The organism is Reyranella sp., from assembly GCF_017305915.1.
Lineage (GTDB): Bacteria > Pseudomonadota > Alphaproteobacteria > Reyranellales > Reyranellaceae > Reyranella.
Genome location: NZ_JAFKJN010000005.1, coordinates 1 through 55,127, shown reverse-complemented (window position 1 = coordinate 55,127; position 55,127 = coordinate 1). Strand labels below are relative to the sequence as shown.

Annotated in this window: 57 protein-coding genes (1 of these 57 running past the window's edge); 33 read left to right on the top strand and 24 right to left on the bottom strand. The window is 68.3% G+C overall.

All coding sequences use genetic code 11. The features are described 5' to 3' along the window. The 5 genes from J0J01_RS00315 to J0J01_RS00295 all read left to right on the top strand — a co-directional run. Window positions 1–1,135, top strand: partial view of an aspartate aminotransferase family protein gene (locus J0J01_RS00315; RefSeq protein WP_296378092.1) — the 3' portion only. It extends 170 nt beyond the left edge of the window; 1,135 of the gene's 1,305 nt are visible here — the last part of the coding sequence; the start codon falls outside the window, past its left edge; its stop codon occupies window positions 1,133–1,135. Beyond that, window positions 1,132–2,106, top strand: coding sequence for an ABC transporter ATP-binding protein (locus J0J01_RS00310; RefSeq protein ID WP_296378091.1), 975 nt, complete (start codon window positions 1,132–1,134; stop codon window positions 2,104–2,106). The genes J0J01_RS00315 and J0J01_RS00310 overlap by 4 nt, the downstream gene beginning before the upstream one ends. Before the next feature lie 20 nt (window positions 2,107–2,126). Further along, window positions 2,127–3,149 carry an extracellular solute-binding protein gene (locus J0J01_RS00305; RefSeq protein ID WP_296378090.1) on the top strand — a complete coding sequence of 341 codons (1,023 nt, stop codon included), beginning with the start codon at window positions 2,127–2,129 and terminating at the stop codon, window positions 3,147–3,149. A gap of 160 nt (window positions 3,150–3,309) precedes the next feature. After that, the gene (locus tag J0J01_RS00300) at window positions 3,310–4,128 is read left to right on the top strand and encodes an ABC transporter permease (RefSeq protein WP_296378089.1); all 819 of its coding nucleotides are present in this window, start codon (window positions 3,310–3,312) and stop codon (window positions 4,126–4,128) included. Further along, the gene (locus J0J01_RS00295) at window positions 4,125–4,931 is read left to right on the top strand and encodes an ABC transporter permease (protein ID WP_296378087.1); all 807 of its coding nucleotides are present in this window, start codon (window positions 4,125–4,127) and stop codon (window positions 4,929–4,931) included. The genes J0J01_RS00300 and J0J01_RS00295 overlap by 4 nt, the downstream gene beginning before the upstream one ends. Here J0J01_RS00295 and J0J01_RS00290 read toward each other — a convergent pair. Continuing rightward, window positions 4,912–5,805 (bottom strand): LysR family transcriptional regulator, encoded by an 894-nt coding sequence (locus J0J01_RS00290; protein ID WP_296378086.1) that lies wholly within the window; start codon window positions 5,803–5,805, stop codon window positions 4,912–4,914. The two genes, J0J01_RS00295 and J0J01_RS00290, sit on opposite strands and share 20 nt — an antisense overlap. An 88-nt stretch (window positions 5,806–5,893) precedes the next feature. Between J0J01_RS00290 and J0J01_RS00285 the strand changes: the two genes are divergently transcribed. From J0J01_RS00285 to J0J01_RS00270, 4 genes are read left to right on the top strand one after another with little or no spacing between them, the layout of a single operon-like run. Continuing rightward, window positions 5,894–6,619: a sulfite exporter TauE/SafE family protein gene (locus J0J01_RS00285; RefSeq protein WP_296378463.1), complete on the top strand. Its 726-nt coding sequence runs from the start codon at window positions 5,894–5,896 to the stop codon at window positions 6,617–6,619. A 20-nt stretch (window positions 6,620–6,639) separates the two neighbouring features. Then, window positions 6,640–7,545, top strand: a complete 906-nt coding sequence (locus J0J01_RS00280) for a hydroxymethylglutaryl-CoA lyase (RefSeq protein WP_296378085.1) — start codon at window positions 6,640–6,642, stop codon at window positions 7,543–7,545. After that, the gene (locus J0J01_RS00275) at window positions 7,542–7,916 is read left to right on the top strand and encodes a GFA family protein (protein ID WP_296378084.1); all 375 of its coding nucleotides are present in this window, start codon (window positions 7,542–7,544) and stop codon (window positions 7,914–7,916) included. Before J0J01_RS00280 ends, J0J01_RS00275 begins: the two co-directional genes overlap by 4 nt. A gap of 19 nt (window positions 7,917–7,935) precedes the next feature. Continuing rightward, window positions 7,936–8,532, top strand: coding sequence for a LysE family transporter (locus J0J01_RS00270; RefSeq protein ID WP_296378083.1), 597 nt, complete (start codon window positions 7,936–7,938; stop codon window positions 8,530–8,532). Here J0J01_RS00270 and pbpC read toward each other — a convergent pair. Then, window positions 8,519–10,597, bottom strand: coding sequence for a penicillin-binding protein 1C (gene pbpC, locus J0J01_RS00265; RefSeq protein WP_296378082.1), 2,079 nt, complete (start codon window positions 10,595–10,597; stop codon window positions 8,519–8,521). The genes J0J01_RS00270 and pbpC overlap by 14 nt on opposite strands. 40 nt (window positions 10,598–10,637) lie before the next feature. Beyond that, entirely contained in the window at window positions 10,638–15,602 is a 4,965-nt protein-coding gene (locus J0J01_RS00260) for an alpha-2-macroglobulin (RefSeq protein WP_296378081.1), read from the bottom strand. A 127-nt stretch (window positions 15,603–15,729) separates the two neighbouring features. Between J0J01_RS00260 and J0J01_RS00255 the strand changes: the two genes are divergently transcribed. Continuing rightward, window positions 15,730–16,161, top strand: a complete 432-nt coding sequence (locus J0J01_RS00255) for a DUF1489 domain-containing protein (RefSeq protein WP_296378080.1) — start codon at window positions 15,730–15,732, stop codon at window positions 16,159–16,161. 295 nt (window positions 16,162–16,456) lie between these two features. On the opposite strand, the gene J0J01_RS00250 is transcribed toward J0J01_RS00255, so the two are convergent. From J0J01_RS00250 to J0J01_RS00200, 11 genes are all read right to left on the bottom strand, one after another. After that, complete coding sequence (locus J0J01_RS00250; protein ID WP_296378079.1) at window positions 16,457–16,855, bottom strand: response regulator; 399 nt, start codon at window positions 16,853–16,855, stop codon at window positions 16,457–16,459. A 332-nt stretch (window positions 16,856–17,187) separates the two neighbouring features. Then, the gene (locus J0J01_RS00245) at window positions 17,188–17,616 is read right to left on the bottom strand and encodes a hypothetical protein (RefSeq protein ID WP_296378078.1); all 429 of its coding nucleotides are present in this window, start codon (window positions 17,614–17,616) and stop codon (window positions 17,188–17,190) included. A 10-nt stretch (window positions 17,617–17,626) separates the two neighbouring features. Beyond that, complete coding sequence (locus tag J0J01_RS00240) at window positions 17,627–19,057, bottom strand: DUF1254 domain-containing protein (protein WP_296378077.1); 1,431 nt, start codon at window positions 19,055–19,057, stop codon at window positions 17,627–17,629. 11 nt (window positions 19,058–19,068) lie between these two features. After that, window positions 19,069–20,010, bottom strand: a complete 942-nt coding sequence (locus tag J0J01_RS00235; RefSeq protein ID WP_296378076.1) for an efflux RND transporter periplasmic adaptor subunit — start codon at window positions 20,008–20,010, stop codon at window positions 19,069–19,071. Further along, the gene (locus J0J01_RS00230) at window positions 20,007–20,249 is read right to left on the bottom strand and encodes a DUF3302 domain-containing protein (RefSeq protein ID WP_296378075.1); all 243 of its coding nucleotides are present in this window, start codon (window positions 20,247–20,249) and stop codon (window positions 20,007–20,009) included. The genes J0J01_RS00235 and J0J01_RS00230 overlap by 4 nt, the downstream gene beginning before the upstream one ends. A gap of 7 nt (window positions 20,250–20,256) precedes the next feature. Next, window positions 20,257–21,063, bottom strand: coding sequence for a transporter (locus J0J01_RS00225; protein ID WP_296378074.1), 807 nt, complete (start codon window positions 21,061–21,063; stop codon window positions 20,257–20,259). Between the two features lie 11 nt (window positions 21,064–21,074). Continuing rightward, on the bottom strand, window positions 21,075–22,169 hold the full coding sequence (locus J0J01_RS00220) for a transporter (RefSeq protein ID WP_296378073.1): 1,095 nt from the start codon (window positions 22,167–22,169) through the stop codon (window positions 21,075–21,077). A 28-nt stretch (window positions 22,170–22,197) separates the two neighbouring features. Next, complete coding sequence (locus J0J01_RS00215; RefSeq protein ID WP_296378072.1) at window positions 22,198–22,521, bottom strand: hypothetical protein; 324 nt, start codon at window positions 22,519–22,521, stop codon at window positions 22,198–22,200. 7 nt (window positions 22,522–22,528) lie between these two features. After that, the gene (locus J0J01_RS00210) at window positions 22,529–22,753 is read right to left on the bottom strand and encodes a hypothetical protein (RefSeq protein WP_296378071.1); all 225 of its coding nucleotides are present in this window, start codon (window positions 22,751–22,753) and stop codon (window positions 22,529–22,531) included. A 16-nt stretch (window positions 22,754–22,769) separates the two neighbouring features. Continuing rightward, complete coding sequence (locus J0J01_RS00205; RefSeq protein ID WP_296378070.1) at window positions 22,770–23,756, bottom strand: DUF2950 domain-containing protein; 987 nt, start codon at window positions 23,754–23,756, stop codon at window positions 22,770–22,772. Further along, entirely contained in the window at window positions 23,753–24,970 is a 1,218-nt protein-coding gene (locus J0J01_RS00200; RefSeq protein ID WP_296378069.1) for a DUF3300 domain-containing protein, read from the bottom strand. Before J0J01_RS00200 ends, J0J01_RS00205 begins: the two co-directional genes overlap by 4 nt. 136 nt (window positions 24,971–25,106) lie before the next feature. Here J0J01_RS00200 and J0J01_RS00195 point away from each other — a divergent pair, with 136 nt between their 5' ends. The 17 genes from J0J01_RS00195 to J0J01_RS00115 all read left to right on the top strand — a co-directional run bounded on the left by J0J01_RS00195 (window position 25,107) and on the right by J0J01_RS00115 (window position 40,724). Next, window positions 25,107–26,255, top strand: coding sequence for a patatin-like phospholipase family protein (locus J0J01_RS00195; RefSeq protein ID WP_296378068.1), 1,149 nt, complete (start codon window positions 25,107–25,109; stop codon window positions 26,253–26,255). A 184-nt stretch (window positions 26,256–26,439) separates the two neighbouring features. Next, window positions 26,440–27,438 (top strand): HAD family hydrolase, encoded by a 999-nt coding sequence (locus J0J01_RS00190; RefSeq protein ID WP_296378066.1) that lies wholly within the window; start codon window positions 26,440–26,442, stop codon window positions 27,436–27,438. 2 nt (window positions 27,439–27,440) lie between these two features. Then, window positions 27,441–27,785 carry a hypothetical protein gene (locus tag J0J01_RS00185; protein WP_296378065.1) on the top strand — a complete coding sequence of 115 codons (345 nt, stop codon included), beginning with the start codon at window positions 27,441–27,443 and terminating at the stop codon, window positions 27,783–27,785. Window positions 27,786–27,811: 26 nt separating this feature from the next. Continuing rightward, window positions 27,812–28,732: a formylglycine-generating enzyme family protein gene (locus J0J01_RS00180; protein ID WP_296378462.1), complete on the top strand. Its 921-nt coding sequence runs from the start codon at window positions 27,812–27,814 to the stop codon at window positions 28,730–28,732. Next, window positions 28,729–30,345, top strand: a complete 1,617-nt coding sequence (locus tag J0J01_RS00175) for an arylsulfatase (protein ID WP_296378064.1) — start codon at window positions 28,729–28,731, stop codon at window positions 30,343–30,345. Before J0J01_RS00180 ends, J0J01_RS00175 begins: the two co-directional genes overlap by 4 nt. Window positions 30,346–30,367: 22 nt before the next feature. Then, window positions 30,368–31,969 (top strand): arylsulfatase, encoded by a 1,602-nt coding sequence (locus J0J01_RS00170; RefSeq protein ID WP_296378063.1) that lies wholly within the window; start codon window positions 30,368–30,370, stop codon window positions 31,967–31,969. Beyond that, a complete protein-coding gene (locus J0J01_RS00165; RefSeq protein ID WP_296378062.1) occupies window positions 31,969–32,331 on the top strand; it encodes a DUF333 domain-containing protein in 363 nt (120 codons plus the stop codon). Before J0J01_RS00170 ends, J0J01_RS00165 begins: the two co-directional genes overlap by 1 nt. Next, window positions 32,328–33,287, top strand: coding sequence for a MoxR family ATPase (locus J0J01_RS00160; protein ID WP_296378061.1), 960 nt, complete (start codon window positions 32,328–32,330; stop codon window positions 33,285–33,287). The genes J0J01_RS00165 and J0J01_RS00160 overlap by 4 nt, the downstream gene beginning before the upstream one ends. Then, window positions 33,288–34,214 (top strand): DUF58 domain-containing protein, encoded by a 927-nt coding sequence (locus J0J01_RS00155; RefSeq protein WP_296378060.1) that lies wholly within the window; start codon window positions 33,288–33,290, stop codon window positions 34,212–34,214. It abuts the gene before it with no gap. Next, window positions 34,211–34,633 (top strand): DUF4381 domain-containing protein, encoded by a 423-nt coding sequence (locus J0J01_RS00150; protein ID WP_296378058.1) that lies wholly within the window; start codon window positions 34,211–34,213, stop codon window positions 34,631–34,633. The genes J0J01_RS00155 and J0J01_RS00150 overlap by 4 nt, the downstream gene beginning before the upstream one ends. Next, the gene (locus tag J0J01_RS00145) at window positions 34,627–35,592 is read left to right on the top strand and encodes a VWA domain-containing protein (protein ID WP_296378057.1); all 966 of its coding nucleotides are present in this window, start codon (window positions 34,627–34,629) and stop codon (window positions 35,590–35,592) included. Before J0J01_RS00150 ends, J0J01_RS00145 begins: the two co-directional genes overlap by 7 nt. Then, entirely contained in the window at window positions 35,589–36,455 is an 867-nt protein-coding gene (locus J0J01_RS00140) for a VWA domain-containing protein (RefSeq protein WP_296378056.1), read from the top strand. The genes J0J01_RS00145 and J0J01_RS00140 overlap by 4 nt, the downstream gene beginning before the upstream one ends. Further along, entirely contained in the window at window positions 36,452–37,018 is a 567-nt protein-coding gene (locus J0J01_RS00135) for a tetratricopeptide repeat protein (RefSeq protein WP_296378055.1), read from the top strand. Before J0J01_RS00140 ends, J0J01_RS00135 begins: the two co-directional genes overlap by 4 nt. Continuing rightward, on the top strand, window positions 37,015–38,220 hold the full coding sequence (locus tag J0J01_RS00130; protein ID WP_296378054.1) for a hypothetical protein: 1,206 nt from the start codon (window positions 37,015–37,017) through the stop codon (window positions 38,218–38,220). The genes J0J01_RS00135 and J0J01_RS00130 overlap by 4 nt, the downstream gene beginning before the upstream one ends. Then, on the top strand, window positions 38,217–39,692 hold the full coding sequence (locus J0J01_RS00125; RefSeq protein WP_296378053.1) for a DUF2252 domain-containing protein: 1,476 nt from the start codon (window positions 38,217–38,219) through the stop codon (window positions 39,690–39,692). Before J0J01_RS00130 ends, J0J01_RS00125 begins: the two co-directional genes overlap by 4 nt. A 49-nt stretch (window positions 39,693–39,741) precedes the next feature. Continuing rightward, on the top strand, window positions 39,742–40,176 hold the full coding sequence (locus J0J01_RS00120; protein WP_296378052.1) for a hypothetical protein: 435 nt from the start codon (window positions 39,742–39,744) through the stop codon (window positions 40,174–40,176). A gap of 11 nt (window positions 40,177–40,187) precedes the next feature. Continuing rightward, window positions 40,188–40,724 carry a hypothetical protein gene (locus J0J01_RS00115; protein WP_296378051.1) on the top strand — a complete coding sequence of 179 codons (537 nt, stop codon included), beginning with the start codon at window positions 40,188–40,190 and terminating at the stop codon, window positions 40,722–40,724. A 19-nt stretch (window positions 40,725–40,743) separates the two neighbouring features. On the opposite strand, the gene J0J01_RS00110 is transcribed toward J0J01_RS00115, so the two are convergent. From J0J01_RS00110 to J0J01_RS00100, 3 genes are read right to left on the bottom strand one after another with little or no spacing between them, the layout of a single operon-like run. Further along, window positions 40,744–41,904: a peptidoglycan -binding protein gene (locus J0J01_RS00110; protein ID WP_296378050.1), complete on the bottom strand. Its 1,161-nt coding sequence runs from the start codon at window positions 41,902–41,904 to the stop codon at window positions 40,744–40,746. A gap of 3 nt (window positions 41,905–41,907) precedes the next feature. Then, a complete protein-coding gene (locus tag J0J01_RS00105) occupies window positions 41,908–43,425 on the bottom strand; it encodes a hypothetical protein (protein WP_296378049.1) in 1,518 nt (505 codons plus the stop codon). 24 nt (window positions 43,426–43,449) lie between these two features. Further along, a complete protein-coding gene (locus tag J0J01_RS00100; protein WP_296378048.1) occupies window positions 43,450–43,842 on the bottom strand; it encodes an OmpA family protein in 393 nt (130 codons plus the stop codon). 120 nt (window positions 43,843–43,962) lie between these two features. Here J0J01_RS00100 and J0J01_RS00095 point away from each other — a divergent pair, with 120 nt between their 5' ends. Continuing rightward, on the top strand, window positions 43,963–45,273 hold the full coding sequence (locus J0J01_RS00095; protein WP_296378047.1) for an amidohydrolase: 1,311 nt from the start codon (window positions 43,963–43,965) through the stop codon (window positions 45,271–45,273). A 215-nt stretch (window positions 45,274–45,488) separates the two neighbouring features. Here J0J01_RS00095 and J0J01_RS00090 read toward each other — a convergent pair whose 3' ends face one another. The 3 genes from J0J01_RS00090 to J0J01_RS00080 form a co-directional block, all read right to left on the bottom strand. Continuing rightward, window positions 45,489–46,328 carry an inositol monophosphatase family protein gene (locus tag J0J01_RS00090; RefSeq protein ID WP_296378461.1) on the bottom strand — a complete coding sequence of 280 codons (840 nt, stop codon included), beginning with the start codon at window positions 46,326–46,328 and terminating at the stop codon, window positions 45,489–45,491. A gap of 186 nt (window positions 46,329–46,514) precedes the next feature. Then, on the bottom strand, window positions 46,515–47,084 hold the full coding sequence (gene efp, locus J0J01_RS00085) for an elongation factor P (protein WP_296378046.1): 570 nt from the start codon (window positions 47,082–47,084) through the stop codon (window positions 46,515–46,517). 204 nt (window positions 47,085–47,288) lie between these two features. Beyond that, a complete protein-coding gene (locus J0J01_RS00080) occupies window positions 47,289–47,639 on the bottom strand; it encodes an MmcQ/YjbR family DNA-binding protein (RefSeq protein ID WP_296378045.1) in 351 nt (116 codons plus the stop codon). A 44-nt stretch (window positions 47,640–47,683) separates the two neighbouring features. On the opposite strand from J0J01_RS00080, the gene epmA reads away from it, so the two are divergent. Further along, on the top strand, window positions 47,684–48,691 hold the full coding sequence (epmA, locus tag J0J01_RS00075) for an EF-P lysine aminoacylase EpmA (RefSeq protein ID WP_296378043.1): 1,008 nt from the start codon (window positions 47,684–47,686) through the stop codon (window positions 48,689–48,691). A 10-nt stretch (window positions 48,692–48,701) separates the two neighbouring features. On the opposite strand, the gene J0J01_RS00070 is transcribed toward epmA, so the two are convergent. Further along, window positions 48,702–49,328: a nuclear transport factor 2 family protein gene (locus J0J01_RS00070; protein WP_296378042.1), complete on the bottom strand. Its 627-nt coding sequence runs from the start codon at window positions 49,326–49,328 to the stop codon at window positions 48,702–48,704. Beyond that, a complete protein-coding gene (locus J0J01_RS00065) occupies window positions 49,325–49,705 on the bottom strand; it encodes a cupin domain-containing protein (RefSeq protein ID WP_296378041.1) in 381 nt (126 codons plus the stop codon). Before J0J01_RS00065 ends, J0J01_RS00070 begins: the two co-directional genes overlap by 4 nt. 152 nt (window positions 49,706–49,857) lie before the next feature. Here J0J01_RS00065 and J0J01_RS00060 point away from each other — a divergent pair, with 152 nt between their 5' ends. Beyond that, a complete protein-coding gene (locus tag J0J01_RS00060; RefSeq protein ID WP_296378040.1) occupies window positions 49,858–51,444 on the top strand; it encodes an ABC-F family ATP-binding cassette domain-containing protein in 1,587 nt (528 codons plus the stop codon). Here J0J01_RS00060 and thiE read toward each other — a convergent pair. Continuing rightward, a complete protein-coding gene (thiE, locus tag J0J01_RS00055; protein ID WP_296378039.1) occupies window positions 51,410–52,048 on the bottom strand; it encodes a thiamine phosphate synthase in 639 nt (212 codons plus the stop codon). The two genes, J0J01_RS00060 and thiE, sit on opposite strands and share 35 nt — an antisense overlap. Further along, on the bottom strand, window positions 52,045–52,491 hold the full coding sequence (locus J0J01_RS00050; protein ID WP_296378038.1) for a GNAT family N-acetyltransferase: 447 nt from the start codon (window positions 52,489–52,491) through the stop codon (window positions 52,045–52,047). The genes thiE and J0J01_RS00050 overlap by 4 nt, the downstream gene beginning before the upstream one ends. A 117-nt stretch (window positions 52,492–52,608) precedes the next feature. Between J0J01_RS00050 and J0J01_RS00045 the strand changes: the two genes are divergently transcribed. The 3 genes from J0J01_RS00045 to J0J01_RS00035 all read left to right on the top strand — a co-directional run bounded on the left by J0J01_RS00045 (window position 52,609) and on the right by J0J01_RS00035 (window position 55,021). Further along, window positions 52,609–52,761: a hypothetical protein gene (locus J0J01_RS00045; RefSeq protein WP_296378037.1), complete on the top strand. Its 153-nt coding sequence runs from the start codon at window positions 52,609–52,611 to the stop codon at window positions 52,759–52,761. 271 nt (window positions 52,762–53,032) lie between these two features. After that, window positions 53,033–54,160 (top strand): integrase arm-type DNA-binding domain-containing protein, encoded by a 1,128-nt coding sequence (locus J0J01_RS00040; protein WP_296378036.1) that lies wholly within the window; start codon window positions 53,033–53,035, stop codon window positions 54,158–54,160. A gap of 357 nt (window positions 54,161–54,517) precedes the next feature. Further along, the gene (locus J0J01_RS00035; RefSeq protein ID WP_296378035.1) at window positions 54,518–55,021 is read left to right on the top strand and encodes a hypothetical protein; all 504 of its coding nucleotides are present in this window, start codon (window positions 54,518–54,520) and stop codon (window positions 55,019–55,021) included. Window positions 55,022–55,127: the final 106 nt, after the last annotated feature.

Here is a 55,127-nt window from a genome sequence, read left to right as displayed (position 1 = left end):
GCTGGGCAACGGCCCGGCCATCCTGGGGCACGCGCCCAAGCCGGTGATCGACGCCGTCGCCGCCTCGCTGGCGCAGGGCCAGGTCTATGCCGCGCAGCATCCGCGCGAGACCGAGTTGGCCGAACGGCTCTGCCGGCTGCTGCCGGGCATCGAGGTGGTGCGCTTCGCGACCTCGGGCACCGAGGCCGTGCTGATGGCGTTCCGCCTGGCCCGCGCCTTCACCGGGCGCACCAAGATCCTGAAGTTCGAGGGCCATTATCACGGCTGGACCGACCAGGCCTATATCAGCGCCCGCCCGTCGCTGAACGAGGCCGGTCCGGCCGATTCACCCGTGCCGGTGGCCGGCTCGCCCGGCATGCCGCCGAGCGTGCTGGAAGACACCGTCGTCGCCGGCTGGAATGACCTCGATCTCCTGAAGCAGGCGTTCGAGCGTCACGAGGGCGAGATCGCCGCCGTCATCATGGAGCCGGTGATGGTGAATGGCGGGCCGACCGAGCCTGCTCCCGGCTATCTCGACGGCGTCCGCGCGCTCTGCCGCGACAACGGTGCGCTGTTCATCTGCGACGAGGTGATCACCGGCTTCCGCGTCGGCCTGCGCGGTGCCCAGGGCCGCTACGGCGTCACCGCCGACCTCACGATCTACGCCAAGGCGGTCGCCGCGGGCTTTCCGCTCGCCGTGGTCGGCGGCTGGCGCGACGTCATGGACACGCTACTCGACAAGGGCGTGATGCACGGCGGTACTTACAACGGCAATGTCCAGAGCATGGCGGCGGCGCTGGCGGCGCTCGACGTCCTGGAGGCCAATGATGGCGCGGTCTATCGCGACCTCGAAGCGCGCGGCACGCGGTTGATGCAGGGGCTCGCCGCGATCGCCGAGAAGCACAAGATGCCGGTGAAGGTGCAAGGCCTGCCGGCGATCTTCCAGGTCTACTTCACCGAGGGCGCACCGCCGCGCAACTACCGCGAATCAGTCGCCTGCGATCGAGACAAGGCGCTGGCCTTCCACACGGCGCTGCAGGAAGAGGGCATCCGCACCAACCAGAACGCGAAGTTCTTCCTGTCGGTCGCTCACGACGAGGCGATCATCGACGAGACGCTGGCGGCGGCCGACCGTGCGATGGCCGCCATCGCATGAGCGACATCCGGCTCGAGGGCGTCACCAAGCGCTACGGCCCGGTGGCGGCGGCCGACGATGTCGACCTCTCGGTGGCGCAGGGTGAGTTCGTCACCATCCTGGGGCCGAGCGGCTCGGGCAAGACGACGCTGCTGTCGCTGATCGCCGGCCTCAACCGGCCGACCGCGGGCCGCATCTTCATCGGCGGCCGCGACGTCACCGAGGCGACGGCGCAGGAGCGCAATATCGGGCTGGTCTTCCAGTCCTACGCGCTGTTCCCGCACATGACGGTGCTGGAGAACGTCCTGTTCCCGCTGGGCGTGCGCAAGATCGGCGGCGCTGCGGCGCGCAGCCAGGCGCTCGAGGCGCTGAAGCTGGTGCGGCTCGACGGTCTCGAAGGCCGGCGGCCGTCGCAGCTCTCGGGCGGCCAGCAGCAGCGCGTGGCGCTCGCCCGCGCGATCGTGTTCAAGCCCGACATCCTGCTGCTCGACGAGCCGCTGGGTGCGCTCGACCGCAAGCTGCGCGAGGAGCTGCAGGTCGAGCTGAAGCAGCTCCAGCGCACGCTCGGCGTGACGACCCTGCTGGTGACGCATGACCAGGAGGAGGCGCTGTCGCTCAGCGACCGCATCATGGTGCTCAACCACGGCAAGACGCAGCAGGTCGCCGCCCCCGCGGAGGCCTACCTGAAGCCGGCCAACCGCTTCGTCGCGGAGTTCCTGGGCATCGCTAACTTCGTCGGGCTCGACGGCGGGCGCACCGGGCTGGTGCGGCCCGAGCGCGTGCGGCTCGGGCCGGGCGGCGTCAACGGCGGCCGGCCGGCGCGCGTGATCGAGGCGATCTATCTCGGCCAGATGGTGCGCTATCACCTGGCGATCGAGGGCAGCGAGGGCGCGCCGATCGTGGCGGCGGTGCCGTTCGTCGGCCGGGCCTGGCAGGCGGGGGAATCCGTCGCGGTTTCATGGGATGCGGCCGACATCTGGCCGGTGACTTGATCAGCAGAAGGGGGACGACGATGAAGAGGCGTACTTTCGTGGCGGCTGCGGCGAGCCTGCCGGCGGTCAACATCCTCTCCGGGACGGCGCGGGCGCAGTCCAAGGAGATCCGCATGATCGAATCGGGCGGCGCCTCGGGCGATTCGATCGAGAAGGGCTATATCGAGCCGCTGTTCAAGAAGACCGGCATCAAGGTGGTGCGCGAGAACCCGAGCTCGCTCGGCAAGCTGCGTGCCCTGGTCGAGAGCGGCCAGACCACCACGACGCTGTTCGAGCTGGGCTCGGGCATCATCCTGCAGGCCAAGAAGCTCGGCCTGATCGAGAAGGTCGATTGGGCCGCGGTCAATCCGGCGGAGATGTTCCCCGAGGCCAAGAACGAGTACGGCTTCGGCTACCAGTACTTCTCGACCATCATGGCGTGGCGCAAGGGCGTGAAGGAGCCGAAAAGCTTCGCCGAGTTCTTCGACACCAAGGCCTTCCCGGGCAAGCGCTGCCTGCCCGACTTCCCGCACTACTGCCTGCCGTTCGCGCTGCAGGCGGCGGGCGTGCCGATCGACAAGCTGTTCCCACTCGATGTCGATCTTGCCTTCAAGAAGCTGAACGAGATCAAGAAGGACGTCGCGGTGTGGTGGAAGGCGGGCGCCCAGCCGCCGCAGCTCATGAAGGACAACGAGGTGCAGTACTCGATCTGCTGGTCGGGCCGCGTCGTCGGCGATCCGGCGTTCGGGCTGAACTTCGCCGGCGGCAAGGCCGACCTTTCGTTCATCGCCATCGTCAAGGGCTCGTCGCCCGAGAACAAGGCAGCGGCCTACAAGCTGTTCCACGAGATGTCGCTGCCGGAGAACCAGGCCAAAGCGGCCGAAGTGATCTCCTACACCGGCCCCAGTCCGAACCTCGATGCGCTGCTGCCCAAGGACAAGCTCTGGCAGTTCCCGACCAGCAAGCAGAACAAGGCGGTGCAGTACTTCGAGAACGCCGAATGGTGGGCCGACAACGGCGAGGCGGTGAACAAGAAATGGGAGGCGTTCAAGCTCAGCCTGTGATGAACGGAACGCTCTTTCATTGTCCTCCCCATTCAAATGGGGAGGTGTCGGCGTCATACGCCGACGGAGGGGTCATAGGCCGTGCCAAGAGGAAGAGGCATGACCCCTCCGTCGCGGATTACCACGCCACCTCCCCATTTGAATGGGGAGGTGTGTTCTGATGCGCTCCTCCGGCTTCTCCTTCATCGCACCGCTTCTGGTGCTGATGGTCTTCGCCTTCAACCTGCCCATCCTCTACATGCTGGGCCTTGCCTTCTGGTCGAAGGGGCAGGGCTTCACGCTCGAGCACTACGAGGGCCTGGTCGAGGCTCCCGTCTATCTGCGGGTGCTCGGCAACACCATGCGCATCGCCCTGATCGCGACGCTCGCCAACGTGATCATCGGCTATCCGCTGGCGCACTGGATGCGCGGCCTGCAGAACCGCGCCCGGCTGATCGCGATCGCGCTGGTCGTGCTGCCGTTCTGGGTGTCGATCCTGGTGCGCACCTATGCCTGGATCGTCGTGCTGGGCAATGGCGGGCTGGTCAACCGCGCGCTGATGTGGCTCGGCCTGACCGATGCGCCTGTGTCGTTCCTCTACAACGAGCTCGGCGTCACCATCGGCATGGCCAACGTGCTGCTGCCGTTCCTGGTGCTGCCCTTGTTCGCGGCGATGATCCGGATCGACGACCGGCTGATGCAGGCGGCGGCCTCGCTCGGCGCACCGCCGCGCACCATCTTCTGGAAGGTCTACTTCCCGCTGACACTGCCCGCGCTGGCGGCGGGCACGCTGCTGGTCTTCATCCTCTGCCTCGGCTTCTACGTCACCCCGGCGATCCTGGGGGGCGGCCGGGTGCCGATGATCTCCAACCTGCTCGACACGCTGATCAACCAGATCCCGCGCTGGGAGCAGGCGTCGGCGATCTCGACCATCCTGCTGATCGTGACGCTGCTGATCTTTGCCGCCTACCGCCGGCTCGACCGCAAGGCATCGGCATGATCGGCGGTTCGCCCTGGACGCGGCGCCTTCTGGCAACGACCGGCGTGATCGGCCTGGTGTTCCTCGGCGTGCCGATCCTGGTCGTGATCCCGATGTCGTTCTCCTCGGCCAAGGCGCTGACCTTCCCGCCGCCGAGCTTCTCGCTGCGCTGGTACCAGGCCTTCTTCGGCGATCCGCGCTGGATGGACGCGATGTGGACCTCGACCCTGGTGGCGCTGGTCGCGTCGGTGGCGGCGCTGCTGCTGGGCAGCCTGGCCGCCTACGGCCTCCGCCGCGGCACGTTCGGCGGCCGCGACTGGGCCGAGGGCAACTTCATGGCGCCGCTGATCGTGCCGACCATCATCGTCGCGATCGCGCTCTATCTCGGCTTGGCCAAGATCGGCCTGCTCGGCTCGCTGGCCGGCCTGATCGTGGCGCACACCCTGCTCAACGTGCCGCTGGTGATGATGGTGATGGGCGTGGCGATCCGCGAGTTCGACCCCAGGATCGAGCAGGTCGCCTGGAGCCTCGGCGCGTCGTGGCGCTACACGGTGTGGAAAGTGATGCTGCCCAACCTGGCGCCCAGCGTGTTCGCCGCCTGGATCTTCGCCTTCATCGGCAGCTTCGACGAGGTGATCGTCACGTCCTTCATCGCCGGCAAGTACGACACCGTGCCGAAGAAGATGTTCAACGAGCTGATCCTCGAGGTGAACCCGACCATCACCGCCGTGGCGACCCTGCTGATCGGCCTGACCGTGCTGGCGCTGGCAGCCGTCACCGTGATCCTGGCCCGCGCCGGAAAGCTCAAGCAGACGATCGTCTGAGGTGCTCCAACAGTGCCCGGGCCGGAGCTGGCAGGGCGCGTTCGGATTTGACGCACAGCCGCAACTTGCGCTGTGTCCACGTATCGAGCAGCGGCACGATCCGGATCGCCATCGACTTTCGGCAGCGCAATGCCGCGCTCCGCGATACCACCGCGACGCCAATGCCGCTCTCGACCACGCGGCACAAGGCGTCGAAGCCCGGTAATCGCAGGCGTGGCCGTAGCGTCGCGCCGAGCCGCGCCGCCTGGCCGTCGAGATGCTCCTGCAGCGCGCTGCCGGCCGGCAGGCCGACCGTGTCGTGCGCCAGCACGTCCTTGAAGGCGAGGCGGCGCTTGCCGGCCAGTGGGTGCTTCTGCGGTGTCACCAGCACCAGCCGGTCCTCGGCGAAAGGGAAGGTCTCGAGCTCGGCCGCCGAATCGACGACGTCGGCGACGATGCCGATCTCGGCGCGGCCGCGTGCCACGGCACGTACGATCTCGGGGCTCGGCCGCTCCTCGATTTCGATATCGAGTCGCGGATGGCGGGCGAGGAAGGTACCGAGCAGCGCCGGCAGCACCTCGAAGGTCGCCGCGGTGTTGGACAGTAGCCGTACCCGGCCGCGCAGGCCCTTGGCGAAGTCGCCGAGCTCGCTGCGCATCGTGTCGAGCTGCTGCGTCACCAGACGCGCGTGATGGACGAGCGCCAGCCCGGCCGCGGTCGGGACCACGCCGCGGCGTTGGCGCTCGAATAGGGGCGCCCCGAATTCGCGCTCCATGTCACGGATGCGCTCGCTGGCCGAGGCGAGAGCGAGGCCGCTGCGGCTCGCGCCATGCGTGATGTTGCCGGCATCGGCGACGTTCAGCACCAGCCGCAGGTCGACGAGGTCGAAGTGCATGGCGCCAAGCGTAGCCTTCGGCTGGGCCGAAGGCTATCGCGGCGACTTCCGCATTGTGACCGGCTGCGGCCGGCTCCAGCTTGCTGGCATGAGCGTGTGGATCCTGATCGGTGCGACGTTCCTGCTGGCGGGCGTAGTGAAGGGCGTGATCGGCATGGGCCTGCCGACGGTGGCGATGGGCGTGCTGGCGCTCGTCCTGCCGCCGGCCGAGGCGGCGGCGATCCTGGTCGTGCCGTCGTTCGTCACCAATGTCTGGCAGCTCATGGCCGGCCCGGCGTTCGGCGCGCTGCTGCGCCGGCTGTGGCCGATGATGCTGGGCGTCCTGGTCGGCACGGTTGCCGGCGCCGGCGTGCTGGCAGGTAATGTCGCGGGACTGGCCAAGGTCGGGCTCGGCATCACGCTGGCGCTGTATGCGGCGGTCGGGCTGGCGGGTTTCCGCTGGTCGGTGGCGCCGCGCCACGAAGGCTGGCTGGGGCCGACGATCGGCGCGGTGACCGGGCTGGTCACCGGCGCGACCGGCGTGTTCGTCGTCCCGGCAGTGCCGTACCTGCAGGCGATCGGGCTGGAGAAGGACGATCTGATCCAGGCGCTGGGCCTTTCCTTCACCGTGTCGACGGTGGCGCTGGCGCTCGGCCTGCTGCGGGTCGATGCGTGGCGGGTGAACGATGTCTGGATCTCGCTGCTCGCCCTGGTGCCCGCCCTGGCCGGGATGTACGCGGGGCAATGGCTGCGCGGGCGCTTCTCGGCCGCCACGTTCCGCAAGGTGTTCTTTGCTGGCTTGCTTCTGCTCGGGGCGACCCTAGCTTTGGCGTAAGATCACGCCGGAGGCGAAGCATGAATTACCCCAAGTCGGTGCGGCTGGTGGAAGTGGGCCCGCGCGATGGGCTGCAGAACGAGGCCAAGCCCGTATCGGTCGAGGCCAAGGTCAGGCTGATCGACGCGCTGTCGGCGGCCGGCCACAGCGCCGTCGAGGCCGGCAGCTTCGTGTCGGCCAAATGGGTGCCGCAGATGGCGAACACCGACGCGGTGATGGCGCAGATCAAGCGCAAGCCGGGCGTCTCCTATCCCGTGCTGGTACCCAACAAGCAGGGCATGAACGGCGCGGTCGAGGCGCATTGCGGCGAGATCGCGGTCTTCACTGCCGCGTCGGAGGCGTTCTGCCGCAAGAACACCAACTGCTCGATCGACGAGAGCTTCGAGCGCTTCGCGCCGGTGATGGAAGCGGCGCAAAGGCACGGCATGAAGGTGCGCGGCTACGTCTCGACCGTGATCGCCTGTCCCTATGACGGCAAGGTCGCGCCGGCCAAGGTCGCCGAGGTGTCGGATCGGCTGTTCAGGATGGGCTGCTACGAGGTCTCGCTCGGCGACACGATCGGCGTCGGCACGCCAGGCGAATGCGTCGCCATGATCGACGCCGTCGCCGAGAAGGTGCCGCGTGAGAAGCTGGCGGCGCACTTCCACGATACCTACGGCCAGTCCTTGGCGAACATCATGGCGGTGATGGAGCGCGGCGTCGCGGTGTTCGACACCGCCGTCGCCGGGCTGGGCGGCTGCCCCTATGCCAAGGGCGCGTCGGGCAATGTCGGGACCGAGGACGTGATCTACCTGATGAACGGCCTTGGCATCGCCCACGGCGTCGACCTCGAGGTGATCGCCGCGGCGGGCCGCGCGATCTGTGTCGAGCTCGGCCGCGAGCCCGCCTCGAAGGTGGCGCAGGCGCTCAAGGCCAAGGCGGCATGACCGCGCGCTGCTGTTGCGGTGCGTGCTCGATCGAGGTCGAAGGTGCGCCGGTGATGAATGCGATCTGCCATTGCGACAACTGCAAGCGGCGCACCGGCAGCGCCTTCGGCTGGTCGATCTACTTCGCCGACGAGCAGGTGGTCGGCCGATCCGGAGAGCTGCGCTGCTACGAGATTCTCGCCCGTGAGCAGCGGCGCTGGTTCTGCGCGACCTGCGGCACCACCCTTTTCTGGACGATCGACAGCCAGCCGGGACGGACCGGCATCGCCGGCGGCTGCCTCGTCGATCCGCTGCCGCCGCCGACGCGCAGTGTGGTCAACCACGGCCGGCTGGCCTGGCTTTGCACGAACGTTCAAGACGGCGGCGCCTAACCGGCCCATAGCGGCCGGCATGGAAGGTCTGTCCGGTTTCCTGCTGGCGGCCGTGGCGCTGGCCGGCAGCCCTGGCCCGGCGACGCTGAGCCTCGCGGCGTCGGGTGCCGCGTTCGGCGTGCGCCGCGTCGCGGGCTATCTCGTCGGGATCGGCGTCGGCATGGTCGCGGTGATGGCGATCACCGCCTCGGGCGTGATCGGGCTGATGCTGGCGTTGCCTGGCGTCGCGCCGGTCGTCACCGTCGCCGCCGCGGCGTATTTCCTGTGGCTCGCCTGGCGCATCGCGATGGCGCCGCCGCTGACGGAAGGCAATGCGCAGCGCCAGCCGCCGAGCTTCGGCGCGGGCTTCACGCTGTCGCTGATCAATCCCAAGGGCTATGCCGCGATGGCGGCGCTGTTCTCGAGCTTCGTGCTGCTGCGCGACCGGGTGACGGCCGACGCCGTGGCGAAGATCGCGGTGCTGACGGTCGTGATCACCGCGGTGAACGTGCTGTGGCTGATATCGGGCGCGGCGCTGACGCGCTTCTTCCGCGATCCGCGCACCAACCGGATCGTCAACGTCGCGTTCGCGATCCTGCTGCTGGCGTCGGTCGTGCTGGCGGTCACTGCCGCCTGACGATGTGCACCAGCACGGCGCTGGAGCGGCCGGTGTCGTCGACCACCGCGAGCCGCATCTCGCCGGCGCCGTCGGGCGTCCAACTGGTGCCCGCGATAGGCCGGCCGTTGACCAGCCAGTGCAGGCGGCCGGTGCCGCTGGCGGCGAGCGTCACCGTGTCGTGCGTGCCGAGCTCGAGCCGAGCGTCGGGCGGTGGATAGGCGATGCGCGGCGCACCCTCGACGGCGGTCGGCGCCAGGCGCTGCATGCGCAGCGGCAGCTCCTTCCACGAGCCGACCCGCAGCACGTCGGCCGGCGGCCGGGTGCCGCGATTGTCTTCGCCGGGCAGTCGGCCGAACGCCTTGAACAGGATCGGCAGCGCGGCGGCGCGGCCGAGCTGGCCCGGCCGCGGCGTGCCGTCGGCATGGCCGACCCAGACCACGACCGTCCAGTTCGCGCTGTAGCCCGCTGCCCAGGCGTCGCGGAAGCCGGCCGAGGTGCCGGTCTTGTAGGCGATCCGCCGCTCGCGCAGCGCCACCGGCAGCGAGGCGAAGCCGTCGGGCAGAGGCGCGTCGGCCAGCACGTCGGCGACATACCAGGCGGCGTCGTCGCCCACGATCTGCACCGGCGCGGGCCGCGGCTGGTCGCGGCGTACCTGCGGCAGCGAGAAACGGCCGCCATTGGCGAGGCCCGAGTAGAGCCCGGCCATCTCCAGCGGCGAGATGGTGGCGCTGCCCAGCGCCATCCCGAGCGAGGTACCGGGATCGCCCGGCGGCAGGATCGGCGTGGCGCCGGCCGAGCGCAGCGCGGACAGGAAGCGCGCCGGCCCGACGCGCTCCAGCGCCAGCACCGCCGGCACATTGAGCGACTGCTGCAGCGCGTGGCGCACGGTGACGGCGCCCTGGTGATCGCGATCGAAGTTGCGCGGCAGCCAGTCCTTGAAGCGCACCGGCACGTCCTCGACGAGCGACTCGGGATGCAGGGTGCGGTCGTCGAAGGCCAGCGCATAGATCATCGGCTTCAAGGCCGAGCCCGGCGAGCGATGGGCGCGCACCAGGTCGACCTGGCCGGCGCGGCCGAAGAAATCGCCGCCGCCCAGCCATGCCACGACGCCGCCGGTGCGGTTGTCCATCACCACCATGGCGATCTGCGCCTTGTCGGTGAGCTGGCCGCGTTCCTCGGCGACCAGCTGCTCGAGGCTCTGCTGGAGCTGCAGGCGGATGGTGGTCGGCACGGCGGCGTTCGGCGATTGGCCGGCCAGCCATGCCGACAAGTGCGGCGCGTTCATCGGCAGGGCGAGGCGCTGTGTCGGCACCGGGCGGCTCATCGCCTTGTCGTACAGCGCGCGGTCGATCACGCCGTCCTCCAGGCCGCGCGCCAGCACGCCGTCGCGGCCGGCCTGGGCGGCCGCGGCGAAGCGGTCGGGCCGGCGCTTGCTCGGCGCCTGCGGGATGGCGACTAGCAAGGCCGCTTCGGCGGCGCTGAGATGGCGTGGCTCCTTGCCGAAATAGGCAAGCGAGGCCGCGCGCACGCCCTCGAGGTTGCCGCCCATCGGCGTCAGCGTGAGGTAGATCGCCATCACCTCGCGCTTGGAGAAGCGCCATTCGAGCTGCAGCGCGCGCGCCGCCTCGATCACCTTGTTGCGGAAGGTGCGCTTGCGCGGCTCGAGCAGGCGGGCGGCCTGCATGGTGAGCGTCGAGGCGCCGGACACGACATGGCCGCGCGCGATCAGCAGGCCGGTGGCGCGAACCACCGCCATCAGATCGACGCCGGGATGCCAGTCGAAGCGGCAATCCTCGTAGGCCTTGAGCAGGGCGATGTAGCTCGGATCGACGTCGTCGATCGTGGTCTTGAGCCGCCAGCGGCCGTCGGCGGTGGTGAAGGCGCGCAGCAGGCGGCCGTTGGCGTCGACCACCTCGGTCGAGCGCTCGTGGTAGCGTGTGAGGTCCGGCGGGAAGATCCGGTCGAGCGCCAGCGCCGCCGTCACCGTGAGGGTGACGGCCAGCGCTGCGTAGGCCAGCGCCGCCCGTCGTCTCGACCGGAGCGAAGCGAAGCGGAGCGCAGTGGAGAGACCTTGTCTAATCATGACAAGGTCCCTCGGCTTCGCTCGGGACGACGGAGAACGCTCATCGCGGTGCGATCGTGACGGTGCCCATCGCCGTGCGGCCGAAGACGCGCGGCGCGTACATGTCGGAGACGTGCGCGGCGGGCAGCGCGAAGCGGCCCGGCGTCACGGCGCGTACGATGTAGGCGACGTGGTAGCGATAGCCGCCGTCGAGCTCGTCGTGATTGGCCTCCCACCACGACCAGTAGGGCCGGCGGCCGACATCGAAGGCGGCGAAGAAGCGGTCATCGCGCGCCTCGGCGATGCGGGTGCGGGTAAGGTTGGGCAGGAACGGGAAGTTCTTGACCGTGTCCTTGTTCACCACTGATTCGATCTCGAAGCCGGCCGGCAGCAGGTCGAGCAGCGCGATCTGGTGATAGCCGCGATCCTCGTCGTAGCCCGAGATCGACACCACCAGGCGGTCGTTCTGGCGGATCCTGGAGAGGTCGGCCTCCTTGCCGTCGAGCGTGTAGAAGGTGCGGTCGACGCTGAGGCCCTGCTCGGCCGGCGGCTGCGGCTCCTTCGGCACGCCGCGCGCGGTGACCTGCATCCAGATCGGCCGGTCGCTCTGGTTGCGGATCTTGACGCCGCGCTGGATCGCCGCCGCATCGGGATTGAGCACGACCGGCTCCTTGGTCTCCTTGCGGCTCTCGCCGTCGACCGAGTAGGCGAGCTCGGCGTCACCGGCCATGGCGCGCGCCGCCATCAGCAGCCATGCCTTCTCCTGGGTGGTCGTGTACTCGACCCTGGCGACCATGCGCTCGCGCACGGCATTGGCGACGGCGATCAGGCCCTCGCGGCCGGCCGCCTCCTGGGCGAGCGCCAGCAGGGCAGCGCGGTCGCGCAGGCCGGTGCCGTAGTAGTCGCTCGAATCGCGCTGATCGAGGCGCTGGCGGGCGATCGAGAAGGCGAGCCGCGCGCGGCCGGGCTCGCCGACCTGGTTGAGCGCAGCGGCGAGGTGCGTCCAGGCCAGCCCGCCGACGATCTCGCCGCCCTTGGCATCCTGGAAGTAGCGGACGCGGCCGGCATCGGCCTGCCCCGCCTTGGCCAGCACGTACCAGCCATAGGCCTGCGCATTGGGCGACATCTTCTCGACCGAGCGCGCCAGCCAGGTGAGGCCGCGCGACAGCGAGGCCGCCGGCACCACGAATTTCTGGTCGCGCGCCCTGAGCAGGAAGTCGAGGGCGTAGGACTGCAGCCATTCGGCGGCGGGCGAGGAGAACGGGCCCCACATGCCGAACGAGCCGTCGCCGATCTGCATGTCGACGATCCGATAGATCGCCTCCTGCACGCGGTCGGTGATCTTCGGATCGGCCGGCCCGTACCCGAGCAGCGCCACGTCGTTGTAGTAAAGCAGCGGCAGCGCACGGCTGGTCGTCTGCTCGATGCAGCCGTACGGGTACTTGTCGAGCGCCCGCAGCAGGCCGGGCACGTCGATGCCGGGCGTGCGCGACAGCGCCACGCTGACCTGCGCAGTGCCGTTGGTGAAGGGCGAGATGACCTCGCGATCGACCGTCAGCTCGCGCGAGCCGTCGAGCGGCGCCACGGTGTCGACCGCGGTCGGCGTCTGGGAGGCGCGGACCTGGATGTCCCATTCGCGGCGGACCGAGAAGTTGCCGGGGCCGCTGACGGCGACTGCGACCTTGCCGAAGCCGACGTCGCCCGCCTTCAACGGCCAGGTCATCAGCTCGCGCTGGTTGGCGGCGAGCCGCTTGGTTTCAGCCACCGGCCGCTCGAGCGACACCGAGCCGGTCGCCTCCAGGGTGACCTTGTAGTCGCCCGGCTGGCCCTCGACGTTGTGCAGCGACAGCGCCACGCGGCCGGTGTCGTCGGGCGCCAGGAACCGCGGCAGGATGACGTCGGCAGTGACGGCATCGCGCACGATCAGCCGCTGGTCAACCGAGCCGACCTTGCTCTTGTCGTAGGCGACCGCCATCAGGCGGAGCTGGCCGATGAAGTCGGGGATCTCGAGGGCGATCTTGGCCTCGCCCTTGTCGTCGAGCTTCACCGGGCCGCTGAACAGCGCCACGGTGCGGGTCGGCACGACGTCGAGCCCGCCGATGTCGCCGGCGTCGCCGCCGGTGCGGATCTTGCCGAGCTCGTCGGCGCGGGCGTCGAGCAGGCGGCCATAGTCGTCGCGCACCGCGAGGCCGAGCTGGCGCTTACCGAAGTAGTAGTCGGCCGGCCGCGGGGTCTTGAAGCGCGTGAGCTGCAGGATGCCCTCGTCGACCGCGGCCAGGGTGACATAGGCCTCCGGTCCGCTGGCGTTGGCGACGTGCAGCGGCACCTCGATGCGCTGGCGCGGCGCTACCTTCTCCGGTGCCGCGATCTGCACATTGAGGGTGCGCAGGCTGGGATCGAGCGCCAGCCAAACCGCGCCGATGGCGCGCACCGGGGTGCGCTCGGCGGGCGCGGCGAGCGGCCGCCAGGCGGTGACCAGCGCATAGGCGCCGGCGCCCCAGTCGTCCTTCACCGGCACGTCGATGGTCGTGCCGCCGGCCGGGAGCTGCGCAGTGTAGGTCGCGAGCACATGGTCGCTGGCGATGGTGACGATCGCCTCGCCGGCGAACGGCGCTTCGATCCGAAGCTTGGCCGACTCGCCCGGCGCGTACTTCTCGCGGTCGCTCGCGACCTTGAGCGTGTCGGGCGCATCCTCGGCGCCGCGGCTGCCGCCCCACCAGCCGACATAGAAGGTGGTGGTGGTCGAGTTGCCGGTGCGCGGATCCTTCACGACCAGGCGGTGCGGACCCCACTGCAGGCGCTTGGACAGGTTGACCGGTGCGTCGGCCTTGAGCGCCAGCGTGCCGCTATCGATCTCGCGCTCGTGGGTGAGGCTCTGCCAGCGCCAGCGGCCGTCGCTCTGGTACCACTGGTAGTCGTAGCTGATGCGCTCGATCGAATATTCGACCTCGCGCGCGACCTGCTTGCCGTCGGCGCCGAGCGCCACGATGTCGAAGGCGGTGTCGCTGCCTTCGCGGGCGTAGCGGCCCTCGAAGGTCGGCCGGATGCCGAGATAGACGTCGCGGGTGCGCAAAGGCAGCGACTTCTCCGTCTTGGTGGCGCGGCCGTTGCCCGGCTCGAACACTCGCGCGGTGATCTGCGCGCGCAGCGGCAGGTTGGTCTCCTTCACCTGGCTGCCGTCCCAGACGATCTTCGACTTGCCCTTGTCGTCGGTCTCGGGGCCGGTGAGGGTGATCAGCGGCGGCTCGTAGGTCCGGCGCTCCTCCTGCGAGCCGAAGGTGTACTTCGAGAAGGCCGGGAAGGGGGTGGAGTCGACGGTGACGCGCAGGTCGCTCTCGACGCGGAGCCCCGAGGCCGGCGCGCCGTAGAGGAAGTCCGCGGCGAGATCGAAGGTCGTGCTCCGGCCGGTGCGCAGGACGCTCTGGTCGGTCGACAGCTCGACCTTGAGCTTCTCCGGCACGAAGTCCTCGACCGAGAATTCGACCCGGCCGACCGGCGATCCCTTGGGATCGATATGGGCCGCCACCGACCACAGGCCGCGGCGCGACGACTTAGGCAGGTCGACCGCCTGGTAGAGCGACCCCGAGGCCGGCAGTTGCTGCGTGTAGCGGGTGAACTCGCTGCCGTCGGGCCGCTTGACGATCAGCGTCACCGGCATGTCCTTCAACGCCGTCGCGCCGTCGTCGCGCAGCATGGCCATCAGGTGCACCGTCTCGCCGGGCCGATAGACGCCGCGCTCGGTGTAGAGGAAGGCATCGACCGGGCCAGGAAGGGCTCGGCCCTCGATGCCGCGGTCACTGAGGTCGAACGCAGCCTTGGTGAGCTCGAGCCGCGAGAACTCCTGCTTGGCCTGGTCGGTCACCATGATCGACGCCGCCTCGGCGGCGCCGCGGCCGCGCAGCAGACCGGCATCGAAGCGGGCTTGACCCCGGGCGTCGGTCACCGCCTTGCCGATCGGCTCGTTGCCGCGCGACAGCAGCACGACCTCGCAATCGGGCAGCGGCTGCGCCGAGGCGAGCGAACGGGCGAACACGGTGAGCCCGTCGCGGCCGGTCAGGCTGGTGAGGGCAATGTCGGTATCCATCACCCACATGCCGGCGAGGTTGGTGCCGTTCTGCTCGTCCTCGTCGCCAGCGCTGTCGTCCTCGCCCTCCTTGGCCGGCGGCTTGGCGGCGTTCCAGACCACGACGAAATAGGCGCCGGGCTTCCAGTCCTGGATGGTTTCGCGGATCGGGAAGGCGGTGGTGGTCGCCTGGTTCAGGACGTTCTTGACCTCCATGCTGCCGCGCCACACGCGCTTGGCGTTCTGGCCGTTCAGCCACTGGCGCAGCGTCCACGATTCGGTGATCGGTTCGGTCGCCGGGAAGGTGCCGCCGTAGTAGTACTGCTGCGTGAATTTATCGAGGCCGCGCTCGTTGACGCGATAGACCGCGATGGCGACCTTGCTCACGTTCACCGTGGTGACCGGCAGGCCGGCAGCGATGCCGCGCGGCAGGATGAAGCCCTTGCCCGGCAGGGTGATCGACGCGGGGCGCGGGCCGAGCGCCACCGAGACCTTGCGCTCCTCGTCGAGCTTGACGTTGCCGGCACCGGGAAAGCCGGCGAGCAGGGTCACCGAGTAGTCCTGGCCGTAGGCGAGGCCGCCGATGCACAGCTTGTTGGCGACCGCCTTGACCGTCGACTTCACCTCCGGTTCGACGCGCAGGTAGTCGGCGTATTTGACGCCGTCGCCGGCCAGCGGCTTGTTGAAGAACAGGCAGGCCTCCGCTTCGGCCGCGCTGTTGTCGAGGCTGAGCAACTGGTAGCGGAAGGGTTCGACGGGGGCCGGCGACGTCGGTTGCGCGACCGGCATCGGCGCAGGACGCGACGGCGTCGGGGCGGGCACGGGGGACGTACTGGTGGTGGCGGTGCGTGCGTGCGGCGGTGCCTGATCGACGGTGTCGGCCGGCCTCCCGATGAGATAACCGGCGATGCCCGATCCCAGCATCAAAGCCACGACCAGAGCAGTCCACGTCGACCTGTTCATCGGAATCCCCCGCGAGCGAGTGCGCGGACTCTATCGCCGCAATTGTGCAGGGACTGTGGAGAGCTTGTATCCCCGCCGAAATAATCCGGTGCTGTGGCGGCGAAGTCACGCTATCACCCTCGGCGTCATGGTGCTGAATCTGATCAAGCTCGCAGTTGGCGTGGACGACCTTGCCCACATGAAGAAGCTTCAGGCCGCCCGGCGAAAGCAGCGCCGCCAGGGCCCGCGCTCGCCGCACTGGGTGTACACGCGGCACATGCCCAAGCGGGTCGACGAGCTGCTGCGGGGCGGCTCGCTCTACTGGGTGGTGCGCGGGGTCATTCGCTGCCGTCAGGAGCTGGTCGGCTTCGAGGAGGACTTCGACAAGGAAGAGGCGCACAAGTACTGCCGTATCCAGGTCAAGCGCACCATCATCCCGACCGCGCCGCGCGCCTGTCGCGCCTTCCAGGGCTGGCGCTACTACAACGGCGACGATGCCCCGCCCGATCTTTCCAAGGGCGACACCGGCGACATGCCCAAGGAGATGGCCGACGAGCTGAAGCGGCTCGGCCTGCTGTAGAACCATCGCGAGCGCGCGTGATGAGAAATGGCACGCAACGGGTTTTGCCAATCTGGCACGAGTGAAATGCAGGCGGGCGTGACTTTTCAGCCTGTTTTGCCATTTGCCATCGATCGTCGGGGGCGTGTCACCGTACCGGGCGGCGCCACGACGATTGCGGCCAGTGTGCAGTGCGTCGGCGGTCCGGTTGCGGCGGCTCCGGCTCGCGGCGGGCTCGATCACGGTGAGCCGCTCGCACGTCGCCGCGTCGATGACCTTGCCGCAGTGGACGACCTTGGCCGAGCGGGCAGAAGCGTCAGCCAGCCGCCAGCAACGTCTTGATATGCCGCTCGATCTCGAACAGGAAGTAGGGCTTGCGGACGAACGGGATGCCGGTGCGACCGACCTCGTCGGCCGGCACCACGCCGCTGGTGAACAGCACCCGCACCTTCGGGAAATCCTGGCGGATGATCTCCAGCAGGTCGAAGCCGCTGCGCGGGCCGGCCAGCTTGACGTCGCTGAACACCACCTTGATGTCCGCCGTCGCGCGCAGGATCTGCACCGCCTCGTCGACGTTGACCGCCTCGAGCACGTCCAATCCCGCGCCGCGCAGATATTGCGCTGCGGCAGCCCGGATCAGCACGTCGTCTTCGACGATGAGGACGATGGGGTCAGGCTGCGGCGTCTCCCCCGTCGTCACCAAGGGTGGAACCATTCTCTCCCCAACCGAGCACGCTGCCCCACACCGAATTGTGACGCGCGCGTAACAAATTTTCGCGGAAAGAACGCCCGATGGTGCGAAAAGTTACATTCGGCCGAGCACCGGAACGTTGCAGAACCTCTTCAATTGCGGCCGAGAGCGCCGGTCGGCAGGGCCTTTGCCGCCTGATCGACCTCCCGCAGGTCGTAGGGCCGGCCGACGATTGCTACTCCGTCCCGCGACGAAGGAAGCGTACCGGGTGTCGATCGAGTGATCGCAAGATCATCGCAATCACCGGGTTGACCATCCGTTTCCACGCGCCGCTGCCGCCGATGAAGCCCGACGAACTAAGTCTGGCCGTCGGACGCGTAGGCCCGGCGTGCGAACCAGGCCCGCGACCGGGCGGTGAAGAGATAGACCAGCGCGCCGACCTGCAGCACGAGCTGCAGCAGCGAGAGGTAGAGCACGTAACCGCGCGCGGCCATGTTGGGCACGTGGGCGAGCCACGGCACGAGGGCGAGCACCGTGCCGATCACCAGCAGCCAGCGCGCGACCCGGCTGGCGCGGCGGCTGGCGAGCAGCGTGAGCGCGAACGCGCCGCCGAACAGGATCAGCATCAGGATCGCGCCGGTCTGCAAGCCGACATGCCGGATCACGTGTCGGGTCATCAGCACGGCGATGATCGCGCCGACGACCAGTGACGCCAGCATGAGCTGCTCGAAGCGCGCAGCGTCGCGCGGCTGGTCGGGCAGGGGATCGAAGCGACGAACGCCCAACCCCATGGGCTCAGGGCACCGGCTCGAAATCGCCAGGCTTCCAGGTGCCGTCGAACGCCGCACCTTCGGGGCCGTAGATGCGGATGTAGGCAAACCAGCCGCGGCCGGGCGCGGTCTTGATCCAGCGCGCAGCGTCGCTGCCGGCCGGCGAGGTCGGGCCGAAATGGAGCGTGACCGGGGCGCTGCCACCGGCGTCCTTCAGCTCGAACAGCGAGCGCAGCGCCGCCTTGTCCTGGTCGGTCTGGACCTGAGAGCGCGTCTGCGCGTCGTACACTGTCACCGACCAGAAGAGCTTGCCTGGCACCGGCTGGGGTATCACGAGCCGATAGCTCTTGCCGCCGTCGAGATAGGCGCCGCCGCTGTCGCGTACGCCCAGCCAATAGAGCGAGCCCGCGCCGGCATTGCGACGGAACATGGCGGGCGAGGTGACGATCGCCTGGGCGAACCAGCGGTCGCGTGCCTCGAGGTCGTAGCCGCCGGGTGTGCGGAAATCGCCGTTCTCTGCGACCAAGCCGACCCATTCCCATTTGCGGTCGGGCCAGGCCTGACGGTCAGGCCGCGTGCTCGCAAAGGCGGAGACCAGCATCTGATCGCGGCCGGCCTTGGCGGCGCGCTCGAGGATGCCCTTCAGGCGGGCGTCGGGCTGGAAGGGTTTACCCTTGAGGATGCCGAGCGCCGCCAGCTCGCCGTAGAACGGCAGCCACGCCTCGTTCACCGGCTCTTCGTCGACGATCTTGGCCAGGACCTGCCAGAACTGGAAATTGTCTTCCCAGCGCAGGCTGGTCGAATCCATCGCCGTCTTCGTGGTGTCGATGAAGGCGAGCGTCTTATCGCCGTTCAGAGGATGGATCCTGATGGTGCGCAGTGCCGCCAGTGCCTTGTCGACGTCGCCACCGACCGGCATGGAGCGCGCCGCCACCAGCACCTTGTAGGAGGAAGAGCGGCCGACCTGGTGATCGGTCGGCACCGCTCCGGTGTAGCCCGGCGGCAGGATGACATGCTTGCCGCCCTTGCCGGCGTCGGGGCCGGGCAGGCCTATGTCGAGGATCCAGCTCTGATAGTGGTCGTTGACCAGGCCGATGAAGGGGCCGGACGGCAGCTCGATCACCATCGGGCCGTTGCGCAGGTCGAGGATCGCCGACCCGTAGGGCGTGTCCGAGTTCAACGTGAAACCGACCTGGCGCGGACCGGTCGAGGTGATGCCCATCGCCTCGTTGTCCTTCATGCCGGCAATGCGGTTGCCGTTGAAGATGCCTTCGGCGGAGACGGCGGGATACCAGAAACGGTAGGCGACGACGGCGCGCTGGAAATCGGCCTCGTTCTGCGCACGCTGCGCGAACTCCGGCGTCGGATAGCCGTTGACGAAGCCGCCACCGCTTTGCGCATGGGCGCAGGCAGCGAACGCCAGCAACAGGCCGGCGACAATCGACATCGAACGCATGACGACCCTCCTCAGAATGGCACAACGTAGTTCAGGATCGCGATCTGGCGCAGCAGCACCTTGCGGATGACGTGCGAGGCCTTGACGTGCTCGGTGAAGACCGCGGCGTCGCCGACGCTGCCGGCGGGGAGGCGGGCGGCGAGCGCGTCGTCGTCGAGCTTCACCCGCACGGCGAAGGGTGCCGCCTGCAGGGCGCGCGGCGTCGGCGCGCTGCCCGAGGCCTGGACCTGGCCGGTCGACAGGGCCTGCAGCACCGACACGACCGTGCCGCTGTGGACCCTGCCGGGCAGGAACTTGAAGGTGGCCTCGACCGGCTGGCCCGGGGCGATGAAGCGGGTGTCGATCTGATTGACCTCCATGCCGATGAAGGTCTCGGACGTGTCGATGAAGGCCATCACCGGCGACAGCGGCAGGTTGCCGACCCGCGCGCCCTTGCGCAGCGCCAGGTTGGTCACGTAGCCGTCGGCCGGGGCGCGCACCACCGTCTTGTCGAGGTTCCATTGGGCACCGACGAGCTGCGCCCGGAGCTGGTCGACCGAGGCCTGGCGCTGCTCGACGTCGTAGACGCGGCCGGCATTGGTGCGCGCGAGCTGCGTGGTCTCGGCGAGCCGCGTCTCCTCGAGCTTGAGCTGCGCGGCGAGCGCATCGACCTGGCTCTGGAAGGGCACCGGATCGATGCGGAACAGCACGTCGCCCGCCTTGATCGGCGTGTTGGCCGTGACCGGCACCTCGATCACCTCGCCCGCCACGTCGGGGACGATCGCGACGGAGTTGCGGACGACCACGGCCGAGCCTTCCGGCGCGCCCCAGCCCATCGGGATGAACAGGCCGAACAGCAGCAGCACGAGCACGATCGCCGGCGAGATCTTCCAGAAGGTGTTGAACGGCACAATCCGGAGCTTCACCAGCCCGAACAGGATCACCAGGTAGACGTTGAAGATCGCGACGATCATCGCGCGTCCTCCACGCCTTGCGGCGAACGGGGCCAGTCGACATAGGCCCAGATCAGAACGACCGGCCACAGAGGCAGGGCGAGGAACAGCGTGATCCACCCGGCCATCCGCACCGCCTGCTCCTGCGGATGACGTCGCGTGCGGGCGACGTGGCCGGGCAGGGAGCCCGCGATGACGATCATGGCGATCGCGCTCGCCACGAGGATGAGCAAGACGAGCCACGCGAAGAGGTCGAGCATCGATCGCCTACTTCGGGAAAAGCAGGGTGACCTGGAAGCGGACCTGCCAATCGGAGACGCCGCTCGGCCGCGCTACGTTGTAGAAGGCACCGGCCGATAGCTGGATCGGCTGATGTCCGATCGGCAGGATCTGGGAGACTTGGCCGCCGAGCGGCACCGTCCACTGCTGGCCTTCGGGCTGCGCACCGTCGCGGGTCATCTGCGAGGTGAACGCGATGGCCGTGCCGTGTCCGAAATTGTAGTTGATGAACGGCTGAATGGTGGTGAGGCTGAAGGCCTGCTGGTCGGGTCCGGGCGAGCCGATCGACCAAACATGATTGAGCAATGTGCCGATCACCCATGGGCCGGGCTGCACCAGCGCGACGCCGCCGAGGCCCGCGCCCCACATGCCTTCGCCCAGCACCGGAGCGGTGCGGGTCGGGAATTGGCCGATCGGGCCGACGCCCCAGATTACGTTGCCGGTATGCTGCGGCGTGAAATAGGTCTGCAAGGCGATGTCGCCCAGGCCGAACGTGCTCGACGAGGCGCCGACCGGTTGGCCGACGAAGGGAATGATCGGCCGCACGATCACATTCCATTCGTCGGTCAAGCCGAGGGGGACCACCGGCTGCAGCAGACCTTCATACTGAAGACGGTTGAAGGGGCCGGTGTGGATATTGAAATTGCTCTGAAGCGGGACGCTGACCAGACTGGCAACCGGGTTCTGGGTCTGCTTGGCAAGCTCCGTGGCGGCGTCCCCTTTCGTCTGCTGCGCATGACCGTTCGTGGCAAAGGCTCCAGCGATCAAGGCCAGTGCCGATAGACGTTTAATCATCACCCTCCCCTTCAGAAACGCCAGGACATCGTCACCTGACCCCAGTCGCCGTTGAGGCGGTTGGTGTTGGACACGTCGTGGGTCCACTTCAGGATCAACGCGTAGCGGCCCTTGAGCTGCTCGGGCGCCCACAGCACGGCCGGGCCGAGACCGAACGACTCGCCCATGAAGGGCCCGAGGATCGCGCCCGAGCCGCTGTCGCCCTCGATCTGCTTGTACCAGTAGCCCTGCAGGCCGATCGCGACGTCGTCGGTGACGAATTGGTTGACCATGAAGTCGAGATGGAACTCGGCTCCGGTCTTGTAGTCGGTTGCCGGGTTGGTGGTGTTGAGCATGAGGCCCGGCAGCAGCGAAACTTCGGTGCGGGTCGCCTTGTGGAACCAGGTCAAGCCGAGCTGCGTGTCGAACGCCCAGTAGTTGCGCCCGACATTGATCGTGCCGTTGATGTCGTAGTGGCCGGTCGGCACGACGACGTATTCGGTAAGTTTGACGTTGAATTCGCCGAAGCTCCAGTAGAGCGCGAACGGATTCAGCAGGCTGTCGCCGATGCCGAAATCCGATGCGCTGCCGGAGAAGGCACCGAAATTCCGCGTCTGCAGCGACACCATCGTGGTGGCGTAGCTGGGAATGGGCACGGCGGCGCCGACCTGCAGGCGGCCGCCCAGCACCGGCTGATCGAAGACATAGCTGGCGCCGAGGAATTCGTAGAGCGCGAAGGCATTGAGGCCGGAGGTCGCGCGGCCGTTCAGCACCGCGCGCGAGGCCTGGCCGCCGTACATCAGCGTCTGACTGGCGATGCTGAAGCCGGGGGCCGGCGGCACCGCAACCATGAACGAGCCGAAGCCGCCGGCGAAGTAGTAGCTCGCGGCGCCCTCGCTTGCTTCAGCCGAATGCGCAACGACGCAGGCTGCAAGCCCCGCCGCCCAGATCAACCTTTTGGAGGTCTTCCTGGATGCCTTCGCTCTCGCCTGGCCGCAAGCCGTGCACACGACAACGCCGCCCTTCACCAGGATCTGGCCGAAGCCGACCTCCGGCACCGGGACCTCTTCGATCGACGGCGGTGCGCGAAATTCATGGACCACGGCAGCCTTCATGGTCGTGGGCATGGTCACTCATCTCCCGGTGTCGGGCAGGTCAGCGTTTGGGCAACTTGTCCTTCTCGGCGACGATCGCACGATCGATCACGGTGAACAGGTAGGCGTCGGGTGCCAGGGTGCAGCCGCCGCGCACCAGCAGCGCGAGATGCGCGCCGTGCTCGCCGTCGGGCAGCACGACGCCGCGATAGCGTGCCGAATGCTCGGCGAGGTAGACGGCGAGCGACTTGCGCGCCTCGACGTTCATCGCCTGCGCCTCGCGGCAGGAGACATAGACCGCCTGCTCGAAGTTGAGCGGAGCGGTCTGGGCGAAGGCTGCGGTCGCGGACAGCAGCAGGGCACCGACGAGAGCGATGGTCTTCATGGCGTCCCTACCTCCGGCTGGCGTCGACGGCCGCGCCGCCGAGATAACCGACCGCACCGCCGATCAGGCCGGCGCCGACCACCGTGCCGAAGCTGCCGCCGGTGACCAGGCCGATGCCGGTGCCGGCCGCGGCGCCGACGGCGGCGCCCTTCTCGGGATTGCTCCAGGGCCGGTCGCAGGCCCCCAGCAGGCACGCGGCCAAGGCAACCGCTGCGATTTTTGTCCGCATCATCGTTCTCCCTCCTTGCTCACGGCGGCGTGGTGTCCGCCTTCTGCCAGTCCTTGTCCGGATCGAAGAGCGTGATCTGGGCGGCGCGCTGCGGTGTCTCGGGCCCGAGGTCGCGCTCATAGACCTCGCCGCTCTGGTTCACGACGAAGGTCATCACGCCGGTCTCGCCGTACTTCACCGGCCAGGCGATGACGCCGAAGCCGCCGAGCATGCGGTTGTTCAGCAGGTAGCTGTAGGCGCCGCCCGGCGCATTCGACCCCTGGCCGTAGAGCAGGCGGTAGTGATAGCCGTGATAGCCCGCACCCTCGCGGTCGCCGGGCTGCGCCTTGGCGACCAGCGGGCCGAGCGGGCTGTCCGGCTCGCCGGGCTTGGTCTCCCAGTAGAGGCCGTCCTTCTTGCCGGGCGAGCTGAGCAGCCGGCGCGCATAGGCGGTGGTGCCGGTCTTCGTCGGGTCGTTCGTGGCGTAGTCGTACTGCGCGTCGACGATGGCGAGCAGGCTCTGCACCACTGCGAGCTCGTTGCGGCCGATCTGGCGCGCGATCATCTCGTCGTAGCCGGCCTCGATGTCGAAGCGCCAGCCCTCGTCGTCCTTGACGATCGGGATCGGCATCTTGAAGCCGGTCGTGCCGACCTCGACCAGCATCTTGTTGGCGTTGTCGCCGTCGGGAGCGACCTTGTGGTTCTGGTCCCAGGCCTTGAGGAAGTCCTCGCGCGCCCTGTCCTCGTCCTCGCGGGTGCCCGGCACGAAGTCGCGCCAGCTCGAGCCCAGCATCGCGGCGATCGCCTTGTCGTCATCCTTGCGCACTGCCTCGGTCATCGCATCGGCCGCCGCGCCGGCGGTCGGGAAATGACGTTGCTTGACCGCCGCGGCAACCGGCCGGGTCTGCGGTATCGGCGCGGCCTGAGGGGCCGCCTGAGGGGATTGGGCCGGCGCCTGCGCGGCAGCCGGCAGGGCCAAGGTCGCGGCCAGCCCGAGCGCCAGAAGGGCGTGCAGCAGCTTGCTCATCGCCGTCCTCCTCCGCCCCGCGCACCGCCGCCGCCGAGATGGCCGCCGCCGCCGCGGTTGTAGTTGGGATGAGATTGTGCGCGGTTCATCTGCTGGCGGCCGCGCGCCCCCTCGCGATTGATCTGCTGGCCGCGATTGACGCCGCCCAAGGCGTTGGGCCGCTGCTGCGGCCGGTTGACCTGGCCGCCGCCCGGCCGGTTGCCGATGCCTTGCCCGCCACCGGGCCGATTGGCGATGCCTTGTCCGCCGCCGCCGCCCGGCCGGCTACCGCCGGGACCGCCGTCGAGGCGGCCGCGGAACTGGTCGCGCTGCGCGGCGCCCGGCCGCTGCGCCTGGTTGAAGCGCTGGCGCGTGGCGGGGTCGCGATAGGCGACGCCCTTGCGATGCTCGGGCTGATGCTGCCAGCGCTCGCCGCCGCCAGCGCCGGGGCGGTCGGGCCGGTCCGGTCGATCGGGCCGGTTGCGATTGAAGTTGTTGTCGATGTTGACGGCCCTGTTGACGTTGATGTTGGCGTAGGACTGGCCGCGCCCACCCCAGTTCCAGCCGCCGATCAGCGCCGCGCCGGCGGCGATGCCGAGGCCCCAGAAGAAGCCGGTCGCAAGCGCGGCGCCGAAAGGATAGTAGACTGGCGGATAGGCAGGATAGGGCCACGGCCCGTACGCCCAGCCCGGATTGTACTGCGGGACGTAGACGACCTGGGGATTGGTCGGCTGGATGATGTACTGGATGGTGTCGCCTGACCCCTGCGTCGTGACGGCCTGCTGCGGCGTGCTCTGCAAATTTCCGGCGGCAGAGGCCTTGGCGCGCAGCCGCTGGATCGAATCGGCGACGTCGGATTCCTGGCCGATCATCGCGTCGCCGAGCTTCTGCGTCCAATCGAGATGCTCGTTGAGCTGCTTCAGCACGTCGGGGAAGGCGACCAGCGACTTGATGCTGGTATCCCAGTCCTTGTCCTTGACGGCGTTGACGGCGGCGTCGCCCTTGAGGTTCGGATTGGCCTTGGACCAGCGCGCCGCCTCGACGACCTCCAGCGGGTAGCCGCTCGCCATCAGGATCTGCGACAGCAGCGAATCCGGATAGAGCGCGATCGGCGCCAGCAACTGGTCGAGCTCCTCGGGCTTGAAGTTCTTGCTGTCGCCTTGCGCGTAGGAGTTGCGCGCCACGCCCAGCGCGTAGAGCAAGAACGATCCCGCGATGAAAATACGTCGCTGCATGACACCACTTTGACCCGCCGTATCCGGCATGGCTTTGACAAAGGTCAACGACCGAAGCGCTACTTGTCCGCCAGAGAAGCATGGCAGGGAGGGGACGGCAATCATGCGCGCGCTGACTGTTTTGATTCTGTTGATCTTGGCCCCCGGCGTCGGCGGCTGCTCGATTCCCGCACGCGAGCCGGCGGTGCCGGTGGCCGACACCGAGAGGGCATTGCCGCTCGGCATTCCGAATGCGCGCTTCTTTGCCGATTCCGATCCGCGGCCGATGATCGAGGATGCCGAGCGGGCGCTCGAGCGCGAGATCGCGGCGCTGCCGCCCGGCAAGCGCCTGGGGCCCGCCCATTTCCTGGCCGTGTCCGGCGGCGGCGACAACGGCGCGTTCGGCGCCGGCCTGCTGAACGGCTGGACCGAGACCGGCACGCGGCCGCAGTTCAAGGGCGTGACCGGCGTCAGCACCGGCGCCCTGATCGCACCCTTCGCCTTCCTGGGGCCGGAGTACGACGGCGCGCTGCGCGACGTGTATACGACCATGAATGCCGACAGGGTCTTCCGCTTCCGCGGCCTGTCGGCGGCGCTGTTCGACGATGCCATGGCCGATACCACGCCGCTGTCGGAAGTGATCGCCAAGTATCTCGACCAGAAGCTGCTCGACGCCATCGCCGCCGAGTACCGCAAGGGACGGCTGCTGCTGATCGGCACCACCAATCTCGATGCCCAGCGGCCGGTGATCTGGAACATCGGCGCTATCGCCGACAGCGGCCATCCCGGCGCGCTCGACCTGATCCGCAAGATCCTGCGCGCCTCGGCGGCGGTGCCGGGCGCCTTCCAGCCGATGCTGATCGATGTCGAGCTCGACGGCAAGAAGTACCAGGAGCTGCATGTCGACGGCGGCGCGATCGCCCAGCTCTTCCTCTATCCACCGTCGCTCCAGCTCAGCCAAATGGGTCTCAAGCGCGAGCGGCACGCCTACATCATCCGCAACGCCCGGCTCGATCCCGACTTTGCCCAGTCGGAGCGGCGCACCATCTCGATCGCCGGCCGGGCGATCAGCACCATGCTGTCGGCGAGCGGCCACAACGACGTGATGCGCGTCTACTTCATCAGCCGGCGCGACGGCGTCGACTACAACCTCGAATACATCGGCCGCGACTTCCAGGGGCCGGAGAAGAAGGGCGAGTTCGACCAGGCTTTCATGCGCGCGCTCTACGACTACGGCTACCGGCAGGGCAACGCGGGGCCGATCTGGCACAAGGCGCCGCCCGCGCTCGATCGCGGTGTCCCTTGAGAAAATTATGTCGCGAGGCGCTTCAACGGCTCGTGGCGGGGCTGCGAATCTCTACAACTTATAGTGGTCTTCCGAGTGACGTTGCATATCTTGCATCGGGAAATGCAGATCAATGTCGCGCGCGCATTTCGATTTGATTCGCGCCGGCGGGCCATCGACGTAGAGTTTCATCGGAGTGAGACACATGATTGGACGTCGCTCGGTGAGTTTGGCGATCGTCGCAGCACCACTGGTCGCTGCCTCCACTGCCTTTGCCCAATCCGATCCGCTCCCGTCCTGGACCGACAGCGCGCCCAAAAGGGCCATCCTCGACTTCGTCGCGCGGACCAGGACCACGGGAAGCGCCGACTTCGTCGCCGTGCCCGAACGCATCGCCGTCTTCGACAATGACGGCACCCTGTGGAGCGAGCAGCCGATCTACTTCCAGTTCGCCTTCGCCATCGACAGGGTGAAGGCGCTGGCGCCGCAGCATCCGGAATGGAAGGAGCGCGAGCCGTTCATGTCGGTGCTGGCCGGCGACATGGCGGGCCTCGCGGCCACTGGCGAGACGGGCCTGCTCGAGATCGTCGCCGCCACCCATGCCGGCATGACGACCGAGGACTTCACCAAGGCGGTCGAGGACTGGCTCGAGACGGCGCGTCATCCGCGCTTCAAGCGGCCCTATACCGAGCTTGTCTACCAGCCGATGCTCGAGCTGATGGCGCTGCTGCGCGCCCACCAGTTCAAGACCTTCATCGTCTCGGGCGGCGGCATCGAGTTCATGCGGCCGTGGACGGAGAAGGTCTACGGCATCCCGCCCGAGCAGGTCGTCGGCTCCTCCGGCGTGGTGAAGTTCGAGCTGCGCGACGGCAAGCCGGTGCTGGTCAAGGAGCCGAAGGTCGAGTTCGTCGACGACGGGCCGGGCAAGCCGGTCGGCATCAACCGCTTCATCGGCCGCCGCCCGGTCTTCGCCTTCGGCAACTCCGACGGCGACCAGCAGATGCTGGAATACATCGCGGGCGGCGCCGGCCTGCGCTTCATGGGCATCGTCCATCACACCGATGCCGAGCGCGAGTTCGCCTACGACCGCCAGAGCCACGTCGGCCGGCTCGACAAGGCGCTCGACGAAGGGACGCGGCGCAAGTGGACCATCGTCGACATGAAGTCCGACTGGAAGACGATCTATCCTTTCGATAGGAGATAGCCATGCGCATGTCTCTTTTGGTCCTCGCGATCGCCGCCCCCGTTGCGGCTCACGCCGCTGACATGACCTCGACCTTCCGGTTCGCGCCGGATCCCGCGAACATGTCGGCCTGCATCGCCATGGCACCGCAGTTCGAGCGCGAGCACACGCTCACCGTCGCGGGCGACGCCGTGCGGCTCACCGGCCCCGGCAATCTCAGCGAGCCGATGAAGCTCGCGAAGCCGAACGTCTACGAGATGGTGCTCCAACTCTCCGGCGAGCGCCTGGACTACGTGGCCGATCTCGGGACGAAGACCATTTCTGTGCGCGGCAACAACCTCGGCTGCAAATGGTCGGCCAAGCTGTAGTGGCCGAACCGGCCGTTACGGCCGGCATGATCCGCATTCCCGGCGGCACCTTCCGCATGGGATCGGACCGGCATTATCCCGAGGAGGCGCCGGCGCACCTCGTCACGGTCGATCCGTTCTGGATCGATGCCACGCCGGTGACCAATGCCCAGTTCCGCGCGTTCGTTGCCGCCACCGGCTACATCACCTGGGCCGAGATCGACCCTGATCCGAAGGACTATCCCGGCGCCAAGCCCAACATGCTGAAGGCCGGCGGTTTGGTCTTCACGCCGCCCAAGCGCGAGGTCGACCTGCGCGACTGGAGCCAGTGGTGGCGCTTCACCTTCGGCGCGACCTGGAAGCGGCCGTACGGCAAGGGCAGCCACATCGGCGGGCTCGACGATCATCCGGCGGTGCAGATCGCCTACAAGGACGCCGAGGCCTACGCGCAATGGGCCGGCAAGGAATTGCCGACCGAAGCCGAATGGGAGCTCGCGGCTCGCGGCGGGTTCGAGGATGCCGAATTCGCGTGGGGCGACGAGTTCACGCCCAACGGCAAGCACATGGCCAACACCTGGCAGGGCAACTTCCCGATCGAGAACCTGCAGGCCGACGGCTGGTCTCGGACCTCGCCGGTGCAGACCTTTCCGGCCAACGGCTACGGCGTCTTCGACATGATCGGCAACGTCTGGGAGTGGACGGCCGACTGGTATTCGCCCAGGCACGCGGCGGATGCGGCGAAGGCCTGCTGCATTCCCGAGAACCCACGCGGCGCACCGATGGAGGGCAGCTATGACCCGCGCCAACCTACGATCAAGATTCCCCGCAGGGTCCTGAAGGGCGGCTCGCATCTCTGCGCGCCCAACTATTGTCGGCGCTATCGGCCGGCGGCGCGCCATGCCGAGCCGGTCGATACGTCGACCAGCCATGTCGGCTTTCGTTGTGTCGTCAGGAGGAGAGAGCCATGAGCGACAAGGTCAGCGGTGAACGTCGGCGTATTCTTTTGGCGGGCACCGCCCTGGCGACACTCGGAGTCGTGGGCGGCCTGCGAACCGTGCAGCAGGCGCAGGCGCAGACGCCGCCCGGCGGCAAGAAGCCGAACATCCTGGTGATCTTCGGCGACGACATCGGCATCCCGCAGATCAGTGCCTACACCATGGGCATGATGGGCTACCGCACGCCCAACATCGACCGCATCGCCAAGGAAGGCGCGATCTTCACCGATTCCTACGGCCAGCAGAGCTGCACCGCCGGCCGCGCCTCGTTCATCCTGGGCGAGGAGCCGTTCCGCACCGGTCTGCTCACCATCGGCATGCCGGGCGACCCGCACGGCATCACCGACTGGATGCCGACCATCGCCGATGCGCTCAAGACCCAGGGCTACGCCACCGGGCAGTTCGGCAAGAACCATCTTGGCGACCACGACGAGCACCTGCCGACCCGGCACGGCTTCGACGAGTTCTTCGGCAACCTCTACCATCTCAATGCCGAGGAGGAGCCAGAAGGCTATTTCTATCCCAAGGATCCGGAGTTCCGGAAGACGTACGGCCCGCGCGGCGTGCTCAAGTGCTCGGCCGACGGCAAGATCCAGGACACCGGCCCGCTCAACACCAAGCGCATGGAGACGATCGACGAGGAGTTCCTGGCCGGAGCCAAGGACTTCATCGACCGCCAGGTCAAGGCCAACAAGCCGTTCTTCTGCTGGTTCAACTCGACCCGCATGCACGTCTTCACGCATCTCAAGCAGGCCTCGGTCGGCAAGACCGGCAAGGGCATCCACGCCGACGGCATGGCCGAGCATGACGGCATGGTGGGCGAGCTCCTGAAGCAGCTCGACGACCTCAAGATCGCCGACAACACCATCGTGCTCTACACCACCGACAACGGCGCCGAGCTCGCGCTGTGGCCGGACGGCGCCATGACCATGTTCCATGGCGAGAAGGGCACGACCTGGGAAGGCGGCTTCCGCATCCCGATGATGGTGCGCTGGCCGGGCGTCATCAAACCCGGCACCGAGTACAACGACATCATCACCCTGATGGACTGGTTCCCGACGCTGCTGGCGGCGGCGGGCGAGCCGAACATCAAAGACAAGCTGAAGGCTGGCTTCCAGGCCGGATCGAAGACCTTCAAGGTCCATCTCGATGGCTACAACTTCTTGCCCTACTTCAAGGGCGAGGCGAAGCAGGGGCCGCGCGACGTGGTCTACTACTTCGACCAGGGCGGCAACCTGAACGCCATCCGCTGGAACGACTGGAAGGTCTCGTTCGCGGTCGCGTCGGAGGGTAACATCGCGACGGCGACGCGCGAGGTTCCGTCGTGGGCTACCATCACCAACCTGCGAATGGATCCCTACGAGCGGGGCCTCAAGGAAGGCGGAGAAGCGATGAAGTTCTTTGCCCAGCAGATGTGGCTGCTCGTGCCCGTCGGAGGCAAGGTCAAGGAGCTCTTCGCCGACTTCGACCAGTTTCCCTTCCAGACCGGCAGCTCGCTCAACGTCGCTAGCATCAACTATGGCATGCTGGCGCAGCAGGCGGCGATGAAGCGTCTCAAGGACCTGGAGAGCCTGAAACCGCGGTGAAGGCAAAAGAAGGAGTGGAATGATGAGTGAAGAGTCGAAGGAAGTGAAGGCCGGCCGGCGCCGCATGCTGGCCGGTGCATCGCTTGCGGTGCTGGGGGCAGTCGGGCTCGACCGGGCGGTGGAGCAAGCCCAGGCACAGACAACGCCGGCGTCCGGGAAGAAGCCCAACATCCTCGTCATTTTCGGCGACGATATCGGCCTGTGGAACCTCTCGGTCTGGAACAAGGGCATGATGGGCTTCCGTACGCCGAACATCGATCGCATCGCCAACGAGGGCGCGATCATGTCGCAATATTACGGCCAGCAGAGCTGCACCGCCGGCCGTGCCGCCTTCATTACCGGTCAATGTCCGTTCCGCACCGGCCTTACCAAGGTCGGCCTGCCGGGAGCGACCGTCGGCTTGCAGAAGGAGGACCCGACCATCGCCGAGATGCTGAAGCCGCTCGGTTACATGTGCGGCCAGTTCGGCAAGAACCATCTCGGCGACCGCGACGAGTTCCTGCCGACCGCGCACGGCTTCGACGAGTTCTTCGGCAACCTCTACCATCTCAATGCAGAGGAGGAGCCGGAGAATCCCGACTATCCGAAGGATCCGGAGTTCCGCAAGAAATTCGGCCCGCGTGGCGTGCTGAAGACCTCGGCCGACGGCAAGATCCAGGATACCGGACCGCTCACCAAGAAGCGCATGGAGACGGTGGACGAGGAGTTCCTCGCCGCGGCCAAGGACTTCATGGAGCGGCAGGTCAAGGCCAGCAAGCCGTTCTTCTGCTGGTTCAATTCGACCCGCATGCACATCTTCACCCATCTCAAGCCGGCGTCGGACGGAAAGACCGGCCTTGGCATCCAGGGCGACGGCATGGTCGAGCATGACGGCCAGGTCGGCGATCTGCTGAAATTCCTCGAGGACCAGAAGATCGCCGACAACACGCTGGTGATCTATTCGACCGACAACGGCGCCATGAAGAACCAGTGGCCCGACGGCGGCGCCTCGCCGTTCCGTTCGGAGAAGGACACCAACTGGGAAGGTGCCGTCCGGGTGCCATGCGCGGCGCGCTGGCCAGGTGTCATCAAGCCGGGCACGATCATCGACGGGCTGTTCTCGGCCGAAGACTGGCTGCCGACGCTGGTGGCGGCGGGCGGCGGCGACGCCGACCTCAAGGACAAGCTGCTCAAGGGCTATCAGGCCGGCAACAAGACCTTCAAGGTCCATCTCGACGGCTACAACCAGCTGCCGGTGCTGAAGGGCGAGACGACCAAGTCGCCGCGCAAGGAGTTCGTCTATTTCAGCGACGACGGCGATCTGATGGCCTATCGCGACGAGCGCTTCAAATACAACTTCAACGTCCAGTTCTCCAAAGGCATGGACGTGTGGCGCATGCCGACCACCGCCGTCCGCGCACCGATCATCATCGACCTGATGACCGATCCGTTCGAGAATGCTTTTGACGGTTCGGCCTACTACGAGCGATGGACGATGGAGCACGCGTTTCTCATGCTGCCGGCGATCTCCAAGGTCGCGGCCTACCTGGCGACCTACAAGGACTTCCCGCCGCGCCAGCGGCCGGCCTCGTTCTCGATCGATCAGGTCATGGAGAAGGTCAACGCCGCCATCAAGACGCGCTGATGCGCCGTCCCGCGGGGGCGATCTGGCTGGCGAGCTGCACCAGAGCCTGGGCTCAGGCGCAGTTCGCCAACCCGGCCTCGCAGCGCTGCGTGGCGAGTGGCGGTAGTTTGCAGATCGAGCAGCGGCCGGACGGCGGGCAACTCGGCGTTCGTGTTTTCGCGGACAATCGCCAATGCGAGGAATGGGCATTGTTTCGCGGCCAGTGCCCGGCGGCTGGGCTGAAGGTCACTTGCTACCTCACGCCGGCGTCGCGCTTTTGCGCCATCGCCGGCGGGCGCTACGATGACGCCACCAAGGCCTGCGCCTTGCCCAACGGCAAGACCTGCAGCGCCGAGGCCTACTATTCGGGCACCTGCACATGACGCCACGCGAGCAAGTCGGGGAAATCCAGAAGCGGGTGAACGCGTCGGTGATCGGCCAGGAGCGCGTGGTTGAGCGGCTGGTGATCGCGCTGCTGGCGAACGGCAACGTGCTGGTCGAGGGCCTGCCGGGCCTCGCCAAGACGCGCGCCATCAAGAGCCTGTCGCGGGCGCTCGAATCGGAGTTCAGCCGCATCCAGTTCACGCCCGACCTGCTGCCGTCGGACGTCACCGGCGGCGAGATCTACCGCGACGGCACGTTCGAGTTCCGCCGGGGCCCGGTGTTCGGCAACCTGGTGCTGGCCGACGAGATCAACCGGGCGCCGGCCAAGGTGCAGTCGGCGCTGCTCGAGGCGATGGAGGAACGCCAGGTCACCGTGGCGGGCAAGCGCTACCGGCTGCCCGACCTGTTCATGGTGTTGGCGACCCAGAACCCGATCGAGCAGGAGGGCACCTATCCGCTGCCCGAGGCGCAGATGGACCGCTTCCTGATGCATATCCGCATCGACTATCCGAGCGACGGCGACGAGGCGAAGGTGCTGCGGCTGGTCCGCGGCGAGCAGGCGCAGGACCATAAGGACGAGCTGCCGCCGGCGATCCCGCAGCAGGCGGTCTTCGCCGCCCGGCGCGAGATCGACGCGGTGACCAGCGTCGAGGCGATCGAGGTCTATATCGTGGCGCTGATCGCCGCGACCCGGCGGCCGGCCGACTTCGGCGGCAAGCTCGAGGACTGGATCACGATAGGCGCCAGCCCGCGCGGCTCGCTGGCGCTCGACCGCTGCAGTCGCGTCCATGCCTGGCTGCACGGTCGCGACCACGTGTTGCCGACCGACGTGCAGGCGATCGCGCACGACTGCCTGCGCCATCGCCTGACCTTGAGCTATGAGGCGAGCGCCGAGGGCGTGTCGAAGGACAAGGTGATCGACGAGATCGTGGCGCGGGTCGCCGTGGCGGGCTGAATGGCGCGCGCCTGGGTCACGCTCGACGACCTACTGAAGCTCGACCATCGCGCCCGGGGCTTCAGCTTCCTGCCGCGCCAGCCGGTGCATTCGCTGCTGACCGGCCGGCACGCCTCGCGGCTGCGCGGCCGCGGCCTCGATTTCGACGAGCTGCGGCACTACTACGAAGGCGACGACACCCGCACCATCGACTGGGCGGCGACGGCGCGGCTCGGCACGCCTTACGTGCGCGTCTATCGCGAGGAACGCGACCGGCCGGTCCTGCTGCTGGTCGACCAGCGGGTATCGATGTTCTTCGGCAGCAAACGCGCCACCAAGTCGGTGGTCGCGGCCGAGGTCGCGGCTCTCGCGGCATTCCGCGTCGCCTCGCTCGGCGACCGGGTGGGCGGCATCGTCTACTCCGAGCAGGGAATCGACGAGATCGAGCCGCAGGCGCGCCAGGCCGGCGTCCGCCGCCTGCTGGGCGCGCTGGTCCGGCACAACAACGCGCTCAAGGCCGATGTGCCGCATCCGCCGGATGCCGGCCTGTACGACGAGGCGCTGCGCCGCGCGTCGCGCTATGCCAAGCACGACTGCCTGGTCGTGCTGATCTCCGACGGCTCCGGGCAGACGCCGGAGACCATGAAGCTCGCCACCGGGCTCGCCGCGCACAACGACCTGATCGCGATCTTCGTCTACGACCCGCTGGAGGCCGACCTGCCCGACATCGGCCGCGCCGTGCTGGCCGAGGGCGACCGCCAGATCGAGGTCGATCTCTCGGCCGCCGACCTGCGCCGCCGCTTCGCGGCGGGCTTCGTCGAGGGCCGCGCTCGCATCGAGCGGGCGGCGTTGCAGCGCGCCATCCCGGTGCTGCCGATCCGCACCGATCTCGATCCGGCGCAGCAACTGCGGGCCCTGATCGGCCGCCGGATGAGGCCGGCGGCATGAGCGACCCGACCGACCTTTCCAACCTGCGCGACATCGTCGTGCCGCCCGACGTGTCGTTCTGGCCGCCGGCGCCGGGCTGGTGGGCGGTCGGGGCGGTCTGCGCCGTCGCGGCCGGCGTCGCGGTGGCCGCTGCCGCCCGTCACCGGCGACGCAACGCCTATCGGCGCGAGGCCCTGCGCGCGCTGACAACGGCGGAGGGCGCCGACATCTCCACAATCCTGAAGCGCGCGGCACTGGCGGCGTTCCCGCGCGAGCAGGTGGCGTCGCTGAGCGGCGCGGCGTGGCTCGCCTTCCTCGACCGCACCGGCGGCACGGCGTTCGCGAACACCGCGCTGCTTGAGATGACCTACGGCGGCCGCGGCGATCGCGATGCCGCGGTCGCCCAGGCGCGGCGCTGGATCGAGCGTCATCGATGCTGACCTTCGCGCACCCCTGGCTCGCCCTGCTGCTGCCCTTGCCGTGGCTGGTCTGGCGCTTCGTGCCGCCCTATGCGCAGAGCCGGCGCGGCGTGCGGGTGCCGTTCTTCGCCGGCCTGGTCGCGCTCACCGGGCTAGAGCCGCGGCCCGGCATCGTGGTCGGCCGCCGCGGCGTCTGGCGCTCGATCGCCTTGGCGCTCGCCTGGCTGCTGATCCTCGGCGCGCTGATGCGGCCGCAATGGATCGAGCCGCCGCTGCACAAGGACAAGCCGGCGCGCGATCTGCTGCTGCTGGTCGATCTCTCGGGCTCGATGGACACAAAGGACTTCACCGATCCCGCTGGCCAGCAGGTCGACCGCCTGACCGCGGTGAAGCAGGTGCTCGACGAGTTCCTCGCCAGGCGCGAAGGCGACCGGGTCGGCGTCGTGGTGTTCGGCGACGCGCCCTACAGCCTGGTGCCGTTCACCACCGACCTGAAGCTCTGCCGCCAATTGGTGCAGGAGATGCAGGTCGGCATGGCGGGCCCGCGCACCGCGCTGGGCGATGCCATCGGCCTCGGCGTCAACCTGTTCGCGCGCTCGACCGTGCCCGCCCGCACCATCATCGCCCTGACCGACGGCAACGACACCGCGAGCAAGGTGCCGCCTTCCGATGCCGCGCGCGTGGCGCACGACCACAAGATCACCATCCACACCATCGCCGTCGGCGATCCCGCCGCGGCCGGCGAGGACAAGCTCGACGAAGCCGCGCTGCGCGACGTGGCGCAGGCGACCGGCGGCGGCTTCTACCGTGCGATGGATCGCGCCCAGCTCGCGGACATCTACACCCGGCTCGACCGGATCGAGACGCGCAAGGTCGACACGGTGAGCTTCCGGCCGAAGACGGACTTCTTCTGGCTGCCGCTGCTGGTCGCCGTGCTGCTGGCGATGCTGATAGAGCTGCCGAAGGTCCGGCGGGCATGAGCGAGCTCCATTTCCTGCGGCCGTGGGCGCTGGCGCTGATCGTGCCGGCGCTGCTGCTGTGGCTGGCGAGCCGCCGCGCCTCGGACACCACGCGCCGCTGGGCGCGGGTGATCGAGCCCGACCTGCTCAAGCTGCTGGTGGTCGGCGGTTCCTCGCGCTGGCGGATCGCGCCGCACGACCTGCTGCTGGTCGGCTGGATCGTCGGCGCGCTGGCGATCGCGGGGCCGGCGTGGCAGCGCGAGCCGTCGCCCTTCGCCGATGCCGAGCGGCCACTGATGATCGTGCTCAAGGTTACGCCGTCGATGACCACCGGTGACCTGGCGCCAAGCCGCCTCGACCGCGCGCGGCAGAAGATCGCCGATCTCCTGAAGGCACATGACGGCATGCCGGCCGGGCTGATCGCCTATTCGGGCTCGGCCCATCTGGTGCTGCCGCCGACCCAGGATCGCGGCATCGTGCTCGATCTGGCGCATGCGCTGTCGCCGGCGATCATGCCGCGCGAAGGCGACCGGCTGGACGAAGCGGTGGCGCTCGCCGGCCGCATCCTGAAGGAGGGCGGGCAGGGCGGCTCGATCCTGGTCGTCGCCGACGCGGTGGCGCCGGGGCAGGCGTTCGATGCGCCGTTCACCCTGCTTGCCATGCTGCCCGAGCCGACGCCCTTGCCGGTCGTCGACCAGCGCATCGTGCGCGTCACCGTCGACGATGCCGACATCAAGGCGCTGTCGCGACGTTTCGCGACGGCTGGCGCTCCGCCGGCGGCGCCGGGCGAGGGCGAGCGCTGGCAGGAGGCGGGCTACTGGCTGACGCCGCTGCTGGCACTGCTGGCGATCGGCTGGTTCCGCCGCGGCTGGGTGCTGGCATGAAGCGGCTGGCGCTCCTGTTCCTGCTGATCGGCTGGCAGGACGTGTGGTCGACGCCCGACCAGCGCGGCCAGCGCCTGATGGCGGCCGGCCGCTACGCCGAGGCCGCCGCCGAGTTCGCCGATCCGATGCGCCGCGGCGTGGCGCAGTTCCGCGCCGGCGACTTCAAGGCTGCCGCCGAGACCTTCGGCGGGATCGACATCGCCGATGCCGCCTACGACCAGGGCACGGCGCTGATCATGCTCGGCAAGTACGACGAAGCGATCCAGCGCCTCGACCAGGCGCTGGCCCTGCGGCCGGGCTGGGCGGATGCGATGGCCAATCGCGCGCTCGCCGCGGCGCGCGGAGCGAAGATCAACAAGAGCGGCAGCGACGCCGGCGACCAGCGCGAGGGCGCCGATCAGATCGTCTACGACAAGGACAAGAAGAGCGGCGGACAGGACACGCGGACCGAGGGCGCCATGTCCGACCAGTCGGTGCGCGCGCTGTGGCTGAAGCGCATCGAGCCGCGGCCGGCCGAGTTCCTGCGCTCGCGCTTTTTGTTCCAGCTCGAGCAAAAGCCGTGAGGGCCGTCCTCGCTCTGCTGGCGCTGCTGCTCGCCGCGCCGGTTTTCGCGCAACAGCCGGTGGTCGTGCGGACCAGCGTCAAACCGGAAAACGGCTTTATCGGCCAGCGGGTCGCCGTCTATGTCGACGTGCTGTTCGCCGGCGAGATGACGCGGCCGCCGCGGGTCGTCCTTCCCGAGATCGCCGGTGCCCAGATCCTGCGCTTCGAGAGCCAGGCCACGACCATGTCCGACCGGATCGACGGCGCGTCCTACACCGGCCAGCGCTTCGAGTTCGCGCTCTACGCCCGCCGCGGCGGCAGGCTCGAGGTGCCGGCCCCCCAGGTCAGCCTGCTCGATCGCGACGGCACCGTGACGGGCACGGCAACCGGCCCGACCGCGTCGGTCGAAATAGCCGTGCCGCCCGGCGTCGATGCCACGCAGCCCTTGATCGCAACCGCGCACGCCACCTTGTCGGAGCAATGGAGCCCTGCGCCGAAGGGCCCTTTCAAGGCGGGCGATGCGCTGGTGCGCATCGTGACGCGCGAGGCCGACGACGTGCCGGCGATGGCAATGCCCGCGCTCGTCTTTGCCGCGCCGCAGGGCGTGCGGGTCTATGTCGACCCGCCGCAGAGCGAGGACCGGCAGGATCGCGGCGCGGTGACCGGCCGGCGCATCGACAGGGCGACCTACGTCTTCGAGGCCGGCGGCCGGTTCACCCTGGCCGGGCTGGCTCAGCTCTGGTGGGACCTCGGGGCGCGGCGGCTCGAGACGCCGACGCTGCCGGCCGTCACCGTCGAGGTTGCAGCGCCGCCGGCACCGCCCGATCCCTGGCTATTCCTCCTGCCGATGCTGGCGCTGCTGGTCTTGCTGGCCGTCGAGCGGCGGATCGAGCCTGGGGTCCGGCGGTGGTACGACGCCCGCCGCGACCGCTGGCTGGTGTCCGAGCCGAAGGCCTATCGCGATCTCGCCGACGCCTGCCGGACGGGCGACCTGCCTGCCGTTTACAGCGCTTTCACCGTCTGGCGCCGCCGTGCATCGCGGGCGGTCGAGGGCGGCGCGCTGGCCGAGGCGCTGGAGGAGGCGCTGTTCGCCGGGGCGCCGTGGACGCCGGCGCGCAGCCGGGCGCTGCTGCGGGGCGTCGCCGGCCTCCGCCAAACGCACCATCGATTGACAACTGCCCTTCCGCCGCTCAATCCGCTTTCGACAGGAGGGCTACCATGACCGCGGCCAAACTCACGGCCAATCTGGATCCGGCCTACCAGCGCCTGCACGAGGGCCTCCACGAGGCGGTTGGCGAGAAGGCGCTGGTCCAGACCTTCATGAAGCCGCGGCCCTCTGTCGAGGAGCGCGCGGCGGCCGGCAAGGCGCTGCGCCAGAAAGTGCCGCGCAGCGTCCATGCCGAGTACGCGCCGCGCGCCAACCGGCCCGATCCGGTGGCGATCCTCGAGAAGCAGAACGAGCTCAGGGTGCAGAAGCTGGTGCCGGTGCGCTATGGCCGCATGCTGGCGTCGCCCTTCACCTTCCTGCGCGGCTCGGCGGCGGTGATGACGGACGACCTGGCGGCGACGCCGGTCAGCGGCTTGCAGGTGGCGGCGTGCGGCGACATGCACGTCTCCAACTTCGGCGTCTATGCCTCGGCCGAGCGCAACCTGATCTTCGCCATCAACGACTTCGACGAGATCCATCCCGGCCCGTGGGAATGGGACCTCAAGCGGCTCGCCGCCAGCGCCGCCGTCGCCGTGCGCTTCATGGGCGGCGACCGCGCTCAGGCCGAGGCGGCGGCGCGCGAATGCGTCAAATCCTACCGCAAGCGCATGCGGCGCTACGCCGAGATGAGCTACCTGCAGGTCTGGTACGAGCGCATCGACGACCGCGCCGTGCTCGACGCGATCTCGCCGCGCCTGCGTGCCGGCGCCGAGCGCTTCATGAGCAAGGCGCGCACCAAGGGCCACGTCCAGGCGCTCGACAAGCTCACCGCCAAGGTCGACGGCGAGCACCGCCTGATCGAGGACGTGCCGCTGATCGTGCGCGAGACCCATTCCGACAGCGGCCTGCCGGCCGACGTCGCGCTCGACGAGATGCTGCACGCCTACGTCGCGTCGCTGACCGCCGACCGGCAGGCGCTGCTGTCGCGCTACCGCCTGGTCGACGCGGCGCGCAAAGTGGTGGGCGTCGGCAGCGTCGGCACCAGCTGCTGGGTGCTACTGCTGCAGGGCGTTGATGCCGACGACCCGCTGTTCCTGCAGGTCAAGCAGGCGCAGCCCTCGGTGCTGGCGCCCTACGTGTCGTTCGACCTGCATACCCGCCAGCACGGCGAGCGGGTGGTGATCGGCCAGCGCCTGACCCAGGGCTCGCCCGACATCTTCCTCGGTTGGGGCGAGGTCGACGGCCGGCACTTCTATGTCCGCCAGCTCGCCGATATGAAGGGCAGCGTGAAGTTTAGCGAGCACGAGACCGCCAACCTGTCGGGCTTTGTCGAGTATTGCGGCCTGTGCGGCTGGGCCCTGGCGCTGGCCCACGCCAAGAGCGGCGACCCGGCGATGATCGCGGGCTATTGCGGCACCTCGGCCGCGCTCGACGAGGCGATCGGCACCTTTGCGCTGGCCTATGCCAAGCAGACCGAGCAGGATCACGCCGCGCTCAAGAAGGCGCAGCGCAGCGGCCGCATCGAGGTCGCCCGCGGTGTGGGCTAGCTTGCCCACCGGCCGATGTGCTCAACTGAAAGTAGGGGAGATGACGAGCGTGCGTAGACGAATGTTGTTAGGCGGAGTCCTGGCGGGCGCCGCCATGCCGGCCGGCCTCAGGGCGCAGGACAGGATCAAGACCGGCACGATCGAGATCGAGCAGGTTCAGGTCGCCTTCATCGGCAGCGGCAATGTCGGCGGCGGCACGTTGCATTTCGAAGGCAAGAGCCATCGCTTCTCGGTCGGCGGGCTGGGCGTCGGCGGTTTCGGCATCTCCAAGATGCAGGCCTACGGCGACGTCTACAATCTCAAGCAGCTCAACCAGTTTCCTGGCGCCTACGGCCAGGCGCGCTACGGCTCTGCGCTCGGCGACAAGGGCGGAGGCGAGATGTGGCTCGAGAATCCCAACGGCGTGATGATCAGCCTGCGTACGCGTCGCAGCGGACTGGCGTTGTCGCTCGGCGCCGACGCCGTCTACATCGATTTCAAGTGAGGGCAGCCACCATGAGGATGTTCAACGGCCCGCTTGCCCTCTGTGCTTCGCTGCTGATCGCAACCGCGCCCGCGCTGGCGCAGGACGAACCGCAGGTCTTCAACGCCTTCGCCATTGCCGTCGCCAACGGCGCCATCGTGCGGTCGGCCGAGAAGCAGGCGACGATCGCCGGCACGGTGGCCGGTCCGATGTTCGTCGAGACCGACGAGGGCCCGATCGAGGCCGGCCGGGTGACCTGCTCGGCCATGGTCAAGGTCGACCAGGGCAGCCGTCGCGTGACCGGGGGCGGCGCCTGCTCGTTCGTCGCCGACGATGCCGCTGCTGCCTGGGGCGAATGGGAGTGCACCGGCTACCTGCTGCTCGGCTGTCGCGGCAAGCTCACCCTGAACGGCGGCTCCGGCCGCTTCGCCGGCGTCTCGGGCGAAAGCACGATGACCTGGCGGCCGAGCGCGAACGTGCTCAAGCAGCAGATCGACGGGCCGACCATCCAGAACTGGACCGGCGTGCTGAGCTGGCGCGATTTCAAGCTGGCCAAGGCCAAGCCCTGACGGCGCCGCTCGCGCGGGCTCAGCGGTTGGTGAGCTTGAGCTCGATGCGCCGGTTGCGCGCGGTGTCCATCATCGACAGGGGCTGGTACTCGCCGTAGCCCGCGGCGGCCAACCGCTCGTTGGGAATCCCCTGCGCGTTCAGGAACTTCACCACCGCGATGGCGCGAGCTGCGGAGAGCTCCCAGTTGGACGGGAACTCGCGGGTGTTGATCGGCTTGTTGTCGGTGTGGCCGTCGACCTGCAGCACCCAGTTGATCTCCTTGGGGATCTTGCTGCTGATGTCGACCAGCCGCTGCGCCACCGAGGCGAGCTGCTTCTCGCCGCTCTGCTGGAGCTGCGCCGAGCCCGACGGGAACAGCACCTCGGACTGGAAGACGAAGCGGTCGCCGACGATCTGCACGTCGCGCTGGCCGGCCAGCGCCTCGCGCAGCTTGCCGAAGAACTCCGAGCGGTAGCGCGCCAGCTCCTCGACCTTGCTGGCGAGCGCCCTATTGAGCTTCTGGCCGAGGTCGATGATCTGCGCGTTCTGCTCCTTGGCCTTGGCGTCGGCCGCCTCGAGCGCGGCGTTGAGCCGGGTGAGCTCTTGCCTCAGCGCATTCATCTCCGCGGCCAGCCGCACCGTGTTGGCCTTCTGCTCGGCCGTCTGCTTCTGCTCCTCGGTGAGGTCGGAGAACAGCTTGCCCTTCTCGTTGTTGGCCGCCGCCAGCGCCGCGGCGAGCCGGGTCAGCTCGAGCTTCTGCCGCTCGATCTCCTTCTGCATGTCCCCGGCGGTCGCCGCCTTGGTCTCGACCTCGCGGGTCGCGTCCTTGAGCATGGCGCTGAGGCGGTCGCGCTCGGCCTTGAGGTCGTCGGCGCTGCGCTTTTGCGCCGTCACGTCGGCGTTGAGCTTCTCGCGCTCGGCCTGCAGTTGGCGGCTGAGCAGGGTGAGGCGCGCGACGTCCTTCTGCAGATCCTCGGCCGAGCGCTTCTCGAGCGAAAGCTGGCTGGCGAGGTCGCCGATCTGCTTGTTGAGCGTGTCGATCGCCGTCTCGCGGCTCGACAGCACGGTCGACAGGGTGAATTGCGCCACGCTGAAGATCGACAGCAGGAAGATCAGCACCATCAGGAGCGTGGTCAGCGCGTCGACATAGCCCGGCCAGGTGTAGTCGGCGCTTTCGCGGCGGCGGGAAATGGCGGCCATGGGCTATTCGCCGGTCGGCGTTTCCTGGCGCTGCACCTGGGTCAGCGCGATGGTGCGGGCGAGCAGGCGGATCTCGCCGCGGATCTCCTCGGCGAGCGCGATGCGGTTCTGCGTCGTGCCCTCGACCAGATGGGCGAGGTTGACCTCGATGTTGCGCCGGTGCGCCGAGACCGAATCGCGGTCGAGGTCGGCGAAGCGGTCGGCGAGCTTGCCGATCGCCACCCTCATCTCCTCGGCGAGCGCGCCCCGGTTGCGCTCGTTCTCCTCGACCAGGCGGGCGAGCCGGCCCTCGACCGCGCGCTGCAGGTTGGCCAGCGCCTCGCGGTTGGCCTCGGCGTCGGGCCGCGCGGCGAGCCGGCCGATCTCGCGGCTCATGTCCTCGACGACCTGGGTGCGGCTGCGCGCCTGCTCCTGGGCGAGGCGATCGAGGCCGCCGCGCAGCTCCTCGGCGATCGAGGTGCGGGCGCGCAGCGTCTCCTCGACCAGCCGGCCGAGATGGGCCTCGATGGCCTGCTGGTGGGCGATCGCCGCCTGGCTGTCGGATTCGGCGGCGGTGAAGCGCTCGCTGAGCCGCGCCACCGCGCCGCGCAATTCGATCGACATCTCGGTGAAGCGGGCCAGCAGGCCCTGCTGCTCGCGCATGGTCTCGGCCAGCGCCGCCAGCCGCTCGACCAGGGTGGCATTGCCGGCCACGCCCGCCTGCCGGCTCTCCTCGACATACTGCACGGCGCGGATCAGCCCGTCGGCGCTCTCGGCGTTGCGCTCGAGCAGCGCCTCGATATAGGCCGGCACGCTCTGCGCCGCGATCGGCCCCAGGCTCGAGCCGCCGAGGCTGGTGGCGCGCGCCAGCCACTGCTCGAGCTCGCTGTGGAAGCGGCCCTGCGCCTGGCTGGCCTGCAATTCGAGAAAGCCCAGCACCAGCGAGCCCGAGAGGCCGAACAGCGAGGCGCCGAACGCCGTCGACATGCCCTTGAGCGGGCCCTCGATGCTGCCCTTGAGCTTGGCGAACATCTGCACCGCGTCGCCGGCATTGACCTGCAGGCTGTTGATCGCGTCGGCGACCGCGCCGATGGTCTGCAGCAGACCCCAGAAGGTGCCGAGCAGGCCGAGGAAGATCAGCAGGCCGATCATGTAGCGGGCGAGCTCGCGCCGCTCGTCGAGCCGGGTCGCGATGCCGTCCAGCACCGCGCGCGTGGCGGTCGGTGACAGCCGGATCTCGTCCTGCCGCTCGCCCAGCATGGCGGCCATCGGCGCCAGCAGGTTGACCGACTCGGCTTCCGGCGGCGGCGCGTCGGGCTCGCGCGTCATGTAGCGGCGCATCCAGCGGATCTCCGGCCACAGGATGACGACCTGGCGGAAGACGAAGAAGATGCCGAGCGCCAGGACCGCCAGGATGACGCTGTCGAGCGTCGGCGTGTGCTCGAAGATGCGCAGCAGGTCCTCGTGCAGCACCCAGGCGAGCCCCGCCACGGCGGCGAGGAACACCAGCATGCGGATCAGGTAGGGGAAGGGGCTGCTCATAAGGGGGTGCTCATGCGGGCGCCGTCACTGCAACACCACGTCGACGCGCTCCTTGGGCGCGGTCCGCGCCGGCTGGGCATTGGCGCCGACCTCGATGCGCGCCTTGACGCCCTGGTCGATCAGGTAGCTGCGCACCGCGAGCGCCCGGGCGAGCGCCATCTTGCGGGCATCGCCGGTATCCTCGCCGCTGGCATAGCCGCGCACCTCGAGCTGGCGCACGCCGCGCTCCGACAGCGACCTGGCGAGCCCGTCGAGCGCACCGCGGCCGGCCTCGGCGATCTCGACCGACTGGGCTACGAAGGGAACGGTGACGGCCGGCGCGGGGAGCGCCTGCTGGGCGATGGCGCCCGTCGCGCACAGCATCGCCACGGCCACGGCGACGCGCCGTACGGCGACCGAACAGCTTGGGATAAGCATCAGTCCTTCAAGGATTTTTTGGCCCCGGACGGGGAGACACCCGAGCGACAATAGCCAATGACGGTGGCGCGGCCAATAGGGCGCGGGGTAACCTCGAGGCGAACGGCTGAGGGGAGATCCATGGCGAGATTGAGGACGTTCGGGCTGCTGCTGGCGCTCTTGCCGGGTGCTGCACAGGCAGCCGACGTGGCCGGAACGCGCGCGGCGATCGCGCGCAGCCTCGACGCGCAGTATTCGCGCCTCGACGCGCTCTACAGGGACATCCATCAGCATCCCGAGCTCGGCTTCCAGGAGCAGCGCACGGCGGCCAAGCTCGCCGCCGAGCTGAAGGCGCTGGGCTACGAGGTCACCGAAGGCGTCGGCAAGACCGGCATCGTCGGCATCTACAGGAACGGCCCCGGCCCGACCGTCATGGTGCGGACCGAGCTCGACGCCCTGCCGCTCGAGGAGAAGACCGGTCTGCCCTATTCCAGCAAGGCGAAGCAGACGCTGCGCGGCGCCGAGACGCCGGTGATGCATGCCTGCGGCCATGACATCCACATGGCAGCCTGGACTGCCGTCGCCCGGACCATGCTCGAGATGAAGGACCAGTGGAGCGGCACCCTGATGTTCGTCGGCCAGCCGGCGGAGGAGGGCGGCGGCGGCGCTCACAGCATGGTCGCGGACGGCCTGTTCACGCGCTTCCCCAAGCCCGACTACGGCTTCGCCCTGCATGTCGGGCCCTATCCGTTCGGCTATGTCAGCTACAAGCCCGGCGTCATCAATTCGACCTCGGACGGCCTGCAGATCACCTTCGTCGGCAAGGGCGGCCACGGCTCGCGGCCGCACACCACCATCGACCCGGTGATGATGGCGGCGCATTTCATCGTCGACGTGCAGAGCGTGATCAGCCGCGAGAAGGATGCCGCGAAGTTCGGCGTCATCACCGTCGGCTCGGTGCAGGCGGGCAACGCCGGCAACGTCATCCCCGACACCGCGACGGTGCGCGGCACCATCCGCTCCTACGACAACGAGACCCGCACCAGGATGCTGGCCGGCATCGAGCGCACCGCCAAGGCGGTGGCGATGATGGCCAATGCGCCCGAGCCCGAGATCAAGCTCACCGCCGGCGCCAAGGCGGTGGTCAACGACGACGCGCTGGCCGCGCGCAGCGGTGCGGTGCTGAAGGCGGCGTTCGGCGACAAGGCGCGGCTGATGCCCGAGCCCGGCTCGGCCAGCGAGGACTATTCGGAGTTCGTCATCGCCGGCGTGCCGTCGTTCTATTTCAGCATCGGCGGCCTCGATCCCAAGGCTTACGCCGAGGCGATGGCGGCCAAGAAGCCGATTCCCGGCAACCATTCGCCGGAGTTCGCGCCCATTCCCGAGCCCAGCATCCGCACCGGCGCCGAGGCGATGAGCCTGGTGCTGCTCGATGTGCTGCAGAAGAAGTAGGACTCTCACGAGTCTCATGCGGTGAGACTCGATCGAATGCCGACGGCGCAAGGCTTGTGGGCCGTCGAGTCTCAAAGTCTCGCGGACACCTCCCGTGGGAGAGCAGGCCCCCGGGTACCCTTGTCCTCTTACATCGAAAACGCGCGTTGGGGTGGACCGTCCCCGACGGCAGTCCGGAGGATCATGAGCGCCGCTGGAGTGGCGCGGTCCGATGATCAGGCGAGGATCTCGACCATCGCGTCGCGCAGGCTGGCATTGGTGGCGAGGATGCTGGTCGACGTGCCGAGGGCGTAGGCACCGCCGCCGACCTCGTTCACCAGGCCGCCCGCCTCGCGCACCATCAGCAGGCCGGCGGCGACGTCCCACGGCGCCAGGCCGAACTCGAAGAAGGCGTCGTAGCGGCCGGCGGCGACGAAGGCGAGGTCGAGCGCCCCGGCGCCCCAGCGGCGCACGCCGGCGGTCTTGCCCATCACGGTTTCGAGCTTCTTCAAGTACGTCGGATGATCGCCTCGGCCGACATGCGGGATGCCGGTGGCGACCAGCGCCCGCGCCGGATCCTTGCGGCCCGAGACGCGCAGGCGGCGCGAGCGGGCGTTGGGCGTGTCGATGAAGGCGCCGTTGCCCTTCTCGGACCAGAACAACTCGTCGGAGATCGGCTGGTAGATCACGCCCGCGATCACCTCGCCGTCGCGCTCGAGCGCCAGCGAGATCGCGAAGTGCGGCACGCCGTGCAGGAAATTCGTGGTGCCGTCGAGCGGATCGGCGATCCAGCGGTTGCGGCCGTCGCCCTTGGTCTCGCCGCCTTCCTCGCCGAGGAAGCCGTACTCGGGACGGGTGCGCTCGAGCTCCTTGCGCAGCGTGCGCTCGGCCATGATGTCGGCGCGGCTGACGAAATCGCCCGGGCCCTTCTCGGAAACCTGCAGTTGCTCGACTTCGCCGAAGTCGCGCTTCAGCGACTTGGCCGCGGCGAAGACGGCGCGGATCATCACCGTGATCGTGGCCGAGCGCGGCGCCAGCGACTTGCGCTCGGGCGGGCCGGAACGCTCGCGGCCCATGACGAGGGGGCCGCGGCCGACTCGGGCGACAGGTCTATCTCGAGGGGGCAATGTCATTTTCAATCCTCCTCCCCCGCAGGGGGAGGATAGAGGAGGGGGAAAGCCACAGAATCGGAAACAATCACCTTGAAGCCCCCTCCCTAACCCTTCCCCCTTCGGGGGGAGGGGACTCAACGAAGATCTGTCTCAGTCCTTGGCGCGTTCCATGTAGCTGCCGTCCTCGGTGTTGATCACCAGGCGGGTGCCGACGGCGATGTGCGGCGGCACCATCACGCGGATGCCGCCTTCGACCACGGCGGGCTTGTAGGAAGAGGAGGCGGTCTGGCCCTTCACGACGGCGTCGGCCTCGGTGACGGCGAGCACGACGCTCTTGGGCAAGGTGACGCCCACCGGGGAGCCCTCATGCAGCGAGACCTGGACTTCCATGCCGTCCTGCAGCCAGCGCGCCTGGTCGGGATCGAGCACGTCGCCGCCGACCGAGAGCTGCTCGTAGTTCTCCTTGTCCATGAACGTGTAGCCGTTGTCGTCCTTGTACAGGTAGGTGCAGTCGCGCTCCTCGATGTGCGCCTGCTCGATCATCTCACCCGACCGGAAGCGCTCCTGCAGCTTGTTGCCCTCGCGCAGGGCCTTGGCCTCGATGGCGACGAAGGCGCCGCCCTTGCCGGGGCTGATGTGCTGCACCTTGGAAGCGACCCAGAGCTTGCCGTTGTAGTCGATGACGTTGCCGGCGCGGATCGAGTTTACTTGGACTTTCATAAGGTTACCGCTCGGTCGATGAATGGAATTCGGCCTCGTACCCAGGTCAGGGCGAGGCCGGCGCGGGCTTGTATCAAAGGGCGGCGGTACCTGCAACTTGGCAGCCTTTGGGCGTGTTACGCCGGCTGCGCAATGCCGGTTCTGGTGGTGCGGCGGCAGCGGCCGGTCGAGGCCCTGGCGCTCGCCCGCGCCCCCAGCGAAAGACTAGAGGCCGAGTTCCTTCTGCTTCCTCTTGGGCAGCGCCGCGGCGATCACCGCGTGCGCGCGCTTGATATAGGCCTTCATTTCGGCATCGGTCAGCGCCGCCGGATCGTCGACCGACACCCATTTGGCGCGCGCGAGGTAGGGGGCGGGCCGGAAGCCGGGTGAGCGGCTCAGCGCGTCGTAGTGCTCGGGCGCCGACTTGAACGAGATGCGGCCGACCGAATGATCGTCGGGCGCGATCAGGCAGAACATCTTGCCGCCGACCTTGAATACGGCGACGCCCTCCCACTGCACGATGCGCGTGGCGGCGGGCAGGCTGGCGCAGAACCGGTCGATCTGTTTGGGCGTCACGCGATCACCCTACACGGCGCGGACGGCGCGTGCGATGGTCGGGCATGACCGACTGGCGCGCCGACAAGCTTGCTCGCCGCCTGCCGTACCTGCAGGCGCGGGCGCACATCCTTGCGGCGATGCGCCAGTGGTTCGCGGATCACGGCTTCGTCGAGGTCGAGACGCCGATCCTGCAGGTCGCGCCGGGCGCGGAGGTGCATCTCGCGGGCTTCACCACGGAATGGAAGACGCCGGACGGCATCGGGCGCATCCGCTGGCTGCACAGCTCGCCCGAGTTCGCGATGAAGAAGCTGCTGGCCGGCGGCGTGCCGCAGCTCTTCCAGTTCGCCCGGGTGTTCCGCAACGGCGAGGGCTCGGCGCTGCATCATCCGGAGTTCACCATGCTCGAATGGTACCGTGCCGGCGCGGGCTACCGGACCATCATGGAGGATTGCGCCGCGCTGCTGGCATTGACCGGTGCGAACGAGCTGCGTTGGCAGGACAGGACCTGCGATCCGCGCGCGACCCCCGAGCGGCTGACGGTGGCGGAGGCGTTCGAGCGCCATGCCGGTGTCGACCTGTTCGCGACGATCGGCGACAGGGGCGGCGACGCCGACGCGCTGTCGCGGCTGTCGGGCGTCAGGAAGCACGACGGCGATTCGTGGGACGACGTCTTCTTCCGCATCATGTTCGACCGGATCGAGCCGCATCTCGGCGTCGGCCGGCCGACCATCCTGTGCGAGTACCCGATCGGCATGGCGGCGCTCGCCCGCGCCAAGCCCGGCGATCCGCGCGTCGCCGAGCGCTTCGAGCTCTATGCCTGCGGTGTCGAGCTGGCCAACGCCTTTGGCGAGCTGACCGATCCCGCGATCCAGCGCGCCCGGCTCGAGGCCGACATGGCCGAGAAGGAGCGGCTATACGGCGTGCGCTGGCCGGTCGACGGGGACTTTTTGGCGGCGCTCGATCACGGCCTGCCGGATTGCGCCGGCATCGCGCTCGGCTTCGATCGCCTGGTCATGCTGGCGACCGGGGCCGCACACATCGAGGACGTGCTGTGGCTGCCGGTACGCTGATCGGGCCGTCTCAGTAGCGGCGGGACGGCAGGCTGGGATTGGCGACCTTGCGGGCGACCTCCGCGCCGGCGACCGGCAGGCCCTTGGGATCGAGCAGGCCGATCTGGACCAGCACGCTCGCCTGGTCCCAGTAGATGTGCTCGTGCGTGATCTTGCCGTCCTCGACGCCGACGATCACCGCCACCGCCATCTCGACCGGCTTGCCGGTCGGCGCGACGCCCGGCAGCAGCCAGTCGATCGCTGTCGTATGGGTGAAGCCGATCACCACCTCGTCGACGATGCCGGTCTCGCCGACCGTGCGCGACACCGAGGTCATCTTCACGTCGGGCGGAAAGAACTTGCCGACGAGATGGTCGCGATAGAAGGCGTGGACGCCGTCGCGGCCGACGCCGCCGGCCATGGTCGGCACGTGGTTGAGGTGAGGGCTGTCGCTCATCGTCGCCATGGTGACGTCGAGATTGCCCGCGAGCTCGGCGTTCACGTGCCTGTCGAACAGGTCGAGCATCGCCTTGCGGTCGAGCGGCGCCGTCTCCTTGGCCTGTGCGCTGCGCAAGGCCGAGGGCAGGGCGACCGCGGCCACCGCCACCGCGAAGAGGGCGTGCCGCAGCCTGGTGAAGATGGTGCGTCGTTGGATCATGCGACGGTTGGCGGCTCGCCCTCCAGATAGGTGCTCCTGCCCGGCGCGAAGGGATCGAGCACCGGCCAGATGAACAGCACCTGAGCCTTGCTGTGCTCGGTGCCCCAGGCATGAGCGGCACGTGGTGGAATGATGACCGTCTGTCCCGGCTTGGCTTCGTCGCGCTTGCCGTCGATCTCGACCCAGATCTCACCGGCCTCGACCAGGACGATCTCCTCCTGGTCGTGCAGATGGCGCGGGATCGTGACACCCGGCTCGACCCAGTTGCGCAGCACGCTGACGCTTGCAGCGCCGTGCTCGGGACCGGACAGCCAGCGACCGGCCACGCCCGTCCGCATCAGGATTTCCGGGAGCGTATCGGTGTCGACGATCGGCATGGTTGAGCCAGCCTAATCAATGCGCACTTTGCGTGCAAGGTTGAACAAATTGCAACGCGCGACTATGTAAGCCCCTTCATCCACGAGGACACCGAGAGCAATGGATTTCTTCCCGACCGCAACGTCGCTCTGTCTTGCCGCCGGGGAAATCCATGTCCGCTTCCATCGCTCTTGCCAATCTGTCGTGGTCCACGCCTGAGGGCCGACTACTTCTTTCCAACATAAGTCTGAGCTTCATCGCGGAGCGCGCCGGGCTCGTCGGCCGCAACGGCGCGGGCAAGACGACGCTCTTGAAGCTCATAGCCGGTGATCTCGTGCCGCAGGCCGGTCGGGTGTCGGTGAACGGCACGCTGGGCGTGCTGCGCCAGGCGGTGCAGGTCGGTGCAGACGAAACCGTGGCCGACTTGTTCGACGTGCGCCCCGCACTGGCGCTGCTCGAACGTGCCGAGGCGGGCGAGGCGGACGCCGAAGAACTCGCCCGCGCCGACTGGACGCTGGAAGCGCGCCTCACCGGGGCGCTGGCACGGCTCGGGCTCGACGCGGCACCGCAGACCAGGCTGTCGACCTTGTCGGGCGGCCAGCGCACTCGCGTCGGGCTGGCCGCATTGCTGTTCGCCGAGCCCGACTTCATCCTGCTCGACGAGCCGACCAACGATCTCGATCGTGCGGGACGGCGGGCGGTGATCGACCTGCTGGCGGGCTGGGACGGCGGTGCGATCGTCGTCAGCCACGATCGCGAGCTGCTCGCCGCCATGGACGCCATCGTCGAGCTGACGACGCTCGGCGCCACGCGCTATGGCGGCAACTGGAGCTACTATCGTGAGCGCAAGGCCATAGAATTGGCGGCGACCAGGCACCAGCTCGCCGACGCGGAACGCCGTGTCGACGGGATCGTGCGGCGCACCCGGGAGATGGCGGAGCGCAAGGCGCGCAAGGATCGTGGCGGCGCGCGCACACGGGCGCGCGGCGACATCCCGCGCATCCAGTTGAACGCCATGAAGAGCCGCAGCGAGAACACCGGCGGCGCCAATGCGCGGACGGCCGAGCGTTTGCGCACGCAGGCGCTCGACGATGCTGCGGCGGCGCGGCGCAAGGTCGAGGTGCTGCAGCCGCTCACCGTGGCGTTGCCGTCGACTGGCCTGGCCGCGAGCAAGACCGTGCTGAAAATCGACGACGCGAGCGCGGGCTACGAACCGGAGCGGCCGATCCTGCGCGAGCTGTCGTTCGACATCGTCGGTCCCGAGCGTGTCGCGGTCGCCGGCCCGAACGGCTCGGGGAAGACGACGTTGTTGGCCCTGATCGCCGGACGGCTGCAGCCGGCGAGCGGAAGCGTGCGGGTGATGACGCGCTTCGCCCTGCTCGATCAGCAGGTGAGCCTGCTCGATCCTGCCGTGTCGATCCGCGACAATTTCCGGCAGATCAATCCTCGAGCCGACGAAAATGCCTGCCGGGCCGCGCTGGCGCGCTTCATGTTCCGCGCAGGCGCGGCCCTGCAGATCGTCGCGACCTTGAGCGGCGGGCAGATGCTGCGCGCGGGACTTGCCTGTGTGCTGGGCGACGATCCGCCGCCGCTCCTGATTCTCGACGAGCCGACCAACCATCTCGACATCGAGTCGATCGCGGCGGTGGAGGCGGGACTTCAGGCTTACGACGGCGCGCTGATCGTCGTCAGCCACGACGAGGCGTTTCTCGAGGCGATCGGCATTATGCGCCGGATCGAGCTGCGAAGAGGTCATTGAACGCCCGTACCGCGGCCTCGGGACCGTCCTTGTGGTTCCACACGCCGCCGGCGACGGCGAGGAAGTCGGCGCCGGCGGCGATCACCGGCCGGCAGTTCTCGACGGTGATGCCGCCGATCGCCACGCACGGCACCTCCATCAGGCCGCTCCACCATTCGACGATCTCGAGGCTGGCCGGCGCGGTGACGGTCTTGGTGGTGGAGGCGAAGAAGGCGCCGAACGCGACGTAGTCGGCGCCGGCTTCGGCCGCTTCCATCGCGAGATGGCGCGAGGCCTTGGCGGTGACGCCGACCTGGCGATCGGGACCGACGAGGCGGCGCGCCTCGCGATAGGGCATGTCGTCCTGGCCGATATGCACGCCGTCGCAATCGAGCGACGCGGCGAGATCGGGCCGGTCGTTGAGGATGAAGGCGACGCCGCGCTGCTGGCAGATCGGCCGCAGCGTGTCGGCGGCGCGGGCGATCGCCGCGTCGTCGACGTCCTTGAGGCGGAGCTGGAAGGCGGCGACGTCGCCGCCGTCGAGCGCGGCGCGCAGCTCGGCGGCGAAGATCGACGGATGGTCGATCCGCTGGGGCGAGATCAGGTAGAGGCGGCAGTCGGTCATCGGAGCTGCTTGCGGTAGACGATGAAGCCCGAGCGGTCGGCGATCCCGTTGTAGAGGACCTGCGCCACCGCGTTGGTCTCGTGCGTCTGCCAGTAGACGCGGCTGCAGCCGGCGCGGCGCGCGGCCTCGTACACCGCCTCGATCAGCAATCGGCCGATCCCCTTGCCGCGCGCGTGCTGGTTGGTGAACAGGTCGGAGAGGTAGCAGTTCGGCTCGATCGTCGCCGTGGCGCGATGGAACAGGTAGTGGGTGAGGCCGAGCAGCCGGCCGTCCTGCTCGGCGACCAGCGCGTGCACCGGCTCGGCGGGATCGAGGAAGCGCGCCCAGGTGGTGCGCGTGATCTCGTCCGGCAGCGTCCGCTTGTAGAAGGTGTTGTAGCCGGTCCACAGCGGAAGCCACTGCGTGAAATCCGCTTCCATGACGGGCCGGACGACAGGCTTCATGATCTCACCTCGATTTCTCAGGTTTGTCGGGCAATTTGCACGAGATACAGAAGGGCCGAAAGTTGTATCGGCCATATCGTCGCTGCGACCTCGGGCCGACATGTTCGTTATCGCCGCGTGGACAACAGGCCGTTCCTCCTGATGGTGCTGGCGCTCGTCGTGCTGATCGCCGTGGCGCTCTGGCAGTTCTATTCCCTGGCCTGGGGCGCCGCCGCCGGCACCTCGCGCAACATGCGCGAGGCGCCGAGCATCGCCGCGTCACCGCGCTGAGCGACCGTTCGCCCTCTTGGAATCGGCGCCTTGGTACGAGGTCGAGGAGAACGGCAACGGCGCGAGCGTCACCGGGCCCGGCACTCCGTCGGGCGCGCAGGCCGGCTACATCTTGCCCTGAGAGGGATAGCGTGTCCGTGGGTGTCTACTGACGTTCTAGAAGTACCGAATCCATTGGCTCCTTCGCCCATCACCGTCCGCCAGTGTCCACCCACATCCATCGCAAAGGGTTACCCAAAGGTTACCCAAATCTGCGATAGAATGGAGCGACATGGCACTTACGGATACCCGGCTTCGCACACTCAAGCCCGAAAAGGGCAAAGACGAACGGCTCGTCGCTGACGGCAACGGGCTCTATATCCGAGTCCGGTCGGCCCGTGGCGAGTTTACCAGAACGTGGCAATTCCGCCGCAAGGAGAAGGGCCGGCCGTCGATCACGACGTTGGGCACCTATCCGGGGCTGTCGATCAGGGAGGCCCGCCTGAAGGCCGCCGAGCTGGCCACCAAGCGCAAGATGAGCAACGAGACGGTGGAGGAGGTTGCTAGCCAGTGGCTGGCCGAGCGGGTCGATCACACCCACAGTAAGGCCGATCAGGTCCGGGGCTACGTCGATCGCGCGATTATTCCCGAACTGGGCGATCGGCGGGTGCGGGATATCGAGCCTTCGGACATTGCCGCTGTTATCCGCTCCTACCGCGACCGCGTCGCCAAGCTGCCCAGGGCTCGCACGGGCGGCCGCCCTGCGGCACGTGCGCTCCTGGCCGTGTTCAAGGGCCTATTTGGATACGCCGTGGCCAATGGCTTGATCACCGTATCGCCGGCCGCGCAGCTCACGGCGGCCATTACCGGCGCACCGCCGCAGGCCCGCGAGCGCGTCCTGAGCGATGACGAAATCCGGTTCGTCATGACCACCGATATCAAGCCCGGTCCGGTGCTGCGCTTCCTGCTGGCGACGGGGCTACGGCTGGGCGAGGCTTACAACGGTGATCGCAAGGGGCAGTATTGGATCGTGCCAGCCAGCGCCTCTAAGAACGGCCGTGAGCATCGCGTTTGGCTGTCCGAGTTGGCGCTGGCTCAGTTGGAAGCGCATCCATGGGAGGCGGCCCGCGAAGCGGTTCAGAATTGGGCCACCTACAAGGCCGGGGGATGGACCGCGCACGATCTGCGCCGGACCTTCAGCACTCGGAACAACGATATGGGCGTCGCGCCCTACGTGGTGGAAAAGATGCTCAACCACACATTCGAGGGCATGATGAGCGTCTACAATCGCGCCACCTACGATGCCGAGCGCCGGGAAGCCCTGGAAGCGTGGTCGACTTGGTTGCTGGGGTTGCTTGGGACGCAGCCGGCTGACGTGGTTAAGCTCCGCCCGGCCGCGCGAGTTGCGGCGATGCGGTAGGCGATGTTCGTCGACGAAAGCGGCGCTCCTCACTGAGCGCCCGATAACAACTCACCGGAGCGGCGCAAGCCATTTGCCTGACGCGTCATCCTTGGCTGCCCCGACTCCAAAATGGGCCATAAGTTCCTCCTGTCGCGCTTGTGAGCGCCGCTCTGCCACGATAGCCGGCCGCACGGCATCCAAGGGCGATCTTATCCCGCCTAGATGCAGCACGGCATGGAATCGACGCTCATCGCTATCGGGCTGGACCATGCATAGGCTCTGGTAGCCTTGGGATGGTCGTTCAGGGCCGCCGCGATTAGGCTGATCGCGCCGCTGCGTCTACGGCCAGCGCCAAACGGGGGGAGAATGTAGGCCATGGCGGACCATGCTACGCTTGAGTGGAGATACCGCGTGTTTGGAATCCTGGCTGAGGTATCCGCGGTAGTTCTAATCGTCGGCCTCGGAATCGAACTTGTATGTGTGATTGTCGATGAAAAGGACAAGTTCTGGAGCGTCCTAGCCAACATATTCGTGTTTGGAGGCGTGGGAGGTGAGGTTCTCTTCGCCCACATATCAAGCACGGCTGCCGATGCCCTTCTCACTGGGCAAAGAAAGCAAATCGCCGAAGCGAACGAGCGCGTTGCCGAAATCCAGCGCGTCACAGGTTCACGGCATTTGTCGGCAGAAGAAGCCGACCAGCTTGTCGCCGCTCTGGACAACAAAGCATCCGAATATGATGTCGTGGTCGAATTCCAGACGAGTGATCCAGAGGCGTACTCATATGCACGCGAGATCATGTTGGTCTTGGCCGATGCGGGCGTCGAAAAGATTAGATTTAGGGATTCTCTGAACAAGCTGTCGATCGAGCGGCTCTGCTAGAGTGATCTGGTGGAGGCGGTGATGAAGCAGCTGAGTTTTTCGGACGCAGAGTACGGCGGGAAGCGCAAACGGACCCGCCGCGAGGTGTTTCTGGCCGAGATGCACC

Coding starts and splice junctions, on each gene's coding strand:
- J0J01_RS00310 (WP_296378091.1), top strand. CDS start 1,132: ATGAGCGACATCCGGCTCGAGGGCGTCACCAAGCGCTACGGCCCGGTG.
- J0J01_RS00305 (WP_296378090.1), top strand. CDS start 2,127: ATGAAGAGGCGTACTTTCGTGGCGGCTGCGGCGAGCCTGCCGGCGGTC.
- J0J01_RS00300 (WP_296378089.1), top strand. CDS start 3,310: ATGCGCTCCTCCGGCTTCTCCTTCATCGCACCGCTTCTGGTGCTGATG.
- J0J01_RS00295 (WP_296378087.1), top strand. CDS start 4,125: ATGATCGGCGGTTCGCCCTGGACGCGGCGCCTTCTGGCAACGACCGGC.
- J0J01_RS00290 (WP_296378086.1), bottom strand. CDS start 5,805: ATGCACTTCGACCTCGTCGACCTGCGGCTGGTGCTGAACGTCGCCGAT.
- J0J01_RS00285 (WP_296378463.1), top strand. CDS start 5,894: ATGAGCGTGTGGATCCTGATCGGTGCGACGTTCCTGCTGGCGGGCGTA.
- J0J01_RS00280 (WP_296378085.1), top strand. CDS start 6,640: ATGAATTACCCCAAGTCGGTGCGGCTGGTGGAAGTGGGCCCGCGCGAT.
- J0J01_RS00275 (WP_296378084.1), top strand. CDS start 7,542: ATGACCGCGCGCTGCTGTTGCGGTGCGTGCTCGATCGAGGTCGAAGGT.
- J0J01_RS00270 (WP_296378083.1), top strand. CDS start 7,936: ATGGAAGGTCTGTCCGGTTTCCTGCTGGCGGCCGTGGCGCTGGCCGGC.
- pbpC (WP_296378082.1), bottom strand. CDS start 10,597: ATGATTAGACAAGGTCTCTCCACTGCGCTCCGCTTCGCTTCGCTCCGG.
- J0J01_RS00260 (WP_296378081.1), bottom strand. CDS start 15,602: ATGAACAGGTCGACGTGGACTGCTCTGGTCGTGGCTTTGATGCTGGGA.
- J0J01_RS00255 (WP_296378080.1), top strand. CDS start 15,730: ATGGTGCTGAATCTGATCAAGCTCGCAGTTGGCGTGGACGACCTTGCC.
- J0J01_RS00250 (WP_296378079.1), bottom strand. CDS start 16,855: ATGGTTCCACCCTTGGTGACGACGGGGGAGACGCCGCAGCCTGACCCC.
- J0J01_RS00240 (WP_296378077.1), bottom strand. CDS start 19,057: ATGCGTTCGATGTCGATTGTCGCCGGCCTGTTGCTGGCGTTCGCTGCC.
- J0J01_RS00235 (WP_296378076.1), bottom strand. CDS start 20,010: ATGATCGTCGCGATCTTCAACGTCTACCTGGTGATCCTGTTCGGGCTG.
- J0J01_RS00230 (WP_296378075.1), bottom strand. CDS start 20,249: ATGCTCGACCTCTTCGCGTGGCTCGTCTTGCTCATCCTCGTGGCGAGC.
- J0J01_RS00225 (WP_296378074.1), bottom strand. CDS start 21,063: ATGATTAAACGTCTATCGGCACTGGCCTTGATCGCTGGAGCCTTTGCC.
- J0J01_RS00220 (WP_296378073.1), bottom strand. CDS start 22,169: ATGCCCACGACCATGAAGGCTGCCGTGGTCCATGAATTTCGCGCACCG.
- J0J01_RS00215 (WP_296378072.1), bottom strand. CDS start 22,521: ATGAAGACCATCGCTCTCGTCGGTGCCCTGCTGCTGTCCGCGACCGCA.
- J0J01_RS00210 (WP_296378071.1), bottom strand. CDS start 22,753: ATGATGCGGACAAAAATCGCAGCGGTTGCCTTGGCCGCGTGCCTGCTG.
- J0J01_RS00205 (WP_296378070.1), bottom strand. CDS start 23,756: ATGAGCAAGCTGCTGCACGCCCTTCTGGCGCTCGGGCTGGCCGCGACC.
- J0J01_RS00200 (WP_296378069.1), bottom strand. CDS start 24,970: ATGCAGCGACGTATTTTCATCGCGGGATCGTTCTTGCTCTACGCGCTG.
- J0J01_RS00190 (WP_296378066.1), top strand. CDS start 26,440: ATGATTGGACGTCGCTCGGTGAGTTTGGCGATCGTCGCAGCACCACTG.
- J0J01_RS00185 (WP_296378065.1), top strand. CDS start 27,441: ATGCGCATGTCTCTTTTGGTCCTCGCGATCGCCGCCCCCGTTGCGGCT.
- J0J01_RS00180 (WP_296378462.1), top strand. CDS start 27,812: ATGATCCGCATTCCCGGCGGCACCTTCCGCATGGGATCGGACCGGCAT.
- J0J01_RS00175 (WP_296378064.1), top strand. CDS start 28,729: ATGAGCGACAAGGTCAGCGGTGAACGTCGGCGTATTCTTTTGGCGGGC.
- J0J01_RS00170 (WP_296378063.1), top strand. CDS start 30,368: ATGAGTGAAGAGTCGAAGGAAGTGAAGGCCGGCCGGCGCCGCATGCTG.
- J0J01_RS00165 (WP_296378062.1), top strand. CDS start 31,969: ATGCGCCGTCCCGCGGGGGCGATCTGGCTGGCGAGCTGCACCAGAGCC.
- J0J01_RS00160 (WP_296378061.1), top strand. CDS start 32,328: ATGACGCCACGCGAGCAAGTCGGGGAAATCCAGAAGCGGGTGAACGCG.
- J0J01_RS00155 (WP_296378060.1), top strand. CDS start 33,288: ATGGCGCGCGCCTGGGTCACGCTCGACGACCTACTGAAGCTCGACCAT.
- J0J01_RS00150 (WP_296378058.1), top strand. CDS start 34,211: ATGAGCGACCCGACCGACCTTTCCAACCTGCGCGACATCGTCGTGCCG.
- J0J01_RS00145 (WP_296378057.1), top strand. CDS start 34,627: ATGCTGACCTTCGCGCACCCCTGGCTCGCCCTGCTGCTGCCCTTGCCG.
- J0J01_RS00140 (WP_296378056.1), top strand. CDS start 35,589: ATGAGCGAGCTCCATTTCCTGCGGCCGTGGGCGCTGGCGCTGATCGTG.
- J0J01_RS00135 (WP_296378055.1), top strand. CDS start 36,452: ATGAAGCGGCTGGCGCTCCTGTTCCTGCTGATCGGCTGGCAGGACGTG.
- J0J01_RS00125 (WP_296378053.1), top strand. CDS start 38,217: ATGACCGCGGCCAAACTCACGGCCAATCTGGATCCGGCCTACCAGCGC.
- J0J01_RS00115 (WP_296378051.1), top strand. CDS start 40,188: ATGAGGATGTTCAACGGCCCGCTTGCCCTCTGTGCTTCGCTGCTGATC.
- J0J01_RS00110 (WP_296378050.1), bottom strand. CDS start 41,904: ATGGCCGCCATTTCCCGCCGCCGCGAAAGCGCCGACTACACCTGGCCG.
- J0J01_RS00105 (WP_296378049.1), bottom strand. CDS start 43,425: ATGAGCAGCCCCTTCCCCTACCTGATCCGCATGCTGGTGTTCCTCGCC.
- J0J01_RS00100 (WP_296378048.1), bottom strand. CDS start 43,842: ATGCTTATCCCAAGCTGTTCGGTCGCCGTACGGCGCGTCGCCGTGGCC.
- J0J01_RS00095 (WP_296378047.1), top strand. CDS start 43,963: ATGGCGAGATTGAGGACGTTCGGGCTGCTGCTGGCGCTCTTGCCGGGT.
- J0J01_RS00090 (WP_296378461.1), bottom strand. CDS start 46,328: ATGGGCCGCGAGCGTTCCGGCCCGCCCGAGCGCAAGTCGCTGGCGCCG.
- efp (WP_296378046.1), bottom strand. CDS start 47,084: ATGAAAGTCCAAGTAAACTCGATCCGCGCCGGCAACGTCATCGACTAC.
- epmA (WP_296378043.1), top strand. CDS start 47,684: ATGACCGACTGGCGCGCCGACAAGCTTGCTCGCCGCCTGCCGTACCTG.
- J0J01_RS00070 (WP_296378042.1), bottom strand. CDS start 49,328: ATGATCCAACGACGCACCATCTTCACCAGGCTGCGGCACGCCCTCTTC.
- J0J01_RS00065 (WP_296378041.1), bottom strand. CDS start 49,705: ATGCCGATCGTCGACACCGATACGCTCCCGGAAATCCTGATGCGGACG.
- J0J01_RS00060 (WP_296378040.1), top strand. CDS start 49,858: ATGTCCGCTTCCATCGCTCTTGCCAATCTGTCGTGGTCCACGCCTGAG.
- thiE (WP_296378039.1), bottom strand. CDS start 52,048: ATGACCGACTGCCGCCTCTACCTGATCTCGCCCCAGCGGATCGACCAT.
- J0J01_RS00050 (WP_296378038.1), bottom strand. CDS start 52,491: ATGAAGCCTGTCGTCCGGCCCGTCATGGAAGCGGATTTCACGCAGTGG.
- J0J01_RS00040 (WP_296378036.1), top strand. CDS start 53,033: ATGGCACTTACGGATACCCGGCTTCGCACACTCAAGCCCGAAAAGGGC.
- J0J01_RS00035 (WP_296378035.1), top strand. CDS start 54,518: ATGGCGGACCATGCTACGCTTGAGTGGAGATACCGCGTGTTTGGAATC.